Source organism: Deinococcus planocerae, from assembly GCF_002869765.1.
Lineage (GTDB): Bacteria > Deinococcota > Deinococci > Deinococcales > Deinococcaceae > Deinococcus > Deinococcus planocerae.
Genome location: NZ_PNOR01000016.1, coordinates 1 through 55,149, shown reverse-complemented (window position 1 = coordinate 55,149; position 55,149 = coordinate 1). Strand labels below are relative to the sequence as shown.

The following is a 55,149-nucleotide window of genomic DNA, read 5'->3' as shown; positions in this document are numbered from 1 at the left end:
GCACCCTCTACGCCCCGCGCGGCCCGGCGCTGGAGTCGCTCGACCTCCTGCCCGCCTTCGCCGAGGCGGTGCGCAAGGTCGCCCGCGCAGGCGACGCCCTCCTCAAGGTCGAGCCGCCCTCGCCCGTCCCCGCCGACGACTCGGTGCCCGTCCCGGAAACGTTCGGACCGCTGCGCCGCGCCGAGTCCGAGCAGCCCGAGCACACCATCCTCGCCGACCTCACCCGCCCCGAGGACGAGCTGTTCGCCGGCCTGCACTCGATGGCCCGCCGCAACGTCCGCGCCGCGCAGAAGCTGGGCGTGGTGGCGGGCCGCGACGACGACTTCGAGGCGTTCTGGGACATCTTCACGGCGACGAACGAGCGGGCCAGGCTCGGCGCCTTTCCCCGCGCCTACTACGAGACGATGCTGCGGGAGGGGGGCGCGTACGGCGGCGAGGCCTACATCGTCCTCTCGCGGTACGAGGGGAAAGCGCTCGCCGGAGGCTTTTTCCTGGCGATGGGCACGGGCACCTCTTACCTCTTCGGCGGCAGCGTGAGGGATGACCGGACCCAGCCGGACGGCACGCCCTACAAGGACGCCAAGGCGCCCGACGCCTTCTACTGGAACGCGATGCTGGACGCCAAACGGCGGGGCTACACCCTCTTCGACTTCTGGGGTATTCCCCGCAGGCTGGACGAGGACAAGCATTCCTTCGGCGTCTTCAAGATGAAGCTCAAGTTCTCCGAGCACCGCGTCTGGTATCCGGCCTACGACCTGAATCTCAACGCCGCCGCCCCCGCCATCGTGAAAGCGCTGCGCTGGCGCAAGACACAGAACAATCTCAGGAAGCGGGGGAGTGCGGAGGACGTGTTGTAGTTGTACTCTGCCACTTCCTTTTCCGTTCAGAGCGGATTTTTCAGAACAGATGCTGTTGCTGAACCAAAAGCATGAGCCTACACTGACGTTATGACACTCGGACTCAAGCGGGGGATCGTCGAGCTGCGCCCTTCGTCGGAGAACTATCCCACCCTTTTTGAAGAAGAACGCGCCAGGGTGCAGCAAGCTCTCGGTTCCCTTGTCCTCGATATTCAACATGTGGGAAGCACGAGTGTTCCGGGTCTTGCAGGCAAACCTATCCTTGACCTCACTGTAGCTGTGCAATATGTAGCCCAAATGTATGCTTGCGTCCGTCCTCTACAACAACTCGGATATACGTCCTTCGGTGATAGGGAAGGCTGGGGAGAGTATTTCTTCGCTAAGGGTACGGACGACGCACGCACACATTACGTGCATCTCCTGCCTCTCAGCCACCGGAAATGGAGTGAATACCTGATTTTTCGTGATGTCTTACGACAGCGCCCTGACCTACGCGACGAGTACCAGCAAATGAAAACGGTGCTTGCTCAGCAGCACTCGGGAAGCCGTACAGAGTACACAGCCCGAAAAGGGTTATTTGTGCAGCGCGTTCTTGCCGATTTTGGTTCCCTCCTGCCTCGCTCAAAGTGACCAGTTACCGGGTCGCCTGGACCCGCCGCGCGGGCGCCGTCACCCCCAGCGCCAGCACCGCCGCCGCCCCCGCCAAGATCGCCGCCGCGATCATCGCCGCGCTGTAGCTCCCCAGGGCGTCCCGGCTGACGCCGCCCAGCCACGAGGCCAGCGCCGCGCCGACCTGATGGGAGCAGAAAATCCAGCCGTACACGGTGCCCACGTTCGCCCGCCCGAAGGTGTCGGCGGTCAGCGCGATGGTGGGCGGCACGGTGGCGATGTAGTCGAGGCCGAAGAGCACCGCGAAGAGGGTCAGGCTGTAGCCCGGCGGCACGAAGGGCAGGAGCGCGAGGCTGACCCCCCGGAAGGCGTAGTACATCCCCAGCAGGAAGCGCGGGTCCACCCGGTCGGTGAAGTACCCGCTGGCGAGCGTGCCCACGAAGTTGAAGGCCCCCATCACCGCCAGCATCCCCGCCGCGAAGCCCGGCGTCAGGCCCAAGTCCCCGCAGTACGCGATAAAGTGCGTGCCGATGATCCCGTTGCTCGTCGCCCCGCAGACGAAGAAGGTCGCCGCCAGCAGCCAGAAATCGCGGTGCCGCACCGCCCGCGCCATCACCCGGGCGTCGGGTTGTGGGGCGGTCTGGGCCGGGGCGCCCGCCGTCACCGGGTCGTCGTCGGGCCTGAGCCCCACCTGCGCCGGGCTGTCGCGCAGCAGCCACCACACCAGGGGGACGAGCACGAGCGCCACCGCCGCGACGATCCAGATGCCGCCCGTCCAGCCCAGATGCTGCGCCCAGCCCGTGAGCAGGGGGATGAACAGCAGTTGCCCCGCGCTCGTCGCCGCGCCGAAGATGCCCGTCACGAGCCCGCGGCGCCGCACGAACCAGCGGGTCGCCACGGTCGCCCCCAGGACGCTGCCGACCAGCCCCGTGCCCAGGCCGCTCAGCAGCCCCCAGGTCAGGTGCAGCCCCAGGGCCGAGCGCGAGAGGGTGGTCAGCGCGAAGCTCAGCGCCACGAGCACGAGGCCCACGGTGGCGACCCGGCGCGGCCCGAAGCGGTCCATCAGGCGGCCCGAGAGGGGAGCGGCGAGTCCGAAGACGAGCAGGCCCAGGCTGACGGACAGAGACAGCGTGGAACGGCTCAGGCCCAGCGACTCCTCCATCGGCACCAGAAACACGCCGGGCGCCGAGCGTGCCCCCGCCGCGACCAGCAGGGCCAGCACCGTCACCGCCACCACCACCCAGCCGTAAAAGAGCCTCTGTGTTCGGGAACTCGGGGCGGTCGGCTCGCTCACCGCCCGATCATAAACCTTTCGTGAAGGTCGGGGGCGGACGACCTACGCCGGGGGGCTCCCGGTCCCATCCTCCCTCCGGCCCCTCAGCCGCCGCACTCCCCACCACAGCGCCGCACCCAGGGCGGCGAGCAGCAGGACAGGTGTCAAGTCCGCCTCCGCCCGCCGGACGTACCGCAGCGCGGCCTCCCCGGACTTCCACAGGAGGTACTGCCAGAGGCCGACGTGCAGCACGGCCCCGACGAGCGCCCAGAGGGTGAAGGGAGCGGGGCGCACGCCGAGGGCGCGGGCGGTCCACGTCACGGGCGTGCGCAGCGACCCGACGCTGCGGCTGAGCACGATCAGGAGCGGCCCGGCGTGGGCGGTCAGGCGCCGGACCCGGGGGGTCTCCATCCGCTCTCGCCAGCGTGCGGGCAGCCGCTCCAGAATCTCTGCGCCGAGTGCATACCCCGCGAGGCTTCCCAGGAAGTTGCCCAGCGCCCCCCACAGCACCGCCTCGGGGTAGCTCGTGGCCCCCGCGCTGATCAGGGCCGCCTGCGCCAACATGGGCAGGATGCCGGGAATGCCGGGCACCCCCGCCCCCTCCACGAACATCAGCCCCAGGGTCGCCGCGTTCAACCACGCCGGGTCGAGCGCCGTGAGCCACGCGGGCAGCTCGGGCGTCACGCCCGCCCCCTCGTGAGGTCGAGGGCCATGGTGACCTGCTCCTCCGCCTGCCCGGTCCAGGGCGTCCAGAGCGGTGTGCGCCGCGCCGCCCAGACCCGGAAGCCGCGCCGCTCGTACAGGTGAAGGGCGGCGACGTTGCGCCGGGTCGTCGAGAGCTGGACGCCGGGCACCCGCCGCGCCCGCAGCTCGGAGAGGTAGGCGTCGAGGAGCGCCCCCCCCGCTCCCAGCCCCCGCGCCGACGCGAGCAGGTTGAGGTGGAGGTGGGCCGGGTAGAGGTCGGCGGGCGGATGCGGCACCCCGTAGAGCGTCGAGCGCAGCAGGTAGCGCAGCGAGGGCCATGCGCCCGGCAACCGCCCCGTCACCAGCCGCCCGAGCAGCCCCGGCACCTGCCCGGCGAGGGCCAGCGAATACCGTCTCGGGTCCACGCTCCCCAGGATGTACCCGACGACCTCGCCCCCCTCCCGCTCGGCCACGAAGCCGAGGCCGCCCCCTCCCGGCGTGAGATACGGCGCGACCCACAGGGCGGCGAAGAGCGGGCGCGAGGGGAAAAAGCGCGCGGCACTCTCCCCGAAGTAGGCCGTCTCGTAAGCGACGCGGGCCAGCGCCTGCCGGTCGGCGGGCACCACCGGGCGCAGGGTGAGGGTGGGGGCGGCCATGGGACCCAGCCTAAGCCTCCGGGAAGCGGCGGCGTGCCTGCGCTCCCGCGCGCACGCGTGGTAAATTGAACCCAGTCCAGAGATTCCCATTTCGCCGGGGCGAGGGTTCCCGCCCATGCCCCGGGCCGCGCCGAGGAGCCCCTATGATCGACTTCACCCTGACCGACGAACAGAAGCAGCTTCAGCAGCTCGCCCGCGACTTCGCCCGCCGCGAGATCATCCCCGTCGCCGCCGAGTACGACCAGAAAGAAGAGCTGCCCTGGCCGGTGGTGGAAAAGGCCTTCGAGGTCGGCCTGCTCAACGCCTCCATCCCCGAGCACGCGGGCGGCCTGGGCCTGGGCATGGTGGACGAGTGCCTGATCGGTGAGGAACTCGCCTACGGCTGCATGGGCATCTACACGGTGATGATGGCCTCCGAACTCGGCCTCACACCCATCCTCGTGGGCGGCACCGAGGAGCAGCAGCGGCGCTTCCTGGGCCCGCTGACCGAGAAGCCGTCCCTCGCCGCCTTCGCCCTCTCCGAGCCCAACAACGGCTCCGACGCCGCCGGAATGCACACCACCGCCGTCCTCGACGGCGACGAGTGGGTCATCAACGGCACGAAGATGTGGATCAGCAACGGCGGCGTGGCCGACATCACCGTCGTCTTTGCCACCACCGACCGCCAGGGCGGACACAAGGCCACCGTCGCTCTCGTGGTGCCCAAGGACGCGCCCGGCTTCTCCTGGAACAAGATCAAGCACAAGATGGGGCAGCGGGCCTCTCTCACCTCCGAACTCGTCTTCGAGAACGTGCGGGTGCCCAGGGAAAACCAGCTCGGCGGGCTCGGCGACGGCTTCAAGATCGCCATGAAGACGCTCGACAAGACGCGCGTTCCGGTCGCGGCGGGGTCGGTCGGGATCGCCCGGCGCGCCCTCGACGAGAGCGTGAAGTACGCCAAGGAGCGTCAGGCGTTCGGCAAGCCCATCTCCGAGTTCCAGGCGATCCAGTTCAAGCTCGCCGAGATGGCGATGGGCGTGGAGACCGGGCGGCTGATGTACCAGAAGGCCGCGTGGCTGGTGGACCGGGGCCTCCCGCACGGCTACGAGTCGGCCATCGCCAAGGCGTACTGCTCGGACATGGCCTTCGACGCGGCGAACGAGGCGATCCAGGTCCACGGCGGTTACGGCTACGTGGGCGAGTACCCGGTGGAAAAGCTCCTGCGCGACGTGAAGCTCAACCAGATCTACGAGGGCACGAACGAGATTCAGCGGGTGGTGATCAGCCGCAACCTGCTGAAGTAGGTGCCGCGGCGGGGCGAAGAGGGGCAGGCCAGACGGTCTGCCTCTCTTACATTTCGGCTTGACTTCCCCCTTTCCCCACCGGATAGTGAGCGCACCCTAAACTCAGCTTCACGGGCGCACCACCCCACCGAAGAGGAACTGCCCAGGAGGAACCACATGAAACGACTGGCCTTGACCCTGACCCTCGGTCTGCTCGCCGCCGCGCAGGCGCAGAAGGTCGCCACGCCCGTGCCCATCGGCATCGCCGTCGCCCAGACGAGCAACACGGCCCTGCTCGGGCAGGAGCAGGTGATCGGGGCGCGCTTCGCCGAGAAGTTCCTGAACGCCCGAGGTGGCATCAACGGCACGCCCATCCGGCTCGTCTTCCAGGACGCGGCGGGCGACGAGAACAGCGCGATCAACGCCTTCCAGAACCTGATCACGAAGGAGAACGTGGTCGGGATCGTGGGGCCGACCCTCTCGCAGCAGGCCTTCGCCGCCGACCCCATCGCGGAGCGGGCCAAGGTGCCCGTGCTGGGGCCGAGCAACACCGCCAAGGGCATCCCGCAGATCGGGGAGTTCGTGGCCCGGGTGTCCGCTCCCGTCGCGGTGGTGGCGCCGAACGCGATCCGGCAGGCGCTGAGGCTCGATCCCAAGATCAAGAAGGTCGCCGTGCTGTACGCGCAAAACGACGCCTTCTCGACCTCGGAGACGGGCACCTTCCAGGAGACGGCCAAGGCGCAGGGCCTGAACGTCGCCACCGTGCAGAAGTTCCAGACGACGGACACCGACTTCACCACCCAGGTGACGGCGGTGCTGAACGCGGGCGTGGACCTCGTGATCGTCTCGGGCCTCGCGGCGGACGGCGGCAATCTCGTCAAGCAGCTCCGGCAGCTCGGGTACAAGGGATTGATCATCGGCGGCAACGGGCTGAACACCTCCAACATCTTTTCGGTGTGCCAGCGCTACTGCGACGGCATCATCATCGCGCAGGCGTACAGCCCGGCCCAACCCAGCGCGGCCAATCAGGTCTTCGTGAAGGAATACCGCGCCCAGTACAAGAAGGACCCGCCCCAGTTCGCCGCCCAGGCCTACGCGGGCGTGCAGGTCATGGTCGAAGCCTTGAGGGCCCTCGACCGCAAGAAGAAGCTCGCCCAGTGGGACCTGGGTGAACTGCGCACGGCCCTGAACAAGCAGATTCTGGCCGGGCGGTACAACACGCCCCTGGGTGAACTGCGCTTCGACAAGGACGGCGAGATCATCCAAAAGGACTTCTACGTCGCGCAGATCAAGATGAAAGACGCGCGGACGGGCTCGTTCGTGTTCCTGAAGTAAGCCCGCAGCGCTCAGCCGTCAGCCGTCAGCAGGAAAAGAGCTGATCGCTGACGGCTGACGGCTGAACGCCCCTCGCAGAAAGGGCCACCGTGGAAGCCAGCCAACTCCTCCAGAACCTCCTCAACGGTCTCGCCATCGGCAGCGTGTACGCGATCTTCGCGCTGGGGTACACGCTCGTCTTCTCGATTCTGGGCATCATCAACTTCGCGCACGGGGCGGTCTTCACGCTCGGGGCGTATTTCACCTACACGCTCGTCGTCGGGCAGTTCGAGAACAACGGGCTTCTCAAGGGGGTCAACCTCTTCCCGCAGGGCTCGCCGCTCTCGGGAAACCCGTGGGCCTTCGCGCTGGCGACCCTGATCGGGGCGACGGTGGCAGGCCTCGTCGCCGTGCTCGTCGAGCGGTTGGCCTTCCGGCCCATGCGGGCGAGGGGCGCCGACCCCCTCCTCGCGCTGGTCAGCAGCCTGGGCGTGGCGCTCGTCATCGTGAACCTGATTCAGCTCCTCGTGGGCGCCGAAATCTACAACTTCCCCTCCGACGCCTACGGGGAGGTGCGGCCAGCGCTGAGCTTCCAGATCGGCGAGCGGGTCGTCATCGTCCGCACCGTGCAGATCATCATCTTCGCCGTCAGCCTGGCGATGCTGGCGGTGCTGGGGTACGTGATCGGGCGGACGAAGGTGGGCAAGGCGCTGCGGGCGGTGGCGGAAAGTCCGGGCACGGCGAGCCTCCTCGGCATCAGCGTGGACCGCTTCATCCTGATCACCTTCTTCCTGTCGGGCTTCCTGGGCGGCCTGGCAGGCACGCTCGTCGGCACGGCGTTCGGGGTGGCGGGGCCGTACTTCGGGGTGACGTACGGGCTCAAGGGTCTGGCCGTCATCGTGCTCGGCGGGCTGGGGAGCATCCCCGGCGCCGTGGTGGGCGGCCTCGTGATTGGGCTCGCGGAGGCGTTCGTGCCCGCCGATTACAGCGCCTACAAGGACGCGGTGGCCTTCGCTCTGCTCTTCGTCATCCTCCTCGTGCGCCCGCAGGGTCTGCTGGGCCGCGTGCAGATTCAGAAGGTCTGATATGGGAGACTTCCTCGCCCAGTACGGCTTCCTGATTGTCACGATGGTGCAGGCGGGCCTGCTGGGCCTGAGCCTGTACTTCCCGCTCCAGGCCGGGCAGCTCAGCCTCGCCAGCCCCGGCTTCTACGCGGTGGGAGGGTACGTCGCCGCCATTCTGCTCACCAATCCGGCCTTCGCGGGCCTGCGCGAGTCGCTGGGAGGGGCTCTCTTCCCGCTCACCTGGCTCGCGGCGGCGCTGATCTGCGGGCTGCTCGGCCTTGTCGTGGGCATCCCCGCCCTGCGGCTGCGCGGTATCTACCTCGCCCTGGCGACCATCGCGTTCGTCGAAATCCTGCGGGTGGTGAGCCTGAACCTGGAGATCACGGGCGGGGCCATCGGCATCTTCGGCATCCCGCAGGCGTTCGGCTTCCAGGACCGCTGGCAGTACATCTGGCTCTTCGGGCCGCTGCTGATCCTCACCCTGCTCTTCGCGCGGCAGCTCGAACGCTCGCGGGTGGGGCGGGCCTTCCGCGCGATCCGCGAGGACGAACTCGCCGCCGACGCGATGGGCGTGCCGCCGACGCGCTACAAGGTCCTCGCCTTCGTGATCGGCGCGGTGCTGGCGGGGATCGTGGGCGCGATGAGTGCCCCCTTCCTGAACACCTGGAACGCCAAGCAGGGCACCTTCGACGCCTCCATCGCCATTCTCGCCTTCGTCTTGATCGGCGGCTCGCGCAACATCTGGGGCCCAGTGGTGGGCGGCGCACTCCTGACCGCGGTGCCCGAGGTGCTGCGCTTCCTGGCCGACTGGCGGCTGGTCATCAACGGCCTCGTGCTCGTCGTGGCGAGCCTGTACCTGCCGCAGGGGATCGTGGGGGCCCTGCAAGGTGTCCGCCGCCCCCCGCCTCCCCGCCGCCCGCCGTCCGTCCCCGTCGTGGTTGAGGCACCGGGAGGAGGGTCATGACGGCCACCCTGACCGAACGCAAGACCGTGCTGGAGGCGCGCGGCCTGACCCGCCGTTTCGGCGGCCTCGTCGCGGTGAATGACGTGAGCTTCGACGTGGCCGAGGGCGAAATCTTCGGCCTGATCGGACCCAACGGGGCGGGGAAGACCACCCTCTTCAACCTGATGACGGGCCTGACGCCGCCGAGCGCGGGCACGTTGATGTACCGGGGGCAGAAGGTCACCGGCCTCGCCCCGCACCGCATCGCCGCGCTGGGGATGAGCCGCACCTTCCAGAACATCCGGCTTTTCCGGGCGCTGACCGCGCTGGAAAACGTCAAGATCGCCCAGCACGTCCGCACGGGCGCGGGGCTGTGGGCGGGCGTCTTCGGCACCGCGCGGGCGGAGGAGGCGCGGGTGGAGGAGCGGGCGTGGGCGCTGCTCGACCTCGTGGGCCTCGCCGACCGGGCGGGGGAGCGGGCGGGGAACTTCAGTTACGGGGACCAGCGCCGCCTGGAGATCGCCCGCGCCCTCGCCACCGAGCCGCGCGTGCTGCTCCTCGACGAACCGGCGGCGGGCATGAACACCAGCGAGAAGGGCGGCCTGACCGCCTTCATCCGGCAGGTGCAGGGCCGCTTCGACCTCACCGTCCTCGTGATCGAGCACCACGTTCCCCTGGTGATGAACCTCTGCGACCGGGTGGCGGTGCTCAACTTCGGGCAGCTCATCGCCATCGGCGATCCGGCGGCGGTGCAACGCGACCCGAGGGTGATCGAGGCGTACCTGGGGGGTGAGTGATGGCGCTGTTGCAGATCGAGAACCTGAGCGTGAATTACGGCGGCGTCCAGGCGGTGCGCGGCCTGAGCCTGCATGTCGATGAGGGCGAGGTCGTCACCCTGATCGGCGCGAACGGGGCGGGGAAGACGACCACCCTGCGCGCGGTATCCCGCCTCGTGCGCCCGCGCGAGGGCCGCATCACCTTCGCGGGCCGCGACCTCACTCGCCTGCCCCCCGACGAGGCGGTGCGGCTGGGCATCGCGCAGAGCCCCGAGGGGCGGCAGGTCCTCGCCCGGCAGAGCGTGGAGGACAACCTGGAGCTGGGGGCCTACACGCGGCGGAACGCGGCGGAGGTGAGGGCGGACATCCGGCAGATGTACGAGCGGTTTCCCCGGCTGGGTGAGCGGCGGGGCCAACTGGCCGGGACGCTCTCGGGCGGCGAACAGCAGATGCTCGCCATCGCCCGAGCGCTGATGAGCCGCCCCCGCCTGCTCCTCCTCGACGAGCCCTCGCTGGGACTGGCGCCCCTGATCGTCCGCGAAATCTTCGCCATCATCCGCAGCCTGAACGAGTCAGGGACGACCATCCTCCTCGTCGAGCAGAACGCGCGGCTGGCGATGGGGCAGAGCCACCGGACCTATGTGCTGGACGCCGGGCAACTGACCTTGCAGGGGGACAGCGCGCAGCTCGTGAACGACGAGCGGGTGCTGCACGCCTACCTGGGGGGGTGAGGCGCGAAGGACGAGGGGGAGAGGCGGCTATCCCATGCCTCTCCCCCTCGCTCCTGTTTAGCGCGTGCCGAAGTCCTCGACCCAGTAGGTGCCCTTGGGGCTGGCGGGGTCATTCACGTACCCGACGCCGAGTTCCTTGAACCGGGGGTCCATCAGCGTCTTGCAGTGGCTGGGGCTGGCGAGCCAGGCGGCCACCACGTGCTCACCGTCGTACCCGGCGGCGAGGTTTTCGCCCACGACCTGCCAGCCCGTGTATCCGGCGGCCTCAGTGCGTTCCTGCACGTCCTTACCGTCGGGGTTCACATGGTCGAAAAAGCCCCGGGTCGCCATGTCGGCGGCGTGGGCGCGGGCCGCTTTTGCCAGATAGCCGTTCCAGGTGACGGGCGTGGTGGCCTCGAAACGCTGGTCGCCACACAGACGTGATTGGGCGCGGGCCTCATTGACCTGCCCGAGGATCAGGGCTTCTGCGGTGCTCTTGGTCTGGTCACCGGCGTCGGTGGCCCTGGGGGTGCCAGTCGTGCCCGTGCCGCCGCAGGCCGTCAGGCTCAGGGAGCCGAGGAGAAGAAGGATGGGGAGAGTGCGCATGAGGATTCCTTTGGCGTGCGGCTCGGCACGGGGTGGACTTCGAAACCCCATCAAGTTAGACATTCCCTCCTTGCGTCCCCGTCACAAGGCACGTCCCTAAAGTCCCTCCGCCCTCTTGCCGATGCCCGCAGGCGGATGGGTGGATATGCTCGGCCATGTCCCCGGACCTGCTGGACGGCCCGCCGCCCGAAACCCTCCTGCTCCTGCTCGGCCACAGCGAGTTCGCCTCTCCCGAACGCATCCTCGGCGGACTGGACGCGCGCCTCGCCGCCGGGCACCTGCCGGGCGCGCCGCACTCCATCGCCGAGATCTTGGCCCATATGCAGGCCAACATGCTCTTCAACCTCGACCTGATTGAGGGCCGCGAGCCACCCCCCCGTCTCGACTGGCGCGCGGTCGGCGAGGATGAATGGCCGGGGCTGGTGACGGCGTTTCTGGAGACCCTCGCCACGCTGTCGAGGCACGCCGAATCCCCGGACGTGCTGCGCCGCGTCATCTTCCCCCCGACGGCGACCGAGCCCGGCTGGACCGCCGGGTACAAGCTCGCCGTCAACGTGGCGAAACACAACGCCTACCACCTCGGGCAGGTCGTGACGCTGCGGCAACTCCTGAGCGCCTGGAACTGACCCGACCACGGGAAGAGGCGGCCACCCCCGCGCCGCCTCCCTGGCTCAGCCCTGCGCTTCCTTCGGAATGTCCACGTCGAACAGCGCCTGCACGAACTCGCGGCTGTCGAAGGGTTGCAGGTCGTCCTTGCCCTCGCCCACCCCGATGAACTTGATGGGCACCCCCAGCTCGCGGACGATGGGGATCAGGATGCCGCCCTTGGCCGTGCCGTCGAGCTTGGTGACGATCACGCCGGTCAAGGGGGTCGCCTCGTGGAACTTCTTGGCCTGCTGGAGGCCGTTTTGCCCAGTCACGGCGTCGAGCACCAGCCACACCTCGGCGGGCTCGCCGGGGTCGGCCTTGTCGATGACGCGCCGGACCTTTTTCAGCTCCTCCATCAGGTTGTGCTTGGTGTGGAGCCGCCCCGCCGTGTCCACGAAGAGGAGGTCGGTGCCCCGCGCCACCCGGGCGCTCGCCGCGTCGAAGGCCACGGCGGCGGGGTCGCCCCCCTCCGGGCCCTGGACGACGGGCACGCCGAGACGCTCGCCCCACACGCCGAGCTGCGCGCCCGCCGCCGCGCGGAAGGTGTCCCCGGCGGCGAACATCACGCCCCGGCTCCGGCTGCGGTAGTACTGCCCGAGCTTGGCGATGGTGGTCGTCTTGCCCACCCCGTTCACGCCGATCACCATGACGACGTGGCCCGCCGGATCGACGGTCGTGCGCCGGGCGCTGGGCGCGAAGCCGAACTTGCGGAACTGCGCCCGCTTCGCGTCGGGCTCCAGTTGCAGGGTCAGGGCCTCCATCAGGGCCTGTTGCAGATTCGGTTTGTCGCTGGCGCGCACGTCGGCGATGATCTCCTCGGTGGCGGCGCGGCCCACGTCGGCGGCGATCAGGGCGTATTCGAGGTCCTCGATGGAGTCGAGGCGGTTCGTGAACGAATCACGCAGATCCTGGCCGATGAACCCAGCCGTGTCACTGATCTGCTTGCGGGTCTTGCTCAGCCCGTCCCGCAGGCGCTCTAGCCAACTCATAACCCCACCATACCGCCCGGGCGTGTGCGGCGGGCGCACGGCGTCGCAAAGTGGGAGCGTTTAGCCGCCCAGGTGCCCCGCTTTCACCTCCCGCAAAAGCTGCACCTTGAGGGTGCTCAAGCGTCCCCGGCCCAGCACGCCCTTGAGCAGCACCCGCTCCCCCAGCGCGAGCACGGGCACGTCGTGGCCGTAGCGGGCCTCCAGCTCCGCGTTCCCGCTCACGTCCACGGGCGTGTAGCGGTAGGCGAGGGCCTGCAAGCCCGCCTCCGCCTGCTCGCACAGGTGGCAGCCCGCGCGGGTGTAGAGGGTGAGGGTGGGGAGGAGGCTCATGGGGGGAGTTTAGGACGTTTGCGAGGGCCGAGACGGCACCGGGTAACGTATCTTCGCCGAACGATGGAGATCGAGAACGGGCTTTACTTCCAGCACAAGGACGAGTGCTTCCTCATAGGTGACCTTCCGGAATTCTCGCCGGGCATCAGCCGCCTCGTCTACATGATGGAGTATGTTCGCCGCACGACACTCGATGCTGTGAAAGGTATGACCGTGGAGCAGCTCGACACTCAGGTGTTGGAAGAAGGCAACACCATAGGGATGCTGCTGGCACATATTACCGGAATAGAAGAGTCTTATCAGGGCGTCACGTTCAATAACACCCGACCCTCTCAAGGCCTGCCCGAACACGTTCTAGGTGAGAGTGGGCGCCGGGTCTTCAGTGGGCACCCGCTGGAGTGGTACTTGGACCGACTGGCCTCCAGCCGCAGAAGGACGCTCCTGGAGTTGGCTCAGAAGGACGATGATTGGCTCTACAAGCCTTACCAACCTTGGGGAAACAAGACCTGGGACAATAATTTCTGCTGGTTCCACGTCATTGAGGACGAGATTCGGCACCAGGGGCAGATCATCATTCTGCGCAAGGAAATCGCACATCGGCTCTCGACCACCTCGTAGGTCCTGACCTCAAGCCGGAACCGGCGTGGGACGCGGCAGCAGCGTCAGCGCCTGCACGGGCGCGTACATGTCGTGGGAGGCGAGGAGGTCCCCGGCGGCGCTGTAGGTCCGCAGCACCTGCCCGCCCCGGCGCACGGCGTAGACCTGGCCCTCGGCGTCGATCTGGAGGAGCCACGGCGCCCCCTCCGGCTCCCCGACAAGCGGTTCGAGAGCGAAGGACGTGCCTGATTTGCCGCCGGGCTCGATGCGGCGCACCCGGCGGGCCACCCCGTCCACGATATACACGGCGCCGGAGCCGTCTACCCCCAAACCCTCCAGCTCACGCAGGGCGTCTGAGTCGCGGTCCAGGCGGAAGGCGTAGCGGCTGAGGTACTCGCCCTGCGGGGAAAACCGCTGCACCTCGCGGTTGCCGTGGTCGAGCACATAAATCTCGCCGTTCGGCGCGGCGGCGATGGCGCGCGGGCCCTCGAAGCGGCCCAGGCCCTGCCCGCGTCCGCCGAACCTCCGTACGAAGCGCCCGTGCGTGTCGTACACGACGACGTGGTGCGCCTCCGCGTCGAGGACGTAGACGTGCCCGCCGCCCAGGGCGATCCCGACGGGTTGCAGCAGCTCGCCCTCACCCAGCCCGTAGGGGCCGAAGGCGGCGACCTCGCGCCCGTCCGGGGCGAAACGGCGCAGGAGCGTCCCCGCCTTGCCCTGCCGGAAGTCGAGCAGCGCGGCGTAGAGAAAGCCCTCCGGGTCGGCGGCGAGGGCGCCCGGCGTTCCCGGCAAGCCCCCCTCTCCGCCTGTGTCGCGCAGGCTCAGGCGCAGCCGCCCCGCCAGGTCGAGGAGCCGCAGGGTGCCGCGACGGTCAGCGACGCTCAGGGCGAGGGCCACGGGGTCGGTGAAGGTCTCGTCCTCGAGCACCCCGGCGTCGAGGCGGGCGATCACCTCGTCGAGGGTGGGTCGGGCGTCGGGGTCTTTTTCGATCATGTGCAAGATCAGGTCGGCGAGCTTGCCGGGCACCTCCATCCGCACCTGCTTGGGCGGCTTGGGCGTCTCGAAGACCTGCTGGTGCACGACCGCCTCGTAGCTCCCCTTGAAGGCGGGTTGCCCGGTCGCCATCTCGTAGGCGAGCAGCCCCAGCGAGTACACGTCGCTGCGCGCGTCCACCCGGTTGCCCTTGGCCTGCTCGGGCGCCATGTAGACCGGGGTTCCCACCCGCGTGCCCGTCATGGTGAGCCGCGTCAAGACCTTCCCGACCGCAATGCCGAAGTCCATCAGCTTCACGCCGCCCTCGCGCAGCTTGCCGTCCACGAAGGCGTGCCGCAGCACCATCACGTTCGCGGGCTTGATGTCGCGGTGCACCACGTTGTGCAGGTGGATGTGCCGCAGCGCGTCGGCGAGGGCGCGCAGGACCTGGGTGCCCTCGGCGAAACCCAGCGGGCGGCGGTCGAGCAGGGCCTCCAGGCTCTCGCCGTCGAGGAATTCCATCGCGATGTAGTGCTCGGGGGCCTCCATGCGGTAGTCGTACACCCGCACGACGCCGGGGTGGCTGAATCTCTTGAGGACCTCCGCCTCGCGGTAGAAGCGTTTGACGAAGCGGGCGTCGGCGAGGTACTTCTCCTGGGGCACCTTGAGGGCCACGACCCGCCCGTCGAGCCGCCGCCGGGCCCGGTACACGCTGCCCATCCCGCCGATGCCCACCCGGTCGAGCACCTCGTAGTCCTGAAAGTTCAGGTCGGGGACGGTCGGGAGCGGGCGGGGCGGCTGGGCGGTCGTGCGCCTCACGCCCGTGGGGAAGAGGGTGCGCGGGCCGCCGGGCAGGCGCAGGCCCGTGCTCGGCACGGCCACCCCGCCCAGCCGGAAGGCCGCCCCCCCCACCACGAACGCGGCGGCGACGAGCAGCCCCTGCGCCCGGTCGAGCCCGCCGCCGAGGGCGAGCGCGCCGAGCAGCGCCGAGAGCCCCAGGACGAGGGCCGTCACGGCGAGGCTGAGAACGCGCTCGCCCGAGCGGACACAGATGAGCAAGCCCACCACGAACAGCGAGCCGAGCAGGAGCAGGTTCACGCCCGGTTCCCCGGGCAGGGCGGCGGGCACGGCGGGGCGGCGACAGGAACGCGCATGGCTTTTCCCTTTATACCGGACCCCCCTGTCGGGACGCTTACAGAGCGTGCCCGGCGGGGAAAAGGGGGGCCTGATGGGGGGAGGGGGCACGCTGGGGGCGGGGTCCCTTCCTATACTGGCCCGGTGACCTCCTGGGCGTACTGGGCCGAACTCGTCGAGCTGTACGAATACCGGGTCGCCGACGTGCTGGCGGGCCGGACGCCGCGCGGCGGCAGACGGGCGCTCGCGGAGCTGCGCGACACGCTCCTGGGGGCCCCGCTCGAACCGGCCCTCCACCGCCGCCTGCTGAAGAGTGACCGGGAGTACCGGGCCGGGCTCGACCCCCGGCGGGTGGAGCGCGCTGGCGCCGAACCCGGCTCCTCCCCCGCCTGGAGCGCGCCCGCCGCCGGGGACTCCCCCGAGACCCGCGCGTGGGAGGAACTGCGGCGCCTCGCGTGGCACGCGGACCTGCGCGGGCGGGTGGTCGGGCGCACCCGCGCCTTGCGGGACGAGCCGGGGCGCCTCACCCTGCGGGTGCTGTACGCGGCGCTGGAAAACGCCGAGCGCGCGGCGCGGGGGGTGGCCGAGCCGCTCGCCGTCCCCGCCGAGCACGACCCGCTGGTGTCGCTGCACGACCCGGAGGTGGCCGGGCGGCTCGCCCTCGCCTGGGCCGACGCGCTCCTGACCTCGCCGGGCCGCTCGCGGGTGCGGGCCGCCCTGTGGGCCGTCCACGAGGCGCCCTTTCCCCGCCACCCCGACGAGGACCTGCTCGGCGCGCGCCTCCAGGCCGCCGAGCGCGAGCCCCTCGCCCCGCAGGCGCGGGAAGCCCTGGTGCAGGCGCTGCGGGCCTCTTCCCCCGCGGCCCGCGACCCGCGCGAGCGACCCGCCATCCGCGACGCGGCGCGGCGGCTCCAGACCCTCCTCGGCGAGCTGCTGGAGGGGGCCCCCGCCCCGGACCTCGGCGTGATGCCCGCGCGCAGCGTGCTCTACGCCGCCCAACCTCCCGCCGCCCTCCCCGCCCCCGACGACCGGACGGACGAACTCGCCCTGCACCTCGCAGGCGGGCGCGAGGCGCATTGGCGCGGGCTGGAGTTGCGCTGGCACGCCGTCGGGCCGCATTGGCAGTTCCAGGCCGGGGACGCGCTCGCCCTGCTGCAACCCCACCTCCCGCCCACCGAGCGGGCCTGGACGCTGCCGACCCCCCAGGGCGAACTCCGGTTGTTCCTAAGCGGGGCGTACCTGCTGCTGCGGCTGGAGCGGTCGGCCCCGGCCTCCGGCGAGGGGCCGGGTCACCTCGCGGCGCGGGCGCGGGCGGTGGCCCGACTCCTCGACCCGGAGGGCGCCCACGCGAACCTGCGCCTCGCCCGGGCGGCGGCGCAACTCCTGCGGGGGGCCGCGGTGGACGCCGCCGCCCTCGGCCCCGGGAGTGCGCGGCGGTACGTCGGCGCGCCCCCCGGCACGCTGCTCCCCCTGGCCCGCAAGGGGGTGGACGCCCTGACCACCCACCTCGCCCGGCTCACGCCCGTGGAGACCGAGGCCGCCCTGCAAGACGGCGCCGCCCTCCTCGGCCTGCCCGCGGGGCGCGCGCTCGCCCTGCACGACGTTCTTCACGCGGCGACCTTCACGCCCGAGCCGCTCCCGGCCCCGTCCCCCGCCTCCCGCCTCGACGTGCCGGCGAGCGGCGCCTTCGTGAGTGTCCGCCTGGGGGAGGGCCCCGTCACGCTGCATGTCCGGGGCCGGGTCCTCACCCTGCGCCGGGAGGACGGGGAGCACCCGGTCGCCGCCCTGCCCGGCGAGCCCGCCGTCCCCCTCCACGACCTGCTCGTCCTGCCCGTCGGGGGGGCGCAGGTCCTCCTCGTTCGTCAGGGAACGTGGGTGGCCGCCGCGGTAGAGGCGCCGGGAGGCGCCGGGGAAGCGCCCTGAGGGCCGTTCCGCCCCCGCCGCGCGCAGGAGGGCACCTGCCCCCGGCCCGTCCCTTACCCTACCCGCATGGCGACCCTGTACCTGATCCTGCTCACCCTACACAACCTCACGCGCTGGCTCGTCCTGATCGCGGGCGTCTGGGCCCTGTTCGTCAGCGTGCGTGGAGTCGGGGGCGCGCGGGCCTTCACCCCCGCCGACCGCCGACCCGTCGCCCTCTTTGCGGGGAGCGTCCACCTTCAGGTCGTGCTCGGGCTACTCCTTTTCGGGCTGCTCGGCGCCACGGCGGGCCGCGCCTTCTCGGACGCCCCGCGCGCCAGCTTCCAGTGGGAACACCTCGGCCTGGGCCTGATCGCCGCCGTCTTCGCCACCCTCGCCAGCGCCCTGAGCAAGCGGGCGGCGAGCAACCAGGCCAAGTTTCGCGTCGCCGCCGTATGGTCGGGGCTCGCGCTCGTCGTGATCCTGGCGGGCATTCCGTGGTGGCGTCCGCTGGTGCGGTTGTTTGGGTGAATCGCCAGCCGTCAGCAAGAACAAAAGAGGACGCCACAGCGTAGGCTGGGGCGTCCTCTCCTTGCTGATCGCTGCCCGCTGAGGGCTACGGCCCTCTCACCTCCCCGGCTCGATGATCACCTTGCCCGTCGTCTTGCGGTCGAGGAGGTCCTGGAAGGCGCGGGCGCTCTCGGCGAGCGGGTAGGTCGGCCCGACCTGCGGGGTGACCCGGCCACTCCCGACCAGCGACGTCAGCGCCTGCGCCGCCTCGCGGGTCGCCTCACGGTCAGCCATCAGCGAGGTGAGCCACAGCCCCGTCACGGTGAGGTTACGCTTCATCAGCTCGACCGGGCGCATGTTCGCCTGCTCGCGGCTCGCGTTGCCGATCACGATGATCCGGCCCCGGTTCGCCGCCATGTCGAGGCTTTCCTGGAACCGCTTGCCGCCCACGACTTCCAGGATGAGGGGCACGCCCTGGCCCCCCGCCGCCTCCCGCACCCTGGTCACCCGCTCCGGGTCGTCTTGCAGCAGCGTCACGTCGGCGCCGAGGCCCCGGGCGATGTCCAGCTTCTCCCCGGTGCTCGCCATCGCCACGACGTTCATCCCCAGCGCCTTCGCCAGTTGGATGCTCGCCGTGCCCAGCGCCCCCGCCGCCGCCTGCACGAGAACCCACTCGCCCGCCTGCCCGTGCCCCAGCGTCTTCAGGCCGTGGTAGGCGGTGAAGTACGACACCGGGAAGGCGGCGGCCTGGGCGGCGGTGAAGTGCTCCGGCACCGGGATCAGCGCGGCGGCGGGGGAGACGGCGTACTCGGCCAAGCCCCCCCGTCCCCCCAGGCTGGCGACCTTCTGCCCGACCCGCACGCCCGTCACGCCTTCCCCCAGCGCGTCCACGGTCCCCGCGAACTCCATGCCCGGTGTGTACGGCACCCGTGTGCGCGTCAGGTACTCCCCGGCCACCGCCAGCACGTCCGCGAAGTTGATGCCGACCGCCTCCACCCTCAGCCGCACCTCGCCGGGGCCGGGCTGAGGAACGGGAATCTCCTGCATCTCCAGCACCTCGGGGGGCCCCAGTTGCTCGACGACGATGGCGCGCATGGTGCTTTGCTCACTTTGGGTCATAGGGAGAGGATACCCGCGTTGTTCCTGTCAGGGTGAACGTGGACGTTCAAGATGAACGCGGGCGTATTTGACCCGTCCCCCCCACCCGTGAAAAGCTGGGCCCGCACCCAAGGAGGTCCCATATGAGCATCGTCGAGCAGACCCGCCAGGGGGACGTTCTCGTCCTGACCATCAACAACCCGCCTGTCAACGCCTTTTCTCCCGGCGTCCCCGAGGGCCTCCACGCGGGCCTCGACGCCGCGCTGGCCGATGAGGGCGTGCACTCGGTCGTCATCATCGGCGGCGGGCGCACCTTCATCGCGGGGGCGGACATCAAGACGTTTGACATGCCCCGCGAGCAGGCCCCCGACCTGCGGGGCTTCATCTCCCGCCTCGACAGCTTCGAGAAGCCGACCGTCGCCGCCATCCACGGCACGGCGCTCGGCGGCGGCCTGGAAGTGGCCCTGGCCTGCAACTACCGCGTGGCCGTGAAGGACGCGCAGATGGGCCTGCCCGAGGTCAAGCTCGGCGTTCTGCCCGGTGCGGGCGGCACCCAGCGACTGCCCCGCGTCGTGGGCGTGCAGAAGGCGCTGGAGATGATGCTCTCGGGCAACCCGATCCGGGCAACCGAGGCGAAGGAACTCGGCCTGGTGGACGAGATCGTGGAAGGGGACCTGCTGGAAGGGGCCGTCGCCTTCGCCGAGGCTCACGCCAACATCCGCCCCCTGCCCCGGGTCAGCGAGCGCACCGTGACGGACGCCAGCCCCGAAGTGTTCGCCGCCGCGCGCGAGGGCATCAGAAAGACGCACCGGGGCCAGCTCTCGCCGGGCTACATCGTGGACCTCGCCGAGATGGCGGCCACCCAGCCCTTCGCGGTGGGCTGGGAGGCCGAGGCCCGCCTCTTCATGGACGCCAAGGACTCGCCGCAGTCGCGCGGCCTGCGCCACATCTTCTTCGCCGAGCGGGAGAGCGCCAAGATTCCGGGCCTGGGCAAGGACACACCCACCACCGACATCAAGCAAGCGGGCATCATCGGCGCGGGCACGATGGGCGGCGGCATCGCCATGAACTTCCTGAACGTGGGCATCCCCGTGACCATCGTGGAGACCTCGCAGGAAGCCCTCGACCGTGGCCTCGGCGTCATCCGCCGCAATTACGAGAACTCCGCGAAGAAGGGCCGCATGAGCATGGAGGACGTGGAGAAGCGTATGAGTCTCCTCACGTCCACCCTCGACATGCAGGACCTGAAAGACGCCGACATCATCATCGAGGCCGTGTTCGAGAACATGGACGTGAAGAAGGACATCTTCAAGCGTCTGGACGAGATCGCCAAGCCCGGCGCGATCCTCGCCACGAACACGAGCACCCTCGACGTGAACGAGATCGCCTCCGTCACCTCCCGCCCCGAACAGGTCATCGGCCTGCACTTCTTCAGCCCGGCGAACGTGATGCGGCTTCTCGAAATCGTGCGGGCGGACAAGACGAGTGATTCCGTCCTCGCCACCAGCATGGCCCTCGCCAAGCGGATCAAGAAGGTGGGCGTCGTGGTGGGCGTGTGCGACGGCTTCGTGGGCAACCGCATGATCCACCGCTACGGCGACGAGGCGCGCAAGCTCGTCGAGGAGGGCGCCCGCCCCGAGGACGCCGATGCCGCCATGCACACCCTCGGCCTGCCGATGGGCCCTTTCGAGATGAGCGACATGGCCGGGCTGGACGTGGGCTACCTGATCCGCCAACACCAGGCGAAGGTGCGCGGCGAACCCAAACCCGACGGCTGGCTCGACCGCATCGTGGAGACCGGGCGCAAGGGCCAGAAGACCGGCGGCGGCATCTACGACTACGACGAGAACCGCAGGCCGAAGCCCAACGCCGACATGCAGAGGCTCATCGAGGACTACCGCGCCGAGAAGGGCCTCCAGTCGCGCGAGATCAACCGGGAGGAGGCCACCAGGCGCCTCGTCTACTCTCTCGTCAACGAGGGGGCCCAGATTCTCGACGAGGGCATCGCCCAGCGCGCGGGCGACATCGACGTGATCTACATCTACGGCTACGGCTTCCCCGCCTACCGCGGCGGCCCCATGCAGTACGCCGACGAGATGGGCTTACAGAACGTGGTCGCCGACCTGGAGCAGTACGGCCAGACGCCCGCGCCGCTGCTGAGGAGGCTGGCGGAGGAAGGGAAGACGTTCGCGGGGTACGACCGGGAGAGGGCGGGAGCCTGAGGAGGTTCGCAGATTTGATAACGTCGGTTGGATGAACCGTGCCCCGTAAAATCCGTGACCTCATTCGGGACCTGGAAAGGGCGGGGTTCGAGTTGAGGAGCGTGCGGGGCAGTCACCGGAAGTATGTTCGGGGCGAGGTCACGGTCATCATCAGCGGCAATGCGGGTAACGACGCGAAGAAGTACCAGGAACGGGCCGTGCAGGACGCACTGAGGCAGAAGTGAGGGAGGAGAAGGTGTACCTGACCGTCGTCAGTTCGGGCGAACGTAACTGGAACGCCCTCGTCCCTGAACTTCACTGCATCGTCACCGCCGGAAACCGGGAAGACCTTCTCCGCCTCACTCAGGAGAGCATCGCCCTCGCGCTGGAGGACCAGCCGGAGGCCGAGCCCCGGGTGCGGAGCTTGGAGGACTTGGAGGCCGATCTCCGAAGGGAACTCGACGGCAGCGAAGAGATGATCTTTCTCGCCCCCGCCGAGATGAACCCCGTCAGTCTGGAGATCGAACAGGCGTTGGAAAAGGCGGGGGTGTCTCAGGCTGAACTCGCCCGCCGCCTCGGCACCAGCCGCTCTGCTGTCAACCGCCTCGTCAATCCGTTCTACTGGGGCCACTCACTCGACATGCTCCGGCGTGTGGCCGCCGCCCTGGAAGCCGAACTGGAAGTCAAGCTCACGGCGAGGGCGTCGTGAAGCTCACCGATCTAAGGAGCCCCACCATGCGCGAAGCTGTCATCGTTTCCACCGCCCGCACCCCCATCGGCAGGGCCTACCGGGGGGCCTTCAACGCCACCCCCTCGCCCACTCTCGCCTCCTACGCCATCCGCGCCGCCGTCGAGCGGGCCGGGGTCGAGGCCGCCGAGATCGAGGACTGCATCATGGGCGCCGCGATGCAGCAGGGCGTGCAGACCACGATTGGCCGCAACGCCGCGCTGCGCTCGGGGCTCGGCGTGGGTGTGGCGGGCCAGTCCATCGACCGGCAGTGCGCCTCCGGCCTGATGTCCATCGCCACCGCCGCCAAGCAGGTCATCGTGGACCGCATGGACGTGTGCGTGGCGGGCGGGGTGGAGTCCATCTCGCTCGTGCAGACGCCGGAGATGCGGGTCGGCCCCGACCCCGAACTGCTGTCCATGCACAACGGCGTCTACATGCCGATGATCGACACCGCCGAGGTCGTCGGCCAGCGGTACACCATCAGCCGCGAACGCTGCGACGAGTACGCCCTGCGCTCGCAGCAACGCACGGCGAAGGCCCAGGCCGAGGGCAGGTTCGACGACGAGATCATCCCCGTGACCGCGCGCATGGCCGTGACCAACAAGGAGACGGGCGAGGTCAGCATGAAGGAAGTGACGCTGACCAAAGACGAGGGTAACCGCCCCGACACCACGATGGAGGGCTTGAAGGCCCTCAAGGCCGTGCGCGGCGAGGGCAACCAGATCACGGCGGGCAACGCCTCGCAACTCTCCGACGGCGCCTCTGCCTGCGTGGTGATGGAGGCGGGCCTGGCTGAGAGCCGAGGTCTCAGGCCGCTCGGGCGCTACATGGGCATGGCGGTCGCGGGCACCGAGCCCGACGAGATGGGCATCGGCCCGGTCTACGCGGTGCCCAAGCTGCTCAAGCGGTTCGACCTGACGGTGGACGACATCGACCTGTGGGAGCTGAACGAGGCGTTCGCCGTCCAGGTCCTCTACTGCCAGGACAAGCTCGGCATCCCGGACGACAGGCTCAACGTCGACGGCGGCGCCATCTCGGTCGGCCACCCCTACGGTATGAGCGGTGCCCGCCTCGTCGGCCACGCCCTGATCGAGGGACGGCGCCGGGGGGCCAAGTACGTCGTCGCCACCATGTGCGTCGGCGGCGGCATGGGAGCGGCGGGACTGTTCGAGGTGATGTAAGGGCAGGGATGAGGGGCGCGGGGCGGTGATGGCCGTCTCGCGCCTTCATCTTTTCGCTCCTCCCCCTTGACTCGCAGAGCTGCTTGCAGAGGGGGGAGGTTGGAAGGGGGTGAGCGGGCACGCCGTCTCAAGGCCAAGAGGAAGGGAAGGCATCTTCTTGGCGGTGAGAGAGCTTGCCTTCCCCCTCACCCCGGCCCTCCGCTTCGCAGCTCTTCGAGTCACCCGCGAGGGGAGAGGGAGCAAAAGACCTCGTACCCACCATCGTTTGACGTTAAACGATCTACAATACGCCCATGACCACCTCTCCCCTCATCCCCCACGGCCTGCACCACGTCACCGCTGTGACGGCGAACGCGCAGGCGAACCTCGACTTCTACACGGGCGTGCTGGGCCTGCGGCTGGTGAAGAAGACAGTGAATCAGGACGACGTGACGGCCTACCACCTCTTCTTCGCGGACGGGGCGGGGAGTCCGGGAAGCGACCTGACCTTCTTCGAGTGGCCCGTGCCGCCCGAGGTGCCGGGCAACAACGCGATCACGCGCACGGGTTTGAGGGTGCCCGTCGGAAGTCTGGAATGGTGGGCAGACCACTTGCGAGAGCACGGCCTGACCGTCACGCCCGTCACTCGCGCGAATCGGCCCCACCTCGATTTTGCCGACCCGGAAGGCCAGCGCCTCAGCCTCGTGGAAGGTGGGCCGGAGGGGGTGGCGTGGGAGGGCAGCCCCATCCCCGCCGAGCACCAGCTTCTCGGCCTGGGGCCCGTCGAACTCACCCTGCCCGGTCTCTTTCCCACCGAACGGGTGCTGACCCGCGCCTACGGCCTGCACGCGGCGGGCACCTATGCCGACCCCGAGAAGCCCGAACGGACGGTCCACGTCTACGCGATGGGGGAGGGCGGCCCGCACGCCGAACTCCACCTCCGCCTCGACCCTACCCTGCCCCCGGCCCGGTCCGGCGCGGGCGGTGTCCACCACCTCGCCCTGCGGGTGCGGGACGAGGACTACCACGCCTGGAGCGCGCGGCTGAGCGGCTTGGGCCTGCGGACGAGCGGCGAGGTAGACCGCCACTGGTTCCACTCGGTCTACTACCGCGAGCCGCAGGGCATCCTGATCGAACTGGCGACGGACGGCCCGGGCTTCGCGGTGGACGAGGACCCGGCCCACCTGGGGGAATCGCTGGTGCTCGCGCCCTTTCTGGAGCCGAGGCGCGGGCAGATCGAGGCGGGGTTGAGGCCGCTGAGCATGACGGCAAACCGGAACTGAAAGGAAGGGGCGAGGCCGCCGATGTGGTTGCCTCGCCCCTTTCTCTGCTTTCTGTCTACGCCAGCACGGCCTCGGCCTGGGCGACGGGCAGCTCGAAGGCTTCGGCCACGCCCTCGAAGGTGATCTGGCCCCGGTAGGTGTTCAGGCCGCGGCGCAGGGCCGGGTTGCGGCTGAGCGCCTCCACGCCCTGATCGGCGAGGAGCAGCGCGTAGGGCAACGTCTGGTTGGTGAGCGCGAAGGTGCTCGTGCGCGGCACGCCGCCCGGCATGTTCGCCACGCCGTAGTGGATCACGCCGTCCACCACGTAGGTCGGGTCGTCGTGGGTGGTGGCGTGGATCGTCTCCACGCAGCCGCCCTGGTCCACCGCCACGTCCACGATGACGCTGCCCTCCTGCATCAGCGGGAGCATGTCGCGCGTGACGAGGTGCGGGGCCTTGGCGCCGGGGATCAGCACGCCGCCGATCAGCAGGTCCGCCTCCGGCAGCAGGGCGCGGATGTTCGCCTCGCTGCTCATCATGGTGGTGAGCTTGCCGAAGAACACGTCGTCGAGGTACGTCAGGCGGCGGTGCGACACGTCGAGGACCGTGACCTTGGCCCCCAGCCCCATCGCCATCTTCGCGGCGTTCGTGCCCACCACGCCGCCGCCCAGGATGACCACGTGCCCCGCCTGCACGCCGGGCACGCCGCCCAGCAGCACCCCGCGCCCGCCGTTGGGCTTCTGGAGGTGGTACGCACCCGCTTGCACGCTCAGCCGACCGGCGACCTCGCTCATGGGCATCAGCAGGGGGAGGCTGCCGTCCGTCTCCTGCACCGTCTCGTAGGCGATGGCGGTGGTTCCGGCCCGCAACAGCGCCTCGGTGAGGGGCCGGTCGGCGGCGAGGTGCAGGTACGTGAAGAGGAGCAGGTCGTCCCGCAGGTAAGGGTACTCGGCCTCCACGGGCTCCTTGACCTTCACCACCATCTCGGCGCCCCAGGCCTCCGCCTCGGTGCCAAGCCGGGCGCCTGAGCGCTCGTACTCGCTGTCCGCGATGCCGCTGCCCAGGCCCGCCCCGCGCTCGACGGTGACGCTGTGCCCGCGCCGCACCAGGGTCGCCACCCCGCCCGGCGTGAGGGCCACCCGGTTTTCCTTGACCTTGATTTCCTTGGGAAGTCCGATGTGCATGTCCTTACCTCCGTGCGCCGGTCGGGAGTGACCCCCGCCGACGGTTTCTTGGCTGCCGTGACGCAATGGTAGCAGGAGCATCGGCCTTCGAGATTGCTCCCCCACCGGCCCTGACACTCACCACCGCAACGTCGTTGCGCAAAACGGGTAAAGTGCTGACATTTATGTCACGGCCCGAACTCGACCCCATCGACCGCCGCATCCTGACGATCCTTCAGCGGGACGCCCGCATTCCGAACACCGAACTCGCCGACGAGATCGGCCTGACGCCCGCGCCCACGCTGCGCCGGGTGAGGCGGTTGGAGGAGGAGGGGGTGGTCAGCCGCTACGTGGCCCTGCTCGACCCCAAGCTCGTCGGGCGGGACCTGATGGTGCTCGTGCGGGTGACGCTCGACAAGCAGACCAAGCAGGGCTTCGAGACCTTCGCCGAGCACATGCGCGCCCGCCCCGAGGTGCTGGAGTGCTACCTGTGCCTGGGGGACACCGATTACCTGCTCAAGGTGTGCGTGCCCGACCTGGACGCCTACCAGACCTTCCTGGTGGACGTGCTGGCGGCGACTCCCGGCGTGCGGAACACGGCGAGCACGATTGTGGTCAAGCAGGAGAAGTACACGACGAGCCTGGCGGTGGAGGAGGGGTGAGTGGAGGACCGCCCTCCCCGGCACGCTAGGCTGGGGCCCATGCGCTCCCTCACCCTGTCCGCGCTGCTGCTCGTCTCCGCCGCGTTCGCCCAGACCTCCACCCCGGCAACGACGCCGCCCCGCCCCGCCGCCGCGCCCACCTTCGCGCCCGTGCCGTATCTCAGCGCGCAGCCCGTCCGTTCCTTCAGGGAGCCGGGCTGGGTGGTCGACCCCGCGAAGACCTACCGCGCCGTCCTGAAGACGAACAAGGGCGACGTGACGGTCGAGCTGTACGCCCGGCAGGCACCCAAGGCGGTAAACAACTTCGTCTTTCTCGCGCTGAACCGCTTCTATGACGGCACGCGCTTTCACCGGGTCGTCGAGGGCTTCATGGCGCAGGGGGGCGATCCCCTCAGCGCCGAGGCTGCGCAGCGGGAGAGGTGGGGCACGGGCGGGCCGGGCTACGGCTTCTTCGTGGAGCTCGACGAGGGGCTGAAGTTCAACTCGGCGGGGGTGCTGGGCATGGCCCGCTCGCAGAGTTACTTCTCGCAGGGAAGCCAGTTTTTCGTCACGCTCGCGCCCGCCGACTTTCTGAGCGGGGACTACACGGTCTTCGGCAAGGTCGTGGCTGGGCAGGACGTGCTGGCGAGGCTCACGCGGACGGCGCGGAGCGGTCAGGGTGGGGAGACGGCCATCCCGGGGGCCCAGCCCGACACCCTTCAGAGCGTGCAGATTTTCGTCTCCCGGTAGCGCCGGAGCGGGCCCCCCGTTCCTCCTCTACACTCGCTCCATGCCCGGTCTGCCCCGCCTGATCCTGCCCCTCGCCGTCCTGGGAGCCGCCGTCTGGTACGTGCGCGGCGTGCGCCGTTACCGCGATCCCATCCGTATTCCCCCGCAGGACGCGGGCGCGGTCCTCAGCCCCGCCGACGGGCTGGTGTGCTTCGTCCGGCGCATCGAGGGCGGGGAGGTGCGGGTGGAGACGCTGGCCGCCCCGTTGAGCACGCGTGACCTGACCGGCGCGGACGTGTGGGAGGGGTGGCTCGTCGGGCTGTTCAACGGCCCGCTCGACGTGCACTTCGCCTATGCCCCGGTGGGCGGCACGGCGCGGGAGGTCGAGCACGTCGGCAGCCGCCTGAACGTGTCCCTCGGGGGCGCCGGGCTGTTGCTGGGCCGCCCCGCCGACCTGCTCGGCACGCGCGGGGCGGTGGAGAACGAGCGCCACGTCACCACGCTGGAGACGCCCGGCGGCGACGTGGGGGTCACCCTGGTCGCGGGGGCGGGGGGCCTGAACGCCATGACCTACGTCCGCCCGGGGGACGAGACCCGCGCCGGGCACAAGCTCGCCTTCCTGGAGGAGGGCGGGCTCGTCCTGCTCACGCTGCCGGGGCACGCCGTGCCGCAGGTCAGCGTGGGCGACCGGGTGACGGGGGCGGAGACGGTGGTGGCGCGGCTCTGAGCCTCAGCGCGTCAGCGCGACCACCAGCGTCACGAGGAGGGCGGCCAGCCCCATGCCGATGCTGCTCGCGGCGCCGGTCTGCTCGCCCTCCTCGCGGGCGCGGGCGGTCCCGACCCCGTGGGCGACGCTGCCGATGGCGACTCCCCGGGCGAGGGGATGGCGCACGCCCAGCCGGGTCAGGACAGGCGGGAGCACGAGCGCCCCCACCAGCCCCGAGAGAACGGCGAGGGTCGCCGCGAGGACCGGGGGCGCGCCGGTGAGGGGAGCGAGTTGCAGGGCGACCGGGCTCGTGGCGGGGGCGGTGCTCAGCGACCGCTGCGCCGCCTCGCTCAGGCCGAGCAGGTGAGCCAGCCCCGTGTCGGCCCCCACCCCGACGAGCGTGCCCGTCAGTCCCCCCAGCGCCAGCGCCCGCCACTCCCGCGCGAGCAGCGCCCGCAGCCGGTACAGCGGCACCGCGAGCGCCACCACCGCCGGGCCCAGCAGGAAGGAGACGGGCCGCACCTGCGCCTGATAGGTGCCGTAGGGCGTCCCCGTCACGAGGAGCACCGCTGCGACGACCACCGTGGCGATCAGGGTGGGGTTGACGAGGGCGCTCCGCGTCCTGATCTGCGCCACCACGCCCAGCGCGAAGGCGAGCAGGGTGAGGGCGACCCAGGTCACGGGGACCCTGCGGGTGCAGAGGGCGGAAGGCAGAAGGCAGAAGGCTGAAGGCCCCTCACCCCCGCACCAGCCGCGACGCCACCAGCCCCGCCACCCCCGCCCCCAGCAGCAGCCCGGCGAGCATCACGAGGAGCCACAGCGCCCACGCCGCCCCCGCCGAGAGGTACTCGATCACGCCCACGGTGGCGGGCACGAACAGCAGCCCCAGGGTGGCGAGCAGGCCGTCGGCGGCGTCCTCGATCCAGTGGAGCCGCACCACCCCCAGGGACAGGGCGGCCCACAGCAGCACCATCCCGACCACCGACCCCGGCAGCGGCAGCCGCAGGGCGGAGACGAGGGCGGTGCCCAGCGCCGCGAACCCCACGAGCACGCCCAGCCCCAGCACGAAGCGCACGGGGGCGGGGAGCGTCCGGGTGACGGACGTGTTCACCCCTGCGCTGCCAAGCGGGCGAGCATCCCCCGCACGACCTGCTTGGCGTGCCGGGCGACGAGGGGCATGAAGGTCCGGTAGTCCACCCGCGCGCCCTTGTCGGCGGTGTCGCTCACCGAGCGGATGACCACGAAGGGCACCCCCGCCTTGGCACACACCTGGGCGACGGCGGCCCCCTCCATCTCCGCGCAGGCCGCCCCGAAGAGGTCGTGCAGCCTCTGTGCCCCCTCGGGCGAGGCGATGAACTGGTCGCCGCTCGCCACCCGGCCCTCCAGGACACGCACCCCCTCGACCTGGCCCGCCGCCGCCAACGCGACAGACCTCAGCCGCTCGTCGGCGGGCCAGGCGGGGGGCTCGCCGGGCATGGTGCCGACCTCGTACCCCAGGGCCGTCACGTCCACGTCGTGCTGCACGAGGTCGGTGCTCACCACGATGTCGCCCACCCGCAGGCCCGGCAAGACGCCGCCCGCGACCCCCGTGAAGATTACCCGCGTCGCCCCGGCCACGATCAAGTGCGTGGTCGTCATCGCGGCGTTCACCTTGCCGATCCCGCCGCGCGTGAGGAGCACGGGCACCCCGTCCAGCACGCCCCGGTGCAGGGTCACGCCGGGCCGCGTCAGGTCCTCGCGCTCCCGCAACTCCGCGAGCAGCACTTCGATCTCCTCGTCCATCGCGCCTATGATCGCCAGCATCGCGGTCCAGTCTACGGTGCCCATGACCTGGGTCATGGCGGGCGGGGCGCGCGGACAGGCATCCTGTCCCCGTGACCCACATCATTGTCAGCCCCTGCATCGGCGTCAAGGACCAGGCCTGCACCGAGGTGTGCCCGGTCGAGTGCATCTACGACGGCGGCGACCAGTACCTCATCCACCCCGACGAGTGCATCGACTGCGGCGCCTGCGTCCCCGCCTGCCCCGTCAGCGCCATCTTCCCCGAGGAGGACGTGCCCGCCGGGGAGACCGAGTTCATCGTCAAGAACAAGGCGTTCTTTGGGCTATGACGGTCTTGGCCGCCCTCAACATCCTCCTCGTCGGCGTGTGGGTGGGGATGTACCTCTTCACCACCTTCGTCGTGAGCCCCGCTTTCAGGGAATTGTTTCCCGATGAGGCGACTCGCAGCGCCCACCGCCGCCTGGTGGGTCGCCACTACGCCCGGGTGAACGGCCCGCTGACGGCTTTGCTGCTGCTCGTCGTGCTCGCGCTCGGCGTAACCGGGGGCTTCACGGCGCCGCTGCTCCTCGAACTCGTGGTGCTGGTCCTGATCGGGGCCCTCGTCGGCCTGCACGTCCGGCGGGCGGGAACCCCCGGTGCCGCGCCGCCCGTCTGGATCACCCACCTCACCCTCACGGCCAGCGTCCTGCTGTGCGGGCTGGCCGCCCTCGCTTATCCATGAGCCTGCCCTTCCCGACTTCCCTGTACGCCCGGCTCGGCGACGAGCGGCTGCGGCGCCTGCTGTGGGCCTTCTACGCCCGGGCGACACGGGACGAGCTGCTGGGACCCGTCTTCACCCGGCGGGTCGGGCCCTTTCCGGGCGGGGGGTGGCCCGTCCACATCGCCCGGCTGGAGGGATTCTGGCGGGCGGTGCTCGGTGGGCCGAGCGCCTACCGGGGGCAGCCCGGCCCGGCGCACGCGGCCCTGGGCATCGACGCCGCCCACTTCGACCGCTGGCTGCGGCTCTGGGAGAGGACCCTGCGCGAGGAACTGGACCCGCCCGAGGCCGAGGCGCTGCTGGCCCTCGCCGGGCGGATGCGGGTGACCCTGGAGCGGCACGCGCGGGGAACCGGGGAGGCACCGTGAACCGGGCCCAGCCTCCGCAGGTTCTCGCGGCGACGGCGGGGGGTCGCAGCCTCCTCTTTCACCTGGACGCGGGGGAGGGCGTACCCCGCCACGGTCATCCGGGGGCGCGGGTGGTGCTTGCCGTCCTGAGCGGTGAGGTGCACGTCACGACCGATGAGGGCACTCGAACTCTCCACGGGGCTGAGGTCATCACCCACGACGGGAACGAGCCCCTCGCCCTGGAGGCGGACCAATCCGACACGCGGGTACTCGTCACGTTGCTCGGCGGGGCGTAGGAGCAAGGGGCCTTGCCCTCCTTCCCGGCCCCTGGCGTGGCAGCATCTGGGGACGTGACTGCCCAGGCCGAACGACTCCTCGCGCAGGCCCCCATCTTCCGCGGCGCCGACCCCGCCGACCTGGGGCCGCTGGCGGCGCTGGCGTCCTTCCGGTCCTTCACGCGCGGCGAGCACCTTTTCCGGGCGGGGGACGCGGCGGACACGCTGTACATCGTGAGTTCGGGCAGCGTGCGGGTGTACCGCCTGGCGCGGGGAGGCACCCGCGAACTGACCCTGCACGTCGAGGGACCGCGGCAGGTCGTGGCGGGGGTGGCGGCCTTCGAGGCGCAGGCGCGGTATCCGGCGAGCGCGGTGGCCCTCGCCGCCCCGACCGAGGTGCTGGCCCTGCCCGCGGCGGCGGTGCGGGGGCGCGTGTGCGGCACGCCCGCCCTCGCCGGGGCCGTGATCGCCTACCTCGCGCGGCGGCAAGCCGAACTCCTCGCGCGGGTGGAACAGCTCGTCTTCAGCGAACTTGGGGAACGTCTGGCCGCCTACCTGCTGGAGCACGCCGCCGGGCCCCACGCCCTGCCCACCAACAGCGAACTCGCCGCCCTCCTCGGCACCGTGCCCGAACTCGTCAGCCGCAAGCTGGGGGAGTTCTACCGTCTGAACCTGATTCACCTGGAGCGCCGCACGGTGCGGGTGGTGGACGCCGCCGAACTCGCCCGAATCGCGGGAGGCCCCGAAGCCTGACCGGGCGGCGTATCCTCGCCCCATGACCGACGCGCAGCCCAGCGAACTCCTGCCCGACGCTTCCGTCGCGGACCCCTACGGCGGCCTCGACCCCGCCACCCTGCGGCACGTGGACAGCCTGAAGTGGACCTTCTACGACGAGGGCGTCATCCCCCTCTGGGTCGCCGACATGGACTACCCGGTCGCGCCCCCCATCGTCGCCGCCCTTCAGGACCGCCTGACGCGCGGGCTGGGCTACCACCAGCTTCTCGGCGACACCACCCTGACCGGCCAACTGCGGGACCACCTCGCCACGCAGGGGCTGACCGACCTCCCGGATGGGAGCACCGCCTTCCTGCCGGGCGTCGTGCCGGGCATCTACGCCACCGTGAAGGCGCTGACCGAGCCGGGTGAACCCGTCGTCACGATGACGCCCGTGTACCACCCCTTCCACCTCGCTCTCACGGACCAGGGGAGGCGGGTGGCCGCCGCGCCGCTGCGGGAGGGGGAGAGGCGCTGGGAGATCGACTGGGAGGCGCTGGAGGCCGCGACCGAGGGCAGTAAGTTGCTTCTGCTCTGCCACCCCCACAACCCCACCGGGCGGGTGTGGGACGAGGGAGAACTCGCCCGCCTGCGCGACCTCGTGCTCGCCCGCGACCTGTGGGTGATGTCGGACGAGCTGCACGCCGATCTGCGGTACACGGGCCGGGCGTTCGAATCCTTCGCCGCCGACCCGCGCGTGCGGGCGAAGACGATCACCCTCACCGGCCCGGCGAAGGCGTACAACACGGCGGGCCTGGGGATCGGGGCGATGGTGAGCCACGACCCCGAGCTCGTGAAGCGGGTCAAGACCTCCGTCGGAGGCCTGATGGGCCACCCCAGCGCCCTGAGCGTGACGGCGTGGCAGGCGGCCCTGCGAGAGGGCAGGCCCTGGCTGGAGGGCACGGTCAACTATCTGCGGGGAAACCGCGACGTGCTCCAGGCTTTTGTGGAGACGCAACTCCCCTGGGTGCGCTCCTTCCCCGTCGAGGCGACCTATCTCGCGTGGCTCGACCTGCGGGCGCACCCGCGGGCTGGGGACATCCAGAAATTTTTGCTGGAGGAGGCGAGGATCGCCGTCCACGACGGCCCCGTCTTCGCGCCGGAAGAACTCAAGCCGCAGTACCAGGGCTTCATCCGCGTCAACTTCGCCACCAGCCGCGCTCTCTTGATCGAGGCGCTGGAGCGGATGGCGGAGGCGCTGGGGGAGGAAGCGGTCGCCCAGAGTTAGTGAGTAGGCTCTCTGGGTCTGGAGTTATCGCCTGCCGACGGAGCATCCTTGCATCGTGGCTTCATACCTCCAATCGGCTTGCACCTGTTGTGGTGCAGGCCCACTGTACCTTCGCCTCTCCGCCGCTGGACATTTGCACGCTTATTGTCTCGAATGTTCCACCGTCTACCCTGACCCAAGGGCTATCACGGAAGACGCCGCGCGTTTCCCTGACAGCGAGGGGCGCCTTCTGCTGAATGGCGTTCTTGATGCCGTTATAGGCGGGCGTGCACGTTGGGCCACACCGCAGGAAGTAGGTCTCGCAGGGTTGGCGAAGTTCGTTGGTGGAGAGTTGGAGGAGCCGGACTTCTAGAGGTTGAGATGGCGGTCAGTTCTTACAGCAAGCCTTCGACTTCACGCCTCTAAAGCTCTCCCGCCCCCACCGCCACCAACTCCCGCAGCCGCTCGATCAGGGGCCGCAGTCGCTCCCGCCGCAGCTTGAGGGCCGCGCGGTTCACCACCAGGCGGGCGCTGGAGTGGAACAGCACCTCGACCTCCTCCAGGTTGTTCGCGCGCAGGGTGCCCCCCGTCTGCACGAGGTCCACCACGGCGTCGGCGAGCCCCGTCAGCGCGGCGAGTTCGATGTTGCCGCTGAGCCTCACGACCTCGGCGGGGATGCCGCGCGAGTTGAGGTAGGCGCGGGCCGAGCGGGGGTACTTGGTGGCAACGCGACCGATAGGCCCCGCCGCCCCCACCTCCCGGATCAGGGACAGGCGGCACCCGGCGAAGCGCAGGTCCACGGGCTCGTACACCGCCCGCCCCGACTCGACGAGCACGTCCTTCCCCACGATGCCCGCGTCCGCCACGCCGAGGTCCACGTACACCGGCACGTCCTGGTTGCGCAGTTCGAGCACGGTCACGCCGGGAAACTCGTGCCGCAGCGCGCGGGACCGCTCGGGAAGGGTCAGGGGCAGCCCGGCGCGGGAGAGCAGGGAAACGGCCTCCTCCAGAATCCGGCCCTTGGGCAGCGCGAGGGTGAGGTGGTCGGGGCCGCGTTGGATGGCCGGGGTCACGCTTCCCCCCCCTCGCTGATCGTCTCGCCGCGCGCCCAGCGGCGGATGCCCCGGCGGGCGCAGTAGGCGAGGAGTTCGGCGCGGTCGTCCGTCCAGGCGAGTTCGGCCACGAGTCCGGCGGCGCGGGCCGTCTCCGCTCCAGCCGGGTCGAGGGCCAGCACGACCTCGGGTTCGGGGGGGAGGGTCGCCGCCGCCACCTCCGTCAGCCGCTCCAGGCCGATGGCGAAGCCCGCCCCCGGCACCCCGGAGAGGTCGTAGCGCCCGCCGCCCAGCACGGGCTGGTTCAGCCCCTCGGCGTAAGCGCGGAAGGTGATCCCGGTGTAGTACCCGTAGCGGCGGCTGGCCCCCAGGTCGAAGAGCAGCCCCGGGTCGCACAGCGCGGCGACGGCCTCCAGGTGCTCGACCGCCGTCCGTGCCCGCACGCCACGCGCCAGCCCCGCCGCCTGACCCAGCACCTCGTGCCCGCCGTACAGGTCGGTCAGCAGGTGCAGGGTCCGGGTCACGTCCGCCCCCAGGCCGTGCCGCCGGGCGAGGAGGTCCACGTCGGCCCCGCTCTTGCGGTCGATGGCCCCGTGCAGGGCGTCGCGCGCCTCGCCGTGCAGGCCCGCGTCCTCCAGCACGGCGTCCACGAAGCCGGGATAGCCGACCTCCATGACCGCCCGCACGCCGACCGTATCGAGCGCCCGGGTGCCCAGCCGCAGGAGTTCCGCGTCGGCCCCCGGCGTCTCCACCCCGACGAGTTCCACGCCGACCTGATAGAACTCGCGCAGCCGCCCGAGTTCGCTCGTCAGGGTGCGCAGCCACAGCCGCCCGCCGTACTGGAGGCGCAGGGGGAAGGGCCCCTGTGGGAAGCGGGCGCGCACGAGCCGACCGATGGCGGTGGTGTATTCGCTGCGCAGGGCCAGCACCTCGCCGCTCGCGTCGATCAGCTTGAAGGCCCGCGCGTTTTGCGGGTGCGCCTCCGAGGCGAACTCCAGCGCGGGCACCTCCACGCCCTGATACCCCCAGGCGGAGAAGACGCCCATCAGCCGTGCGCGCAGATGCTCCCGCCACGCCCACTCGGGCGGCAGGACATCGCGGGTGCCCTCGGGAATGGCACGGCTGACGGCGGGGGGACGGGGGGGCGCGCTCACGGGGGGCATTAAAGCACCGGGGCGGGGGACGTGTGGCCGGGGAGCATTCAGCGTGACGCGCCGGTGCCTCGCCCCCCTGCGGCTGACGGCTGAGGGCCGAGGGCTGGCCGCTCCCCCCGCTATACTCCCCCCATGCGCCGCGCCCGCCTGCTGCTCCTCCCGCTCGCCGCGCTGCTGGGGGCGTGCAACCGGACTGCCGACACCTTCCAGCCGCGTATCGTGATCACCAGCCCCGAGGGGGGCGGGGTCAGCCAGGCGCGCAACTTCGTGGTCAAGGGGTACGTGCTCGACGACCACGGCGTCAAGGAACTGACGGTGGAGGGCCGCCCGGTCCCCCTCCAGGGCGGCACGCCGAAGCTCGCCAACTTCGTCTTCCAGACGCAGATTCAGGGCTCGCGCGGCGAGTACACGATCCGGGCGCGCGACGCGGCGGGCAACGAGAGTACCCTGCGCCTGCCCGTCAGCGTGGACGGCACGGACCCGGCTATCAAGGTCACCCGCTTCGAGCGCGAGCGCAACGTCATCCGCGTGACCGGCGCCGCCACCGACGACAACCGGGTCGCCCAGATTCTGGTGGACGGCAACCGCCTGAACATCACGCCGGGCGCCCGGGTGGACTTCTACGCCGAGACGACCGGCATCTACGCCGACATCGAGGTCCGCGACGCGGCGGGCAACGTCACCAAGCTGCGCGCCCGGCAGTAGGGGACCAGGGGACCCGCCTCCACCTCCCGGCTCTGGAGCACTGGACGGAAGAACAGGTGTCACCCGGAGCGCAGTCGAAGGGTCTCGCGCACGGCGGGGCAAGGCGTCGCTCGCGCTCTGCCTCGCCGCTTTGCGAGTCGGCGTGACGGCGTTCTCGGGTCAAACGCTCCACCTTCAGGCACAGTCGCGCCTCCACCCCGGGGCTAGCCTGGGCCGTGCCCCGCGTTCCCGCCCCCCCGCCCGGGTCCCCCCTCACCCTGATCGCGACTGCCGCGCCTCCCAGGGTCCGTACCCCCCGCCCTCCCCCCAGCCAGGAGGTGCCGCCGCCCGCCCCCCTGCCCGAGATCGCGCGGCGCTTGGGGGAGACGTACCTGCCCACCCCGCCCCGCCCCAGGCTCAGCCCCGAACCCCTGGACGGCCTGATCGAGACCATCCTGAGTCAACAGAACGTCGGGGCGATCACCCGCCGTCAGTTCGAGGCCCTCAAGCTCGCCTACCCGGGTTGGGAGGCAGCGCTGGCAGACGGGCCGGACGGTATCGAGGCGGTGTTGCGCGCGGCGGGCGGCGGCCTGGCGAGGATCAAGGCCGACTACATCTGGAACGTCTTGCATACCCTGGAGGAGACGCGCGGCTCCCTCAGCCTGCGGGAGACGCGCGACCTGAGCGACGCGGACGCCCGCGCCCTGCTGGAATCGCTGCCCGGCGTGGGGCCGAAGACGGCGAGCTGTGTCCTGCTCTTCGACCTCGCGCGGCCCGCGATGCCGGTGGACACGCACATCGACCGCATCGCCAAACGGCTTGACCTGACGCCCGCCCGCTGGAGCGCCGTGAAGGTCGAGCGCTGGTTCGACGAGGTGCTGCCGCGTGACTGGACGGCCCGCTACACCTTCCACGTCGCCACCATCCGCCACGGTCGGCAGACGTGTAAGGCGGGGCGCCCCCGCTGCGAGGGCTGTGTGCTGCGCGATCTGTGCCCGTCGGCGGCGATTTTCCTGAACGGTGAGCGGGTGGGTTGAGTCGCGTGGCTCAGGTGAAGTGAGAGGATGTGGCAGGGCAACTTGATTCGGTTTGCCCCCACCCCCCTGCCCCCTCCCCCCAGGGGGGGCAGGGGGGGCGGCGCTGCGCTGAGCAAGGGTTGACGGGCGGCGCGGGTGGTCGGGTTTTTGAGGACGTAAGGTGTGATCTTGTCGCGCTCCAGTCGCTCGCCCACCGTCTCGCTGCGCGAGCCGACGTGGTCGTGGGCCAGGGGCGTTGATGCGGCGTGCTCCTGTTCGCAGTCTGGATAGGCGTTTTGAAAAAGCCGGGGCTCAAGCCGATTTCTCCCTCTTTCCGAGTGGCCTCACGGAGTCGCTTGCAAGGGAAGTCCGGTCAACCCCGCTTTTGTAGGCAAGAGGCGGAAGCCCGTGAGCCTCCGCCTCCGTGGTTCTCGGTGTCTCAGCCCGCGTCCGGGTGCCTCTGCGTCTCGTGCAGGGCGACGGGCTTGCCCTTGCGGGCGCGCAGGTTGAGCAGCTCGACCATGATGGCGAAGCCCATCGCGAAGTACGTGTAGCCCTTGGGAATTTTGAAGCCGAAGCCGTCGGCGATCAGGTTGACGCCGATCAGGAGGAGAAAGGCCAGCGCCAGCATCTTGACGGTGGGGTGCGCCTGCACGAACTCGCCGATGGGCCGCGCGGCGACGAGCATGATGAGCACGGTCACGACGACGGCACTCACCATCACGCCGATGTCGTCGGCCATCCCGACCGCCGTGATCACCGAGTCGAGGCTGAACACGATATCGAGCACCATGATCTGCGCGATGATGCCCGCGAAATTCGCCGCGCCCACGCTCCCCAGGGTGGGCTCATGGGTGCCGGGCCCTTCGAGTTGCTCGTGCATCTCCTTGACGGCCTTGTAGAGCAGGAAGAGTCCGCCGAAAATCAGGATCAGGTCGCGGCCCGAAAAGCCCCTTCCGAAAATTTCGAACAGGTCGTTTTGCAACCGGTAGATCCAGGCAATCGAGAACAGCAGCGCGAGCCGCATCAGCATCGCGGCGAGCAGGCCGATGGTGCGCGCGCGCTGGCGCTGCTCGGGCGGCAGCTTGCCTGCCAGAATGCTGATAAAGATCACGTTGTCGATGCCGAGCACGACTTCGAGCAGCAGCAGCGTGCCGAAGGCAAGCCAGGCCTCGGGCTGGGTGATCCAGCCGAACAGGGTTTCCATCAGGGTGTCTCCAGAAAGGCGGGCGGGAGGGGTGCGTGGGCCACGGGGGCCGCGCGCGGGGCGAGGAAAAGCACAACGAACCAACGCACCGCGAAGGCGCGATACAGGCCATGCTCCGGGAGAAGTTGTGCACCGTTCCTAAGTGGCGGGTGAAGGACCTTCATCATCGCCCGGGGGCCTGCCTCCCCGGGGTGAGCGCCTACCGCGCCGCGGCCCCGTCGAGGTACACGCTCAGCAGCGCCCGGGCCGTGCCGTGCGGGTCGGTGGGCGGCGCCCCTGTCACCAGCGGGTAGAGCAGCGCGAGGAGCGCCCGCGTCAGCACGGCGGGGGGCAGGTCGGCGCGCAGCTCACCCCGCGAGGCGGCCCCCTCGATCAGGCGCGTCAGGCCCCCCATCCACACCCGGCGGTACTCGCCCTCGAAGGCGGCGCGGCGCTCGGGCGAGACGTGCCGCAGTTCTCCCGCGAGTTGCAGGCCCAGTCTCTGCTCGGGGGCCGAGGCCAGCAGGTCGCCCACGAGCACCTCCAGTTGCCTGCGGATGCCGGGCTGCCCCTCGGCGTGGGTCACCAGCCGCGCGAGGCCCGCCAGCGTGCCGTTCAGCATCGCCAGGAAGAGGGCCTCCTTGTCGGCATAGTGGTGGTAGAGCGCGGGCTTGGTCACGCCGACCGCCGCCGCCACCTCCCGCATGCTCACCCCGTGGTAGCCGCTCGCCACGAACAGCCGCGCCGCCTCGGTCAGGATGCGGGCGCGGGTGGTGTCGGGCGTGGGGGAGACCGTCGGGGAGGGCGGCAGGGTCACGGGGGCATGATAGCCCAGGTGGGGCAAAGGTCCCGGTGAGGATGCGGCTCAGGCGTCCGCCGGATTGGTGAAGTAGGCCCAGGTGTGCCCGCCGGGGCAACGGGCCGTGAACTCACGCCCGGCCTTGTGCAGTCGCCCCGGCTGACCGCAGGAGGGGCAAACTGCCTTCGCGGGGGTGTTCCCGCCGCAGGCGCGGCATTTGAGGTAATACCCGTATTTTCCATACACGACCATCACGTCCACCGAGTCGCAGGAGCGGCAGCCGATGCCCGGGTCGGGCCGCACTTGGCTCTGCCGCTCCCGGGAGGTTCTGAGTTGGGCGGGCGCGGGGGCCGGCTCCGGGGGGAACGGGGGTGTCTGTGCCGTCTGCCCCGCCATCTGTACCGCGGATTGGTGACGTTCCCACAAGAAGGTGGCCAGGCGCGCGAGTTCGATGCCGCTCAAGGCGAAGGCGCCGAGGCCGCCCGCTTCCCGCGTGATCTCCCGGATGCGGCCTTGGCACCTGGTCGGCCTTCACGACCTCGGGAACTTCCGCCTTGCGGGTGACGCGGCCCCCGTCCGAGATGGCGACGAGCACGTCACGCCGCATGGGATCGAAGCGGCGCTGGGTGAGCCCGAACAGACCCCGGTCGAGCACCTTCTCCGTGTGTTCGGAAAGCAGCCGCGTGAGCAGGTCGAGTTGTCGCCGGGCTTGCAGGATGGGGGAGGGCATCCCGCGTCCCTCGCCCTTCCACCAGCGCGTCCACTCCCCCTGCCCGTTGATGCTGACCTGCCCCGTCACGCTCTTGCTCTCCACCACGATCAGGCCGTGCCTGTACATGACGAGGTGGTCGAGCTGCGCCGCCTCCCCCTTGCGCTCGATCCGCAGGTTGTGCCACACCCAGACGTGGGGGTCGTCCCCGAAGGCCCGCTTGAGGTAGTGCGTCATCTGCCGCTCGGCCTCGTACCCGGCGCGGCGCAGGGGGTCAGAGTACGTCTGCGGTTCAAGGTCCTTGACGATCATGGGTGGAGGCAGTGTACGCGCCCATCTCCGCCGCCCACACGTCCCGCGGCGTCTCCCGGCGTCGGATCAGCCGCCACGCACCACCCTCCCACAGCGCCTCGGCGGGCCTGGGCCGGGTGAGGTAGCTGCCGCTCATCGCCGCCCCGTACGCCCCCGCGTCCCCGACCGCGAGGAGGTCGCCCGGGTTCGGCTCAGGCAGCGCCACGTCCCGCGCGAGCAGGTCGCCGCTCTCGCAGGCGGGCCCGGCCACGTCCCAGGTCTGTGCCTCCCCACCGTCCCAGAGCGGCGTGACCGGGTGAACGGCCCCGTACAGCATGGGCCGCAGCAGCTCGGTCATGCCCGCGTCGGTGAGGAGGAAGTTGCGCCCGGTGCGCTTGGTGCCCACCACCCGCGTGAGCAGCGTGCCCGCCCGCGCGACGAGGTAGCGGCCCGGTTCGACCCACAACTGCGCTCCGAACGCGCTCGCGGCCTCCCGCGCCTCGCGGGCGATACCGGGCAGGTCGGCGCCCAGCCCCCAGCCGCCGCCCACGTCGAGGACCTCCAATTCGCCCGTGTGCGCCCGCAACTCGGCGAGGCGGGCGAAGGCGGCGCCGAAGTCCGTAACAAGACGGATCGCGCTGCCGATGTGGACGTGCAGGCCGAGGGCGTGGTGCCCGGCCTCCCGCAGCGCCCGCAGCACCCCGGGGGCCTGCGCGGGCGTCACCCCGAATTTGCTCCCCGCCGCGCCCGTGGCGAGGTGGTCGTGGGTGCTGACGTTCAGGGCCGGATTCACCCGCACGAGGGCCCGCGAGCCGGGGGGCAGAAGCCCCACCTCCTCCTCGCGGTCCACGACGAAGATGGCGCCGAGCCGCGCGCCCGTCTCGTACTCCTCGCGCGACTTGGCGGGGCCGTTCACCAGAATGTCTTCGCCCCCCGCACCCACGTGCTCGGCCCGCGCGATCTCCCCGGCGCTCACGCACTCGAAGCCCACGCCCGAGGCACGCAACCGGGCGAGGAGCGCGAGGTTCGGGTTCGCCTTCATCGCGTAGAAGACCCGCGCCCCCCCGAACGCCGCTTGCACCCGGGCGAGGGCGGCGTCCAGCTCCGCCGCGTCGTACACGTACAGCGGCGTGCCGAAGCGGTCGGCGGCAGCATAAAGGTCGGCTCTGGGGATGGAGGGGGAGGCGCTCACGCGGGACAGTCTAGGGGGTGCTCAGCCCACCTCCAGCACCGTCGGGTGCGCCAGCCCCGCCGCCTTCGCCGCCCGCCACGCCCCCCGCGCGTCCCCCCGCTCGATGGCCGCCATGAAGGCCGCGTCGCGGGCCAGGGTCGTCAGGACCCAGAAGTCGCCCCACGCCTCCACGCCCCACTCGGCGCGCATGGCCTTCGCCGCCGACGCCCAGATCGGCTCCGAGAGATGTTCGAGGGGGGCGATGAAGTGCAGCTCGCCGTCGGTGCCGGGGGTGCGGGCGACCTCGCGGCGATAGGCCTCGCGCTCGCGGCGGGTCATCTGCTCCCACGCCCCGGCCTCGCAGTAGCGGGCGGGCAGGGCGCTGAAGGTGTCGCGGCAGCGGGTGGGCCGCACGTCGTAGCGCGAGCAGCCGCCCGTCGCCCGGTCGAGCAGCGGGCAATAGCCTACCTCCCGGCGGTGGCGCTCGACGTACACGTCGTCGCTCGGCGCGGTGCGGGCGTTCTGAATGACCCGGCGGGCGTGGGCCTCCATCCGCGCGGCCCCCCCCTCCGTCAGGGCCTGCGCGGTCACGAGCGCCTCGGCGAGGCTGACCCGGATGGGCATGTTGCAGCACGCGAAGCACCCCGCCCCGCAGTAGACCCGCCCGCCGCGTTCCTGGTAGCCCGCCGTCCAGGCCCGGGCCCGGCGCGTGTAGGCGTCGTAACCGCGCCGCACCGCCTCCGTCACCCGGCTGGGGCGCGGCGGGTGAGTGGCGGGGCGCTGGGTCCTGAAGTCTCCGGGGGGGGTGGGGGGACGCGGCATCCGGGGGCCAGGGTAGCGCGGGTATACTCGCCGCAACGTGTTCCGACGCCCCCCTCGCCCGCAGACCGCGCCCGAACCCGACCTCCGCCCGGCGGTGGCCGCCGAAGGACCCACCCCCGCCGAGACGCCCGACGCGACCCGCGTGCTGGCCGATCTCCTCGCCCGCCCGACCGCCGAGGGCATCCTGGAGGGGGCCCTGGCGCACGGGGCGAGCCTGCTCGGAGGCGGGGTGCAGGGGTACGGGGTCCTGCGCCGGGGAGAAGACCGGGTGACGGCGGTTCTCGGCTATCCCAAGACCCTGGTAGGCACGGTGCTGAGCGGCCCCTGGACCGGACCCCGCCCCCGGGTGCTCGCGGGGGGAGGCCGCGACCTCTACGAGCAGAACCCGCCCGAGGTCCACGCCCGGCTCGACGAGTGCGGGCTGAAAGACGCGCTCTGGACCCTCGTCGTGCCGCTGGCGGACCGGGGGCGCACCCTGGGCGCGCTCGTCTTCGACGGCAGGGTGGCGGGGGAGGTCGCGCCCGCCGCGCAGGAGGCTGTGTCCCGCTGGGCGGGGGCTGTCGCGCCGCTGCTGAGCCTCTTGGGATCGCGCGACGACTGGCGGCAGGCGTCCCGGCAGCTCTCGGTCGCCCTCGTCGAGGCGGTCGAGAGCCGCGAGTTCGACTCGCTGGGGCACGCGCAGGCGGTGGCGGAGACGGCCCTGCGCCTCGGGCGGGCGGTGGGGCTGGCAGGGCGCGAGCTCGAAGAACTCTGGTTCGCCGCCACCCTCCACGACCTCGGCAAGATCAACGGCGAGGCCGGACACGCCCAGGTCGGCGCCAACTTCCTGCACGGGGTCCCGCAGCTCGCCGAGTCGCAAAAGGCCATCCGCCACCACCACGAGCGCTGGGACGGCGGCGGGGAGCCGAACGGCCTGAGCGGTGAGGACATCCCGCTCTACGCCCGCATCCTCGCCGTGGCGAACGCCTCGGTCCGCCTGGGCGACCCCGAGCGCGTCCGGGCCCAGGCCGGGGTCACCCTCGACCCGCGCCTGGTGACGGTGCTCGAACAACTCCCGCAGTAGGGCCTGTTCCCGCACGCCGGAGGAGACGGCCCGCGTGCTCTGCGGCCCGTGACGTTTCCCGTCCGGTCCGGGCCCGCTCCCCGCTCGTCTTTCGTCGCCCCCGCCCACGGGCCCCGCTATGATGCGCGGGTGACCTCCGGCGGCCCGACCTCCCTCCGTTTCCCCGTGCTGGAGGCCCGCTACGGCCCCCTCACCCCGATGGACCAGGGGATGCAAAGCCGCGTGTACAGCACCCCGGACGGAGGGGTCGTCGTGAAGGTGTACCGCAACCAGCAGGGCGAGCACCGCCTGGAGGCCGAGAACATGCGCCGCGCCGCTCTCGGCGACTGGGTGGTGGACGCCGTGGAGGCCGACGGGGTGGAGGCCCTGATCATGCGCCGCTTCCCCGGGCACCCCCTCGCCGCCGCCGACGTCCCCCGCGCGCTCCCGAGGCTGCGCGAGATCCTGAGGGCCCTCCACCGCGAGCGGGGAGAGGCCGTGGACCTCAGCCGCCTGCGTGAACGCCTCAAGCGCTTCCGCCGCGCGCTCGCCGCCTACCCCCTCGACGACCTCTTCGACGCCGTGGAGGAGCCGCTGGAGCGCGGGCTGCTCGACCAGCCCTCGGCGTTTTGCCACCTCGACCTGTGGCAGGACAACATCCTGATCGCGCCTGAGGGGGAAGTGATCGTGATCGACTGGACGAAGGCGGCGTGGGACGATCCCCTGCGTGACGTTGCCCTCCTCAAGACGGGCACCCTGGACCTGCTCTCGCCGGACGCGAGCCTGGAGGCGGCGCTGACCTTCCTGCCCGACCGCGCCCCGGAGACGGTGACGCGGCTGCGGGCCTACCTCGCGCACACCTACCTGCACGACCTGTACTGGTTCCTGATGAACGAGCCCTACGAGTTCGACGGCCAGCGCGGCCCCAAGCTCTCGCGCGCCCGGCACGTCCTCGCGCGGTTGCCGGGCTGAAGGGTCTCCCGGCAGGACGGACGGCGAGGTCACGGCCAGCGCCGCCAGCGCGGCCTCACGGTGAGGGGGAGGGCGGCGCCTCCCCCTCGGCTTGCGGAGGGGGGCAGGCGGCGCTCAGGAGGACTGAGCAGGGGTGGAGGCCCTAACGCTGGGAGTGTTTCCGGGCAGCAACTGGATGACTGCTGTTGTGCCGCGGCTCAAAGGGGCGGTTGAGCCAGGTCTGCCTCAGGACTTGGAGGGCTTTTGCCATCGGTCCTCCTGCTTCGGCGCGAGGGTCAGAGAAGTGACGGGTGCACACAGTCAGACGGGGAACGTCGAATATAGAAGTTGTCTGCTGCGCTGTCATTGCTCGAGTGCGTGGTGGAGTTGCTCGATGAGGCTGTCCAATTTTGTCAGGGCGAGCTGGAGATGTCGTCTGTCTCTCTGACGAGTGCAATCAGAAATGCTGTAGCGCTATTCATGTCGGTTGCCTTTCTTGCACTCAAGATGTCAGTTATTCCGGAGAAGCTCAGTACCTGACACCTTGAGGTAAGCCGCGTCCCAGAGGGGCTGGCTCACGTCTGCGGGACAGGAGACCGTCGGGGACGTTCAGGAACGACAAGGAGCGGCATGTTGGGGTCGCCATGACACCGACTGCCGCTCTCCCTAAAGCCCCGGTGGTCAGTGAAAGAGGCGGGTTGCCAGGGGGAAAAAGCCACTGGCGGCGTGATGGGATGCCGGAGATAGCTTCGCAAGTATTCCCACCGGCTCAGGCATTACGCTAAACACATATTGACACCTATAGTGGCATTTCATATGCTGGCCTCATGAACGTCTCAAGCGACATCGGGGACTGGCAGGGCAACCTGAAAGAGGCGCTCGTCCGGGTGCGCGAGCTCTCCCGGGAACTGGGGCTGGCAGTCGAGTTCCCCACTGAGCGCGCAGTTCGCGACTGGCGGGACGAGGGGCTGCTCACTCGCATGGGGCGCCGCTTCACTGGTCGCAACGTCCTGGAAATCCTGCGCGCCAAGCAGCTGCGCGACCGGGACATGCCCGTCGCCCTGGTGAAGGAAAGCCTGGCTGGTCTGAGCGACGCGCAACTGATCGAGGCAATCCTCAGCGGCCCCGCCCCAGCGTCCGCGGCGGCCATCAACACCGACCACGCGGAGCGCACCGCTATCCTGCTCGCCCACGCCGTGCTCAAGCAGTTCGAGACTGTTCAGGAGGGTCACCTCGTCGGCCAGTACACCCATCTCCCGAAGGAGGTGCGTCAGGCGCAGGCCCACCTTGCACGCCTCGCCCTCCAGGAGCCGGGGGACACGCCCGAGACCTTTGCCAGCGTGCACGACCTGTTCGCCCGCTGCGTCCGTCCCCTGGGGGAGTGGGCGCCGCGCGCCATCGCGAACAACTCCCAGTACGCCGAAATGGTGCTGGTCGACCCCGACTTCCTGGTCCCCAGCGACGACTGCGCGCTGCTCGCCGAGCAGGGCGGTCACCTCGAGGATCTGATCGAGACACAACTGCACGGCCGGTTGACCACCGCGCTGGGTAGCCTCGACCCCGACGAGCGCCCCGCCGTCTACACCCGGGTGCGCCAGTTCATCGCCGAGCACCCCCTCGCCACCCGCGAGGAGCTGCGTGAGGTGCGCCAGGACCCCCGCCTCAGCGGCGAGGTCGCTGCCTTCTTGGAGCACGTGTACGTCCCGGCCCACGCCGATCAGGCCCAGGCGGGTATGGTGGCCCGTTGCGGGCGCTGTCAGGCCCCCCTGCGTGAGGACGGCCGCTGCCGCCTGATCACCTGCCGCGCCCTGCACCCGGTGGCACTGCCGGGCGAGTCGGTGCCCTTTGCCGATGCCTTCATCGCGCGCCCCGAGATTCTCAAGTACTGGTGTGACCCCGCCCAGGAGGAGGTGCGGCTCTACCGCGCCCTGCGCCGGGTCCACGGCGCCGCCGTGCAGCTCTACCCCCGCGAGGACGCCTGCGACGTCTCGCTGGGCGACGAGATCGGGATAGACGTCAAGGACTACCGCGACCCCGCCCGGCTCGCTCGCAAGCTCAACGGCAGCCTGGGCGGCCTGCGCCTGTACTCCCGCACGATCCTCGCCGTGGCCAGCCGCCGGGCGCGGAACGAGGCCTATCTCCCGCGCCTGCGCGAGCACCTGGTGCCCGGCCTGCGCCAGACCCTCGAGGTCAGGAGCGTCGATGAGGTGATCGACCTGCTCGCCCAGGAGACCCACCGTGACTGAACCCACCCACATGTGGAAGGGCGCCGAGAGCATCCAGTGGGGCTGCGCCCTGATGGAGCTCCTGGGCGAGTCCACCCTCGAGCGTCTCCCCTTGGTCCTGAGCGGCACCCGGGTCGCCGAGTCGAGCTACCAGTCGCAGGGCCACGCCACCGCCGTGCGCAACGCCCGACGCTTGACCGGCAAGCTCCCCACCCACCGGGCGGTGCAGAAGGCGGTGCAGGACCTCGGAACCCGCCTCAAGGAGGGCGGCACCGACCCTAGCTACCGCATCGACCCCCGGACGCTCGCGTTCACACCGGTCCCGGGCCAGAGCGCACGCATCCTGGCGGCCCAGCAGCAGCTGACCCGGCCCCGGGTGCGCCCCCGGCACGGCCTGCAACTCGCGCCCGGGGGCGACCTCGTCGCCCGGTTGCGCCCCCATACCGAAGCGGTCGATGTGCCCGTGCGGTTGCTGGGCCTGGACCTGCCCAGGCCCCGGCAGCACGACCTGACCCGCACTCCCGACGCTGATCTGCGGGTCACCCTGGCAGATCTGCGGGTCACGGCGGCGCGGCTGGACGCGATTGACGAAGCGAACAAGGACCGCTGGAAGCCGGAGAACTGGACCGCCCGCCTGGAAGGGGTCATCCACCTGCAGCGGGTGGCGGCCGAGGGCCTGGAAGACACCGAGGAACTCGACCTGCGCGGCCTGCACCACCTGATCGGCCTGCCCGGCGCCGGCAAGACCACCCTGATCAGCCTGCTGTGCGCGCACCTCGCCGAGCAGGACAAGCGGGTGGCGGTGTTCTTCACCAGCATCGAGACCGCCCGAGAATACCTCGAGCGCCTGCGGCGCTACCGGACCTCGGTGGCGATGCTCGTCGGCCGCTCCGCCAGCACCCACCAGCAGCACGGGGAGCGCCTGGCGGAACTCATCGCTACCCAGGGTGCGAACGGCTTCGCCCAGACCCGCGTTGGGGCCGACCTGTTCGCGCAGACCTGCCCGCTGCCCGCCTTCGCGGTGAACGAGGGCGAGGCCTGGGAGCTGTGGGCCCCCGAGGACGCCCCCTGCGAGAGCCTGCACCTGCCCGGGAAGACGCAGCCTCACCTCTGCCCGATGTGGAGCCGTTGCGGCCGGGTGAAGAACCAGCGGGACCTCGTGACGGCGAGCGTCTGGTTGGGGCATGTGCGCAGCGCCGACACCACGGTGCCGGCCCATACCAGCCCCGAGCGGCTGCAGTACTTCGAGCTGATCGCCCGCACCTTTGACCTGGTGATCTTCGACGAGGTGGACGAGACCCAGAAGGTGCTCGACGAACTGGGCGCCAACGCGCTGGACCTCAGCGGTTCGGCCGACAGCGTTCACACCAAGGCCCAGGAGGTCACCGGCCTGTCGCTGACCGGGCGCCTCGCGGTGCACGACCGCCGCCAGCTGTACCCGCACCACTACGCGGCGAACAACTTCGAACGGCACCTGGTGCGCTTCCACGAGGAGATCGACACCTACGAGCGTGACCACCGGGACGAGCTCGGGCTGGACTTCGCGGGCCGGCTGCTCACCACCAACTTCCTGATCAGGGAGGCGCAACGGCCCCTGGGGGTGCCCTGCACGAGCGCCCGGCGCAGCGCGATCTACGCCTTCTGGGACAGCGCCATGTACAAGGCGTTCTTTCGCGACCGCCGCCCCTGGGGCCAGGCCGCGCAACTCGCCGAGGCGCTGGACCTCACCTCCGCGGCCGCCGAGGCCCGCTGGCAGGAGTTGGTGGACGCCTTCGAGAACTACCTGCACGCGCTGACGCGCTCGGCGGACCTCAGTGAGGAGCTGGACGTCCTCGCGGGGCACTTCGCCTGGCTGCTGGCCCCGGAGAAGCGGCAGGAACTCGCGCCGGTCGCGCGGCTCACCGTCGCCGCCGGCTTCACCATCGCCGCCTACCAGGAACTCGTGCGCATGACGCGGCCGCTGGCGCACTACGGCATCCTGCCGCAGGCGGTGCGCGCCAACGCCAGCGCCGACCTGGAGCAGTTCGTCCCGCGCAACCTGCTGGGCACCTTCAGCAGCGTGCGCTACCGCGAGAAGGAGGGCGGCCGCGGCTTCGACATCGACTACCTGGTGCTCGACACTGCCCCCCGGCTGCTGTTGCACCGCCTGCACGAGGAGGGCGCCAACGTCCTCTTGACCAGTGCCACCTCGTGGATGCCCGACAGCTCGTCCTACCACGTGGGCGTGCCGCCGAGCTACGTGCTGCGCCCCAAGCAGAGCGACCAGGTGCAGCTCACGCTGCGCCTCCTGCCCATCCGCCACCCCACCCGCGACGAGCCGTTGCGCTTCAGCGGGGCCGGGCGCCACCGTCTGGAGAATTTGCGGCACATGGCGGCCTACCTCGCCAAGCCCGGCATCGGCGGGCTGAGCCCGCTAGAGCGTGCGGCGCGCTCCATGAGCACGCCCGGGTGCCGCCACCGCAAATGCGCCCTGGTGGTGAACTCCTACGTTCAGGTCGAGCAGGTCGTGCGCCAGATCGCCCGGGTCAACCCCGCGCTGGCCGAGCGCACCCGCGGGGTGGTGCGGGTCCGGCCCGAGGCCCCCTCACCCAGCGAGCACTACATCCTGCGCGGGCAGGTGGAGGCTCTGGGGCACGACGACGACGTGACGGTCGTGGTGTTCCCCCTCACGGCGCTGGGCCGCGGGGTGAACATCGTCTTCTCCACCGATGACGAGGACAGCGGCGCCGCGGCGATCGGCTCGGTGTACTTCCTGACGCGCCCGCACCCAGTGGTGGGCGACCTGGGTCTGATGCTCTCGACCATCGCCCGGGACACCGAGCTGTTCGACCGGCAGCACCTGCCAACGAGCAGCCTGGCAGAGGTGGGCAACAGCTACCTGGCCCAGCGGCGGGCGCTGTACGACCGGGTCATGCGGCTGCTGTCGGTGCCGCTGAGCGCCAGCCGGCTGCCTGACAGCTTCCTGCGCGCCTTCAGCGCGAACCTGCTGATTCCCATCCTGCAGACCATCGGGCGCGCCATCCGCAAGAGCAGCCCCGCTGAGGTGTACTTCGTGGACGCCGCCTGGGCGCCCCAGAGCGCAAAAGGTGAGCCCGACAGCGAGCGCTCCAGCGTCCTGGTGACCATGCGCAACCTCCTCGCCGGCTACGTCACCCACAGCGACCCAGCCCAGCGGGCGGTGCTGGACGCCCTGTATGGGCCCTTCGCGGCGGCCTTCGAGGACATCGAGGGGTTGACCACGGGCGGGCTGCGGACCCCCGACGACGACGAGGACGACTTCTACCCGCCGACCAACCTCGAGGACGACGGCGACCTCGACCAGGAGTGACTGTGCCCAAGCAACCCAGGACCCGGACCGTCAACGCCACGCCCACGGCGCTCGCCTTCACGAACGTCCTCAACCCCGAACACGTTGTCACCCGGGTGGGATGGAGTGATCAGGTGCGGCCCTTGCTGGAGGCGATGGACGCCAGCCTGAGGCCCTACAAGGAGGGCCTGCCCGTGCGCGACCTGCGCCTGCGCTTGCAGGCCCGTGACGCCGGGGTGATCCGGGTGGACCGCAGCTTCGGCCGGGGCGTGGACCCCACGCTGGCGCTGAGCGCCACGGGGGTGGAGACGGCGGAGCGGGCGGCGAACGCGGCGGTCGCCGACTGGGTGCAGGAGGCGGTCCTGGAACTCGAGCGGGTGGACGCCCGGGCGGCCAAGGCCCTGCGGCAACTCGCCCTGAACGGGGGCGCAGTGGGCGCCCGGACACACCGCACCCAGGTGTTCCAGTGGGAGGCCCAGCGGCAGACGGGGTCGGCCAAGCCCACCACTCGGACGCAGTACGCGGACCTGGCGGACTTCGTGGCCGACAAGCTCGCCGGGCGGGAGGTGTACCCGGAGGCGGGGCCCATGCGCCGGGTGGTGAGCAGCGACCTGGGGACGAACCACGCCGACCTGATGAGCGACCCCATCACGCTGGACGTGGCGGACACCCAGGTGCGCTTCAGCGTGGGCATCACGGTGAGCGTGGAGACCTACCCGGGGCGGTCCCTCCCGGTGATCCAGCTGCGGCACAAGAAGTTCGTCTGGGCGCGCGAGCCACGGGCGGGCTTCGATGACCTGAGCGGTTACGTCCTGCCGGCCGGGGAGGCCCGCGCCCTGCGCTTCGAGGTGGGCGCGGACCTTAGCCTGACCGCCGAGTACCAGGCGCTCGCGCGCCGCTACGATCTGCCGCTCACCGGCGTCACCGCCGCGGACCTCGCGCTGAGGGGCACGACCGGGGTCTACGGCCAGCACCGCGTGGTGATCACCCACCGCAACGGCCGGGCGGAGACCGACGCGGCGCTGCGCGGCGTGACGGACCTCGACCGTCGGCTGTCCTTCGAGCGGGCGGCCGAACACCTGAAGCTCCACGGTTTCACCCCATGGACGGCAATCCGGGAGATCCCGACCTTCTACGGGCAGCAGAGCGACGCGGACATGGCGTGGAAGCTCGCCTTCGAGGACCCGCCAGCGATTGACGAGAACACCGACAGGAAGACCCTCAAGGCGATCGCGGACGCCGAGCGCGAGTTCCAGAAGTGGACCGAGCGGGTCCGAGGGGCCATCGACGAGCACTACGGCGGCTCGCACCACCTGGTGATCGGCTACTACAACGGGCTGCTGGCGGACGCCGAGCGCGCCAAGGCCATTCTCGAGAGTGTCCTGGGCGAGGGGGCCACCATTCATCTGGAGGCGCTGCCCGATAACGTGCACGGGCCTCGCACGGAGCCCAAGGGCACCCGGCCGGCGGAGCGGGCACGGGCGCGGGCACTGGCCTGGGCCCCCTTCGTGACGCGGCTGCGGCAGCTGCAAGATGCGGCCGGCCAACCCCTGCACGGGGTCCTGGTGCTCGCCGACGAGTGGTACGGGGGGCGGCACGACGACTCCGTCAACAAGCGCGCGGCGCGCATCACCCTGAACCGTGAACTGGGCCTCACGGTCCAGTACCTGCTGCCGAGCAAGCGCAAGAAGGACGGCACGCCCACGCATGGCGCGGAGAAGAACTTCCAGGTCCGGACGATCAACGCCTGGCGGGACCTGGCCTGGAAGAGCATCGGCAAGATGCACGGCATCCAGGGGAAGCTGGTGCAGAGCCTGGGGGTCGCCGACGAGGGCTTCCAGCCGACCGTGCTGGGGCTAGGCATCATTCGCACGAACCGAACGGGATTCCGCCAGAACGAGACGAGCTTCATTCCCTATGCCGTCGAGCTGGATACGGTCACGGGCACCTGCCGCGCGGCGGTGATGCTGCGCGAGGGGGACGGGGAGCCGCGCATCACGAACATGATGGAGCTGCCCCAGGTGATCCGGGTGCTGACTGCGAACGGCCCCAGCTACCTGGCACGCCGCAAGACGAAGAAGGAGACCGAGGAGGAGCGCAAGCGCCTGACCCAGGAGTTCGTGCACCGCATCGCGGCGGAGCGCGCCACGGCGCATCGCGACCTGATCGTGCTCGCCGACGCCAGCACCCTGAGCGGGATGTGGCCCTGGCTGGCGGACGCGAGCCTGCACCCGGAGAGCGTGCGTCTGGGGGCCGAGCCCCACGCCGAGCAGGACTTCCCGGACGCCTCGTTGGTGCGCCTGCGGCCTGGGCATGCTCCGAAGGTCATCATGGACACCCCCAGGGTGCGGGTGACCATTGATGGGAAGGTGCGGCCCTCGGCAACCTGGAGCAACGCCGACCTCTACCACCTGACGGACACCGGGCCGGCGATGCCGACCTACCTCTCCTTCGGCTCGCGCATCTTCAAGCCCCGGCGCGGTGCGAGCACCTACCGGCCCATTCCCGACGAGAAGGGGAATCCGGGCCCGCCGCACACCGACGCCTGGATCACGCCGAACGCGCTGGAGATCACGGTGGTGCGCAGCAAGCGGCACGCGGCGGAGGACCTGGCCAAGCTGGTGGAGGCGCTGCGCAGCGAGTACGCGCATTTTGGAAGCTGGACGAGTGCGCCAGGGCCCCTGCACTTTGCCTCCTTCCTCAAGGACTACGTGCCGGACTACGACCTGGCTGAAGAGGAGGAGCAGGAGAGTGGGGAGGAAGTGGCATGATGGCGGGGCCAGTGCGCGCAGACCATCCTGACGCCGCCAACAGGCGCCATGACCACCACAAATCGTTGATCGCCGCGGAAGCGGGCTACGGGTTCACGTTCGCGATGCTGCCGGGCGGGCAGCTCCCGGTGTCGCTCAGCATCAACCGGGCGCTTCTGCGCAAGGTCAGCCGTGAGCTGCGGCCCTTTCGCGACAAGTGGACGGCCCCAGACCGCCACCTGACCAAGCACTACCGTCCCTTCAAGGCGCGAATCGACGATCTCTACGACTGCCTCGTGGCCGATTTCGAGGACCTGCTGGACCTCGCGGCCACCATCGCCCTTGGGGATCCGGCGGTCCTGCGCTTGAAGCGGGCACTGACCGAACTCCAGCAGGAGGCGGCGCGGCGGTCGGAGACGAAGTACTACGCGCTGCCCATCCTCTTCCTGTACACATACGAGATTGCCCTCATGGCCAGCCAGGTCCCCGGCCATTCCCTGCCGGCTCAGATCCTGAGCGACTTGAGCGCCTTCCTGGTGTATCCCAACGACGACGCCAACAGCTTCGAACTGCGGGGCGTCTACCATGGGGCCATCACCGACGCTGGACAGGAACACTCCTGGCACGTGCTGGTTGCAGTCCGCCTTGGCCGCAGCCAGCTGTATCGGTGTCCTCAGGGCACAGAGCAGCAAGCGCTCTACCTACAGGGCCCTCGGTCGGTCACCACCTACCAGCGCCGCCAGCACCCCCTCACCCCCCTAGCGGGGGAGACGTGTAGACTCATCCTCATCTGAACAATGTGGGTCTGCCCGATGCGCTAAGCTCTGACTCCAGGAGGCTGTGATGGCTCATCGTTATCCCCACCAACGCAAGCTGCGTGACGGTCGGCGCCCGCAGCCGAACCGCGCCGAACTTGCCATTGCCGCGACAGAGCGCTTTGGCGACGTCGTGCGCGATGAGATCGAGAATCTCGCCAACACTTTCCAACGGGCGGCCAGCCAGGGAGCCACCTTCCCCAGCGACTTCCAGCCCCGGCGCCGACGTCTGAGCTCTGAGCCCAGCGAACAGTAGCCGTGGGGTCCGCAAAAGTGGACCCACCTTGCTTGATCCTGCCAGCGCCCGGGTTCCCACTGCAGCCACCAACAAAAAACCCCCAGCGCCTGCGCACGCTGGGGGCATGTTCATCCGGCTTCACCCGGCCGGGGGCTCATCAAGCTTGAGGCATTCTCGCGGCGGCCTCTGCCCGGTCCTGAGAAGCCCGTGGACAGGCCTTCATGCCACGGCCCCCGCCAGCTGCCCCAGGCTGGCGCCCAGCGCGGCGGACTCACCGGCAGCCACAGCACGGGTGCACGCGCGGGGCGGCCTTCGCCCACCTGGGTGTTCTTCCAGGCTCATGCTGGCCATCCTGGGGGTCAGGAGGCGTTCGACGAACGTCGGGTTGGGGGTGGGCCGCTCCACCCGCTTGCCCGTGCCACCCAGCAGCCCCAGCAGGCCCCGGATGAGTTCCCCGGCGATGTTGGCCAGGAAGACGGGCAGGTAGATCGCGGCTCCCATGCCGCCGACGAGCAGCGCGCCGCGCAGGCTCGAGGCCAGCGACTCTCCGGAGAGCAGGGCCACGACCAGGATGAGCAGGGCATAGATGCCCAGTTGCAGGGCGGTTGCCGCGAGTACCAGGGGCAGCCAGGAGCGCGACATGACCTGGCACCACGCCCAGCTCCAGGCGGGAGCGTCGGACTTCGACTTTTGCCAGCCGTCCTGGAGGTAGCTCGCGTACAGCCCAGCGTAGGTAATCAGCAGCAATAGGCCGGCTACCCCTCCGAAAGCGAGGCCGAACCGTTGGTAGAGCCACTGCGTGAACGCACCGACGACGAGGAGGCCGGTGGCCCAGGTCAGCACGCTGGCGGCGGCGGTGGCCCGGTAGGTGCGGCGCCCAAGGGCCAGCTTCTCGAGGGGCAGGTTCTCGACCCGGGCACGCAGCTCGCGCAAGTTGGTCTCCCTGATCCAGTCGGGTACGTGCATCAGGTCTCCTGTTCCCGGGCGCGGCTCGCGGCCCTGGGTCCAGCGAGACGTTAGCACGCTCTGCTGGCCTGGACGCACTTGCAGGGCTGCACGGCGCCGTGCCCGGTTCCCCGGCTTTCTGGCCCGAAAGGCGGGCGCGGCCGGCACGACAGCACCCCCGGGGCGGCGAGGACCGGTCGAGGAGTGGGAAAATCAATCCTGCAATGGGAAAATAGGGTGAACGCTGTCCTGGACGGTGGGAAGGCCGCGCGGGAATGCGAGCTATTTCCCCATTTTTTTCCGACCTGCCTGCTGCGAGGGCATGAGTGCTGAAGCGCTGCGGGGGTGTCGGTTGTGGAAGCGGGAGGAATGCCGTCCAGCACGGCGTGAAAGGCGGGTCCGCAGCCCCCGTAGAGGAGTGGGAAAATACGCTGTGTGACGTCTGGGACGCGCTCCGGCTACTTCCGGGGGTGGCGCTACTTTCCCATTTGCCGGAAGCGTCAGTGCTTGCCTCAAGCAAAAATGACTTGTCAAATAGCGAAAAGCGCGCCCGGGTGGGCGCGCCTGCTGTTGAGCAAGTGGGAATATACATCGGTAAAAGGGAAAGTATCTTGTCCGACGACAGAGTTCATGTCAAGAGAAGGTGTATTTGTCGTTTCTCGTGCCGCTGAGAACGCATCTCGACGGCAGACTTATATTCATGTCTGAATCTATTGTTGCATCCATTATGCAGATTTTACCATGGGGCGGATGACACCACTCTGATACCGCTCATGCCCAGGCACCCCTCAACTCGTGCTTTTGCATAGTCCTAGCCGTTCTTTTGCACATCTTCAAAAGTTTATAGATGGCGTTGTTACTACAGGGGGGTGGCCCGTATGGGCCACCCCCCTGTGTCATGCCTTCGCGTGTTGCTGCATTCTACAACCTCAAGATCGCCTCAATTTTTCCTAGAACCTGATTTACAATTTGACCTGGCACCGCCTCAACGAAGGCCATTTCGCAATGGCTAAAGCTATATCGAGTGATATAGTCTGCAAGCACGACTCGGCCAGAGAAGCCGCCTGTCAGTGCAACCTCAAAGGGGTAACCGGTAGAGGCTGAGGTGACCAGTGCGACGAACGCGCCGTAGGTTGTCTGCTGATAATCTTGCGTACTCACAACCAGCCCTAGCTGTGTGAGCAGCCTGCTATCGCTTTCACTCAGGAGTTGCACCTGCATAACGACGGGGAAGCGCTCCCAGCCGAGAAAATCTGGGAGTGTCTACGTCACAGATTCTGGGGGAGCGCGTCCGCATTCTGGCAGATGAGTTCCTGGCCGTTCCAACC

At 70.1% G+C, this 55,149-nt stretch carries 56 protein-coding genes (1 of these 56 only partly in view); 35 read left to right on the top strand and 21 right to left on the bottom strand.

What is annotated here, in order from left to right:
• Both A7B18_RS10880 and A7B18_RS10875 read left to right on the top strand, forming a co-directional pair.
• Positions 1 to 857 carry the 3' portion of a lipid II:glycine glycyltransferase FemX gene (locus A7B18_RS10880; protein ID WP_102126722.1) on the top strand. The gene continues 208 nt to the left of window position 1, outside the view, so only the last 857 of its 1,065 coding nucleotides appear in the window; its start codon lies off the left edge, out of view; it ends in the stop codon at positions 855 to 857.
• 90 nt (positions 858 to 947) lie between these two features.
• Complete coding sequence (locus A7B18_RS10875) at positions 948 to 1,487, top strand: GrpB family protein (RefSeq protein ID WP_102126721.1); 540 nt, start codon at positions 948 to 950, stop codon at positions 1,485 to 1,487.
• A 4-nt stretch (positions 1,488 to 1,491) separates the two neighbouring features.
• Here the strand turns inward: A7B18_RS10875 and A7B18_RS10870 are convergent, their stop codons facing one another.
• Genes A7B18_RS10870 through A7B18_RS10860 form a run of 3 tightly spaced genes read right to left on the bottom strand, consistent with a single transcriptional unit; the run spans position 1,492 to position 4,079 of the window.
• Positions 1,492 to 2,760, bottom strand: a complete 1,269-nt coding sequence (locus tag A7B18_RS10870) for an MFS transporter (RefSeq protein WP_245872830.1) — start codon at positions 2,758 to 2,760, stop codon at positions 1,492 to 1,494.
• Positions 2,761 to 2,802: 42 nt separating this feature from the next.
• Positions 2,803 to 3,423, bottom strand: a complete 621-nt coding sequence (locus tag A7B18_RS10865) for a DedA family protein (protein WP_245872829.1) — start codon at positions 3,421 to 3,423, stop codon at positions 2,803 to 2,805.
• Positions 3,420 to 4,079 carry a GNAT family N-acetyltransferase gene (locus A7B18_RS10860; RefSeq protein WP_102126720.1) on the bottom strand — a complete coding sequence of 220 codons (660 nt, stop codon included), beginning with the start codon at positions 4,077 to 4,079 and terminating at the stop codon, positions 3,420 to 3,422. Before A7B18_RS10860 ends, A7B18_RS10865 begins: the two co-directional genes overlap by 4 nt.
• 143 nt (positions 4,080 to 4,222) lie before the next feature.
• On the opposite strand from A7B18_RS10860, the gene A7B18_RS10855 reads away from it, so the two are divergent.
• From A7B18_RS10855 to A7B18_RS10830, 6 genes are all read left to right on the top strand, one after another.
• Positions 4,223 to 5,362, top strand: coding sequence for an acyl-CoA dehydrogenase family protein (locus tag A7B18_RS10855; RefSeq protein ID WP_102126719.1), 1,140 nt, complete (start codon positions 4,223 to 4,225; stop codon positions 5,360 to 5,362).
• 156 nt (positions 5,363 to 5,518) lie between these two features.
• Positions 5,519 to 6,676 carry an ABC transporter substrate-binding protein gene (locus tag A7B18_RS10850; RefSeq protein WP_102126718.1) on the top strand — a complete coding sequence of 386 codons (1,158 nt, stop codon included), beginning with the start codon at positions 5,519 to 5,521 and terminating at the stop codon, positions 6,674 to 6,676.
• Between the two features lie 89 nt (positions 6,677 to 6,765).
• Positions 6,766 to 7,740: a branched-chain amino acid ABC transporter permease gene (locus A7B18_RS10845; protein WP_102126717.1), complete on the top strand. Its 975-nt coding sequence runs from the start codon at positions 6,766 to 6,768 to the stop codon at positions 7,738 to 7,740.
• A 1-nt stretch (position 7,741) separates the two neighbouring features.
• Positions 7,742 to 8,683 (top strand): branched-chain amino acid ABC transporter permease, encoded by a 942-nt coding sequence (locus A7B18_RS10840; protein WP_102126716.1) that lies wholly within the window; start codon positions 7,742 to 7,744, stop codon positions 8,681 to 8,683.
• The gene (locus tag A7B18_RS10835) at positions 8,680 to 9,459 is read left to right on the top strand and encodes an ABC transporter ATP-binding protein (RefSeq protein WP_102126715.1); all 780 of its coding nucleotides are present in this window, start codon (positions 8,680 to 8,682) and stop codon (positions 9,457 to 9,459) included. The genes A7B18_RS10840 and A7B18_RS10835 overlap by 4 nt, the downstream gene beginning before the upstream one ends.
• Positions 9,459 to 10,169 carry an ABC transporter ATP-binding protein gene (locus A7B18_RS10830; protein ID WP_102126714.1) on the top strand — a complete coding sequence of 237 codons (711 nt, stop codon included), beginning with the start codon at positions 9,459 to 9,461 and terminating at the stop codon, positions 10,167 to 10,169. The genes A7B18_RS10835 and A7B18_RS10830 overlap by 1 nt, the downstream gene beginning before the upstream one ends.
• A gap of 57 nt (positions 10,170 to 10,226) precedes the next feature.
• Here the strand turns inward: A7B18_RS10830 and A7B18_RS10825 are convergent, their stop codons facing one another.
• Positions 10,227 to 10,754 (bottom strand): CAP domain-containing protein, encoded by a 528-nt coding sequence (locus tag A7B18_RS10825; RefSeq protein WP_102126713.1) that lies wholly within the window; start codon positions 10,752 to 10,754, stop codon positions 10,227 to 10,229.
• Positions 10,755 to 10,909: 155 nt separating this feature from the next.
• Here A7B18_RS10825 and A7B18_RS10820 point away from each other — a divergent pair, with 155 nt between their 5' ends.
• Entirely contained in the window at positions 10,910 to 11,380 is a 471-nt protein-coding gene (locus A7B18_RS10820; RefSeq protein WP_102126712.1) for a DinB family protein, read from the top strand.
• 45 nt (positions 11,381 to 11,425) lie between these two features.
• Here the strand turns inward: A7B18_RS10820 and ftsY are convergent, their stop codons facing one another.
• Together ftsY and A7B18_RS10810 are read right to left on the bottom strand one after the other, a co-directional pair.
• Complete coding sequence (ftsY, locus tag A7B18_RS10815; protein ID WP_102126711.1) at positions 11,426 to 12,391, bottom strand: signal recognition particle-docking protein FtsY; 966 nt, start codon at positions 12,389 to 12,391, stop codon at positions 11,426 to 11,428.
• A 60-nt stretch (positions 12,392 to 12,451) separates the two neighbouring features.
• On the bottom strand, positions 12,452 to 12,721 hold the full coding sequence (locus A7B18_RS10810; protein ID WP_102126710.1) for a glutaredoxin family protein: 270 nt from the start codon (positions 12,719 to 12,721) through the stop codon (positions 12,452 to 12,454).
• Between the two features lie 63 nt (positions 12,722 to 12,784).
• Between A7B18_RS10810 and A7B18_RS10805 the strand changes: the two genes are divergently transcribed.
• Positions 12,785 to 13,339 (top strand): DinB family protein, encoded by a 555-nt coding sequence (locus tag A7B18_RS10805; protein ID WP_102126709.1) that lies wholly within the window; start codon positions 12,785 to 12,787, stop codon positions 13,337 to 13,339.
• Positions 13,340 to 13,348: 9 nt separating this feature from the next.
• On the opposite strand, the gene A7B18_RS10800 is transcribed toward A7B18_RS10805, so the two are convergent.
• A complete protein-coding gene (locus A7B18_RS10800; RefSeq protein WP_102126770.1) occupies positions 13,349 to 15,388 on the bottom strand; it encodes a protein kinase domain-containing protein in 2,040 nt (679 codons plus the stop codon).
• Between the two features lie 180 nt (positions 15,389 to 15,568).
• Here A7B18_RS10800 and A7B18_RS22880 point away from each other — a divergent pair, with 180 nt between their 5' ends.
• Together A7B18_RS22880 and A7B18_RS10790 are read left to right on the top strand one after the other, a co-directional pair.
• Positions 15,569 to 17,347: a hypothetical protein gene (locus tag A7B18_RS22880; protein ID WP_102126708.1), complete on the top strand. Its 1,779-nt coding sequence runs from the start codon at positions 15,569 to 15,571 to the stop codon at positions 17,345 to 17,347.
• A 66-nt stretch (positions 17,348 to 17,413) separates the two neighbouring features.
• Positions 17,414 to 17,854, top strand: coding sequence for a hypothetical protein (locus A7B18_RS10790; protein WP_102126707.1), 441 nt, complete (start codon positions 17,414 to 17,416; stop codon positions 17,852 to 17,854).
• Positions 17,855 to 17,950: 96 nt separating this feature from the next.
• Here the strand turns inward: A7B18_RS10790 and A7B18_RS10785 are convergent, their stop codons facing one another.
• Positions 17,951 to 18,952, bottom strand: a complete 1,002-nt coding sequence (locus A7B18_RS10785; protein ID WP_102126706.1) for an NADPH:quinone oxidoreductase family protein — start codon at positions 18,950 to 18,952, stop codon at positions 17,951 to 17,953.
• 122 nt (positions 18,953 to 19,074) lie between these two features.
• Here A7B18_RS10785 and A7B18_RS10780 point away from each other — a divergent pair, with 122 nt between their 5' ends.
• The 5 genes from A7B18_RS10780 to A7B18_RS10760 all read left to right on the top strand — a co-directional run bounded on the left by A7B18_RS10780 (position 19,075) and on the right by A7B18_RS10760 (position 24,305).
• On the top strand, positions 19,075 to 21,153 hold the full coding sequence (locus tag A7B18_RS10780; RefSeq protein ID WP_102126705.1) for a 3-hydroxyacyl-CoA dehydrogenase NAD-binding domain-containing protein: 2,079 nt from the start codon (positions 19,075 to 19,077) through the stop codon (positions 21,151 to 21,153).
• 38 nt (positions 21,154 to 21,191) lie between these two features.
• A complete protein-coding gene (locus tag A7B18_RS10775; RefSeq protein WP_102126704.1) occupies positions 21,192 to 21,377 on the top strand; it encodes a type II toxin-antitoxin system HicA family toxin in 186 nt (61 codons plus the stop codon).
• The gene (locus A7B18_RS10770; protein ID WP_102126703.1) at positions 21,374 to 21,841 is read left to right on the top strand and encodes a helix-turn-helix domain-containing protein; all 468 of its coding nucleotides are present in this window, start codon (positions 21,374 to 21,376) and stop codon (positions 21,839 to 21,841) included. The genes A7B18_RS10775 and A7B18_RS10770 overlap by 4 nt, the downstream gene beginning before the upstream one ends.
• A 26-nt stretch (positions 21,842 to 21,867) precedes the next feature.
• Positions 21,868 to 23,043 (top strand): acetyl-CoA C-acyltransferase, encoded by a 1,176-nt coding sequence (locus A7B18_RS10765; RefSeq protein WP_102126702.1) that lies wholly within the window; start codon positions 21,868 to 21,870, stop codon positions 23,041 to 23,043.
• A 293-nt stretch (positions 23,044 to 23,336) separates the two neighbouring features.
• Positions 23,337 to 24,305, top strand: coding sequence for a ring-cleaving dioxygenase (locus A7B18_RS10760; RefSeq protein ID WP_102126701.1), 969 nt, complete (start codon positions 23,337 to 23,339; stop codon positions 24,303 to 24,305).
• Positions 24,306 to 24,360: 55 nt separating this feature from the next.
• On the opposite strand, the gene ald is transcribed toward A7B18_RS10760, so the two are convergent.
• The gene (gene ald / locus A7B18_RS10755) at positions 24,361 to 25,467 is read right to left on the bottom strand and encodes an alanine dehydrogenase (protein WP_102126700.1); all 1,107 of its coding nucleotides are present in this window, start codon (positions 25,465 to 25,467) and stop codon (positions 24,361 to 24,363) included.
• 164 nt (positions 25,468 to 25,631) lie between these two features.
• Between ald and A7B18_RS10750 the strand changes: the two genes are divergently transcribed.
• Genes A7B18_RS10750 through A7B18_RS10740 form a run of 3 tightly spaced genes read left to right on the top strand, consistent with a single transcriptional unit; the run spans position 25,632 to position 27,543 of the window.
• A complete protein-coding gene (locus tag A7B18_RS10750; protein WP_102126699.1) occupies positions 25,632 to 26,108 on the top strand; it encodes an Lrp/AsnC family transcriptional regulator in 477 nt (158 codons plus the stop codon).
• Positions 26,109 to 26,147: 39 nt separating this feature from the next.
• Positions 26,148 to 26,837 (top strand): peptidylprolyl isomerase, encoded by a 690-nt coding sequence (locus A7B18_RS10745; protein ID WP_102126698.1) that lies wholly within the window; start codon positions 26,148 to 26,150, stop codon positions 26,835 to 26,837.
• A gap of 40 nt (positions 26,838 to 26,877) precedes the next feature.
• Positions 26,878 to 27,543, top strand: a complete 666-nt coding sequence (locus tag A7B18_RS10740) for a phosphatidylserine decarboxylase (protein ID WP_102126697.1) — start codon at positions 26,878 to 26,880, stop codon at positions 27,541 to 27,543.
• Positions 27,544 to 27,546: 3 nt separating this feature from the next.
• Here the strand turns inward: A7B18_RS10740 and A7B18_RS10735 are convergent, their stop codons facing one another.
• Genes A7B18_RS10735 through A7B18_RS10725 form a run of 3 tightly spaced genes read right to left on the bottom strand, consistent with a single transcriptional unit; the run spans position 27,547 to position 29,325 of the window.
• Positions 27,547 to 28,203: an LrgB family protein gene (locus A7B18_RS10735; protein WP_102126696.1), complete on the bottom strand. Its 657-nt coding sequence runs from the start codon at positions 28,201 to 28,203 to the stop codon at positions 27,547 to 27,549.
• Between the two features lie 55 nt (positions 28,204 to 28,258).
• Positions 28,259 to 28,633 (bottom strand): CidA/LrgA family protein, encoded by a 375-nt coding sequence (locus tag A7B18_RS10730; protein ID WP_102126695.1) that lies wholly within the window; start codon positions 28,631 to 28,633, stop codon positions 28,259 to 28,261.
• Complete coding sequence (locus tag A7B18_RS10725; protein ID WP_180970109.1) at positions 28,630 to 29,325, bottom strand: 5'-methylthioadenosine/adenosylhomocysteine nucleosidase; 696 nt, start codon at positions 29,323 to 29,325, stop codon at positions 28,630 to 28,632. The genes A7B18_RS10730 and A7B18_RS10725 overlap by 4 nt, the downstream gene beginning before the upstream one ends.
• Before the next feature lie 71 nt (positions 29,326 to 29,396).
• Between A7B18_RS10725 and A7B18_RS10720 the strand changes: the two genes are divergently transcribed.
• Genes A7B18_RS10720 through A7B18_RS10695 form a run of 6 tightly spaced genes read left to right on the top strand, consistent with a single transcriptional unit; the run spans position 29,397 to position 32,685 of the window.
• On the top strand, positions 29,397 to 29,633 hold the full coding sequence (locus A7B18_RS10720) for a ferredoxin (protein ID WP_102126694.1): 237 nt from the start codon (positions 29,397 to 29,399) through the stop codon (positions 29,631 to 29,633).
• The gene (locus A7B18_RS10715) at positions 29,630 to 30,025 is read left to right on the top strand and encodes a DUF4149 domain-containing protein (RefSeq protein WP_102126693.1); all 396 of its coding nucleotides are present in this window, start codon (positions 29,630 to 29,632) and stop codon (positions 30,023 to 30,025) included. The genes A7B18_RS10720 and A7B18_RS10715 overlap by 4 nt, the downstream gene beginning before the upstream one ends.
• On the top strand, positions 30,022 to 30,429 hold the full coding sequence (locus A7B18_RS10710) for a group III truncated hemoglobin (RefSeq protein ID WP_102126692.1): 408 nt from the start codon (positions 30,022 to 30,024) through the stop codon (positions 30,427 to 30,429). Before A7B18_RS10715 ends, A7B18_RS10710 begins: the two co-directional genes overlap by 4 nt.
• Positions 30,426 to 30,704, top strand: a complete 279-nt coding sequence (locus A7B18_RS10705; RefSeq protein WP_102126691.1) for a cupin domain-containing protein — start codon at positions 30,426 to 30,428, stop codon at positions 30,702 to 30,704. The genes A7B18_RS10710 and A7B18_RS10705 overlap by 4 nt, the downstream gene beginning before the upstream one ends.
• A gap of 54 nt (positions 30,705 to 30,758) precedes the next feature.
• On the top strand, positions 30,759 to 31,436 hold the full coding sequence (locus A7B18_RS10700; RefSeq protein ID WP_102126690.1) for a Crp/Fnr family transcriptional regulator: 678 nt from the start codon (positions 30,759 to 30,761) through the stop codon (positions 31,434 to 31,436).
• Between the two features lie 22 nt (positions 31,437 to 31,458).
• Positions 31,459 to 32,685, top strand: a complete 1,227-nt coding sequence (locus A7B18_RS10695) for a MalY/PatB family protein (RefSeq protein ID WP_102126689.1) — start codon at positions 31,459 to 31,461, stop codon at positions 32,683 to 32,685.
• 401 nt (positions 32,686 to 33,086) lie between these two features.
• Here the strand turns inward: A7B18_RS10695 and hisG are convergent, their stop codons facing one another.
• Both hisG and A7B18_RS10685 read right to left on the bottom strand, forming a co-directional pair.
• On the bottom strand, positions 33,087 to 33,737 hold the full coding sequence (hisG, locus tag A7B18_RS10690; protein ID WP_102126688.1) for an ATP phosphoribosyltransferase: 651 nt from the start codon (positions 33,735 to 33,737) through the stop codon (positions 33,087 to 33,089).
• The gene (locus A7B18_RS10685) at positions 33,734 to 34,921 is read right to left on the bottom strand and encodes an ATP phosphoribosyltransferase regulatory subunit (RefSeq protein ID WP_281260158.1); all 1,188 of its coding nucleotides are present in this window, start codon (positions 34,919 to 34,921) and stop codon (positions 33,734 to 33,736) included. The genes hisG and A7B18_RS10685 overlap by 4 nt, the downstream gene beginning before the upstream one ends.
• A gap of 81 nt (positions 34,922 to 35,002) precedes the next feature.
• On the opposite strand from A7B18_RS10685, the gene A7B18_RS10680 reads away from it, so the two are divergent.
• Both A7B18_RS10680 and A7B18_RS10675 read left to right on the top strand, forming a co-directional pair.
• Entirely contained in the window at positions 35,003 to 35,575 is a 573-nt protein-coding gene (locus A7B18_RS10680) for a hypothetical protein (protein ID WP_102126686.1), read from the top strand.
• Between the two features lie 215 nt (positions 35,576 to 35,790).
• Complete coding sequence (locus A7B18_RS10675; protein ID WP_245872827.1) at positions 35,791 to 36,591, top strand: endonuclease III domain-containing protein; 801 nt, start codon at positions 35,791 to 35,793, stop codon at positions 36,589 to 36,591.
• Between the two features lie 418 nt (positions 36,592 to 37,009).
• On the opposite strand, the gene A7B18_RS10670 is transcribed toward A7B18_RS10675, so the two are convergent.
• From A7B18_RS10670 to A7B18_RS10650, 5 genes are all read right to left on the bottom strand, one after another.
• On the bottom strand, positions 37,010 to 37,780 hold the full coding sequence (locus A7B18_RS10670) for a TerC family protein (RefSeq protein ID WP_219722119.1): 771 nt from the start codon (positions 37,778 to 37,780) through the stop codon (positions 37,010 to 37,012).
• Positions 37,781 to 37,976: 196 nt separating this feature from the next.
• The gene (locus A7B18_RS10665; protein WP_180970108.1) at positions 37,977 to 38,573 is read right to left on the bottom strand and encodes a TetR/AcrR family transcriptional regulator; all 597 of its coding nucleotides are present in this window, start codon (positions 38,571 to 38,573) and stop codon (positions 37,977 to 37,979) included.
• A 112-nt stretch (positions 38,574 to 38,685) separates the two neighbouring features.
• Positions 38,686 to 39,576, bottom strand: coding sequence for a nuclease-related domain-containing protein (locus A7B18_RS10660; protein ID WP_245872826.1), 891 nt, complete (start codon positions 39,574 to 39,576; stop codon positions 38,686 to 38,688).
• Positions 39,557 to 40,747, bottom strand: a complete 1,191-nt coding sequence (lysA, locus tag A7B18_RS10655; RefSeq protein ID WP_425430331.1) for a diaminopimelate decarboxylase — start codon at positions 40,745 to 40,747, stop codon at positions 39,557 to 39,559. The genes A7B18_RS10660 and lysA overlap by 20 nt, the downstream gene beginning before the upstream one ends.
• Positions 40,748 to 40,768: 21 nt before the next feature.
• Positions 40,769 to 41,548 carry a YkgJ family cysteine cluster protein gene (locus A7B18_RS10650; protein ID WP_102126683.1) on the bottom strand — a complete coding sequence of 260 codons (780 nt, stop codon included), beginning with the start codon at positions 41,546 to 41,548 and terminating at the stop codon, positions 40,769 to 40,771.
• Between the two features lie 37 nt (positions 41,549 to 41,585).
• On the opposite strand from A7B18_RS10650, the gene A7B18_RS10645 reads away from it, so the two are divergent.
• The 7 genes from A7B18_RS10645 to A7B18_RS10615 all read left to right on the top strand — a co-directional run bounded on the left by A7B18_RS10645 (position 41,586) and on the right by A7B18_RS10615 (position 52,894).
• Positions 41,586 to 42,611, top strand: a complete 1,026-nt coding sequence (locus tag A7B18_RS10645; RefSeq protein ID WP_102126682.1) for an HD-GYP domain-containing protein — start codon at positions 41,586 to 41,588, stop codon at positions 42,609 to 42,611.
• A gap of 129 nt (positions 42,612 to 42,740) precedes the next feature.
• Positions 42,741 to 43,562: an aminoglycoside phosphotransferase family protein gene (locus A7B18_RS10640; RefSeq protein WP_102126681.1), complete on the top strand. Its 822-nt coding sequence runs from the start codon at positions 42,741 to 42,743 to the stop codon at positions 43,560 to 43,562.
• A gap of 806 nt (positions 43,563 to 44,368) precedes the next feature.
• Positions 44,369 to 45,787, top strand: coding sequence for a restriction endonuclease-related protein (locus A7B18_RS10635; protein WP_102126680.1), 1,419 nt, complete (start codon positions 44,369 to 44,371; stop codon positions 45,785 to 45,787).
• Positions 45,780 to 49,094: a pPIWI_RE_Z domain-containing protein gene (locus A7B18_RS10630; RefSeq protein WP_146009523.1), complete on the top strand. Its 3,315-nt coding sequence runs from the start codon at positions 45,780 to 45,782 to the stop codon at positions 49,092 to 49,094. Before A7B18_RS10635 ends, A7B18_RS10630 begins: the two co-directional genes overlap by 8 nt.
• Positions 49,095 to 49,096: 2 nt before the next feature.
• Complete coding sequence (locus tag A7B18_RS10625) at positions 49,097 to 51,844, top strand: RNaseH domain-containing protein (RefSeq protein WP_102126678.1); 2,748 nt, start codon at positions 49,097 to 49,099, stop codon at positions 51,842 to 51,844.
• Entirely contained in the window at positions 51,841 to 52,617 is a 777-nt protein-coding gene (locus A7B18_RS10620) for a hypothetical protein (protein ID WP_102126677.1), read from the top strand. The genes A7B18_RS10625 and A7B18_RS10620 overlap by 4 nt, the downstream gene beginning before the upstream one ends.
• A gap of 49 nt (positions 52,618 to 52,666) precedes the next feature.
• Positions 52,667 to 52,894: a hypothetical protein gene (locus A7B18_RS10615; protein WP_102126676.1), complete on the top strand. Its 228-nt coding sequence runs from the start codon at positions 52,667 to 52,669 to the stop codon at positions 52,892 to 52,894.
• A gap of 201 nt (positions 52,895 to 53,095) precedes the next feature.
• Here A7B18_RS10615 and A7B18_RS10610 read toward each other — a convergent pair whose 3' ends face one another.
• Positions 53,096 to 53,842, bottom strand: coding sequence for a hypothetical protein (locus A7B18_RS10610; RefSeq protein ID WP_146009522.1), 747 nt, complete (start codon positions 53,840 to 53,842; stop codon positions 53,096 to 53,098).
• Positions 53,843 to 54,742: 900 nt separating this feature from the next.
• Complete coding sequence (locus A7B18_RS21425) at positions 54,743 to 55,042, bottom strand: hypothetical protein (RefSeq protein ID WP_146009521.1); 300 nt, start codon at positions 55,040 to 55,042, stop codon at positions 54,743 to 54,745.
• Positions 55,043 to 55,149 lie beyond the last annotated feature (107 nt).

Excerpts from the sequence above, each read along its gene's own strand:
- ald (WP_102126700.1), bottom strand. The coding sequence starts at position 25,467 with ATGCACATCGGACTTCCCAAGGAAATCAAGGTCAAGGAAAACCGGGTG.
- A7B18_RS10615 (WP_102126676.1), top strand. The coding sequence starts at position 52,667 with ATGGCTCATCGTTATCCCCACCAACGCAAGCTGCGTGACGGTCGGCGC.
- A7B18_RS10740 (WP_102126697.1), top strand. The coding sequence starts at position 26,878 with ATGCCCGGTCTGCCCCGCCTGATCCTGCCCCTCGCCGTCCTGGGAGCC.
- A7B18_RS10745 (WP_102126698.1), top strand. The coding sequence starts at position 26,148 with ATGCGCTCCCTCACCCTGTCCGCGCTGCTGCTCGTCTCCGCCGCGTTC.
- A7B18_RS10875 (WP_102126721.1), top strand. The coding sequence starts at position 948 with ATGACACTCGGACTCAAGCGGGGGATCGTCGAGCTGCGCCCTTCGTCG.
- A7B18_RS10760 (WP_102126701.1), top strand. The coding sequence starts at position 23,337 with ATGACCACCTCTCCCCTCATCCCCCACGGCCTGCACCACGTCACCGCT.
- A7B18_RS10840 (WP_102126716.1), top strand. The coding sequence starts at position 7,742 with ATGGGAGACTTCCTCGCCCAGTACGGCTTCCTGATTGTCACGATGGTG.
- A7B18_RS10635 (WP_102126680.1), top strand. The coding sequence starts at position 44,369 with ATGAACGTCTCAAGCGACATCGGGGACTGGCAGGGCAACCTGAAAGAG.
- A7B18_RS10765 (WP_102126702.1), top strand. The coding sequence starts at position 21,868 with ATGCGCGAAGCTGTCATCGTTTCCACCGCCCGCACCCCCATCGGCAGG.
- A7B18_RS10785 (WP_102126706.1), bottom strand. The coding sequence starts at position 18,952 with ATGACCCAAAGTGAGCAAAGCACCATGCGCGCCATCGTCGTCGAGCAA.
- ftsY (WP_102126711.1), bottom strand. The coding sequence starts at position 12,391 with ATGAGTTGGCTAGAGCGCCTGCGGGACGGGCTGAGCAAGACCCGCAAG.
- A7B18_RS10715 (WP_102126693.1), top strand. The coding sequence starts at position 29,630 with ATGACGGTCTTGGCCGCCCTCAACATCCTCCTCGTCGGCGTGTGGGTG.
- A7B18_RS10835 (WP_102126715.1), top strand. The coding sequence starts at position 8,680 with ATGACGGCCACCCTGACCGAACGCAAGACCGTGCTGGAGGCGCGCGGC.
- A7B18_RS10830 (WP_102126714.1), top strand. The coding sequence starts at position 9,459 with ATGGCGCTGTTGCAGATCGAGAACCTGAGCGTGAATTACGGCGGCGTC.
- A7B18_RS10790 (WP_102126707.1), top strand. The coding sequence starts at position 17,414 with ATGGCGACCCTGTACCTGATCCTGCTCACCCTACACAACCTCACGCGC.
- A7B18_RS21425 (WP_146009521.1), bottom strand. The coding sequence starts at position 55,042 with ATGCAGGTGCAACTCCTGAGTGAAAGCGATAGCAGGCTGCTCACACAG.
- A7B18_RS10710 (WP_102126692.1), top strand. The coding sequence starts at position 30,022 with ATGAGCCTGCCCTTCCCGACTTCCCTGTACGCCCGGCTCGGCGACGAG.
- A7B18_RS10680 (WP_102126686.1), top strand. The coding sequence starts at position 35,003 with ATGCGCCGCGCCCGCCTGCTGCTCCTCCCGCTCGCCGCGCTGCTGGGG.
- A7B18_RS10750 (WP_102126699.1), top strand. The coding sequence starts at position 25,632 with ATGTCACGGCCCGAACTCGACCCCATCGACCGCCGCATCCTGACGATC.
- A7B18_RS10850 (WP_102126718.1), top strand. The coding sequence starts at position 5,519 with ATGAAACGACTGGCCTTGACCCTGACCCTCGGTCTGCTCGCCGCCGCG.
- A7B18_RS10825 (WP_102126713.1), bottom strand. The coding sequence starts at position 10,754 with ATGCGCACTCTCCCCATCCTTCTTCTCCTCGGCTCCCTGAGCCTGACG.
- A7B18_RS10620 (WP_102126677.1), top strand. The coding sequence starts at position 51,841 with ATGATGGCGGGGCCAGTGCGCGCAGACCATCCTGACGCCGCCAACAGG.
- A7B18_RS10610 (WP_146009522.1), bottom strand. The coding sequence starts at position 53,842 with ATGCACGTACCCGACTGGATCAGGGAGACCAACTTGCGCGAGCTGCGT.
- A7B18_RS10695 (WP_102126689.1), top strand. The coding sequence starts at position 31,459 with ATGACCGACGCGCAGCCCAGCGAACTCCTGCCCGACGCTTCCGTCGCG.
- A7B18_RS10810 (WP_102126710.1), bottom strand. The coding sequence starts at position 12,721 with ATGAGCCTCCTCCCCACCCTCACCCTCTACACCCGCGCGGGCTGCCAC.
- A7B18_RS10660 (WP_245872826.1), bottom strand. The coding sequence starts at position 39,576 with ATGATCGTCAAGGACCTTGAACCGCAGACGTACTCTGACCCCCTGCGC.
- A7B18_RS10780 (WP_102126705.1), top strand. The coding sequence starts at position 19,075 with ATGAGCATCGTCGAGCAGACCCGCCAGGGGGACGTTCTCGTCCTGACC.
- A7B18_RS10855 (WP_102126719.1), top strand. The coding sequence starts at position 4,223 with ATGATCGACTTCACCCTGACCGACGAACAGAAGCAGCTTCAGCAGCTC.
- A7B18_RS10820 (WP_102126712.1), top strand. The coding sequence starts at position 10,910 with ATGTCCCCGGACCTGCTGGACGGCCCGCCGCCCGAAACCCTCCTGCTC.
- A7B18_RS10725 (WP_180970109.1), bottom strand. The coding sequence starts at position 29,325 with ATGCTGGCGATCATAGGCGCGATGGACGAGGAGATCGAAGTGCTGCTC.
- A7B18_RS10650 (WP_102126683.1), bottom strand. The coding sequence starts at position 41,548 with ATGCCGCGTCCCCCCACCCCCCCCGGAGACTTCAGGACCCAGCGCCCC.
- A7B18_RS10860 (WP_102126720.1), bottom strand. The coding sequence starts at position 4,079 with ATGGCCGCCCCCACCCTCACCCTGCGCCCGGTGGTGCCCGCCGACCGG.
- A7B18_RS10805 (WP_102126709.1), top strand. The coding sequence starts at position 12,785 with ATGGAGATCGAGAACGGGCTTTACTTCCAGCACAAGGACGAGTGCTTC.